Below are 57,671 nucleotides of genomic sequence, written 5' to 3'. Positions count from 1 at the left end.
GTAAAATAAGAAAATAGTGAAAGATTACAAATAGAAAGGTAGATATAAAATGAAAAGAATCAAGACAATCGAAACAAGAAACTTAGAACAGAGCATGAAGAACGGTGGCTGCGGCGAATGCCAGACTTCTTGCCAGTCAGCTTGCAAAACTTCCTGCGGTGTAGCAAATCAGGAGTGCGAGAAGAAGAACTAAGATGATACACCAGTATAAACTAAACGGATACAATATCGTTTTAGATGTTTATAGCGGTTCGGTACATGTAGTGGATGATGTTGCGTATGACATCATCCATGATTTCTTTTCTGAGGAAAAAGAGACGCTGGTCGCAAAGATTTTGGACAAGTACGCAGGCAAAGCTGATGTAACCCGGCAGGAAGTGCTGGAAGTCATAGACGATATTGAAACGCTACAGGAGCAGAGAAAACTTTTTACAGAAGACATCTACGAACCAAATGCTTACGATTTGAAGAATCGCCATACGGAAGTAAAGGCGCTTTGCCTTCACGTTGCGCATACCTGCAACTTAAACTGTAGCTATTGCTTTGCAAGCCAGGGGAATTTTAATGGTGAGCGGGGACTGATGTCCTTTGAAACAGGAAAGCAGGCGCTGGATTTTCTCATCGAAAATTCCGGTGACAGACGCAATTTGGAAGTGGACTTCTTTGGCGGCGAGCCTTTGATGAACTGGCAGGTGGTGAAGGACCTGGTTGCGTATGGCCGCAGCGTGGAGAAGCGGCATGGAAAAAATTTCCGCTTTACGCTGACCACCAACGGTGTAGGTATTGACGATGATGTCATTGCATTTGCAAACAAGGAAATGCACAATGTAGTGCTCAGTCTGGACGGACGCAAAGAAGTTCACGATCGACTGAGAAGAACAGCATCTGATGAAGGCAGTTACGATTTGATCGTGCCGAAGTTCCAGAAGCTGGTTGCGGCAAGAGGTGGCAAAGGCTACTATATGAGAGGCACCTTTACTCATAATAATGTAGATTTTACAGAAGATATTTTCCATATGGCAGACCTGGGCTTTACGGAACTTTCCATGGAACCGGTGGTATGTCCGCCGGAGGATCCTTTTGCGCTGACGGAAGAGGATTTGCCGAAGTTCTTTGAACAGTACGAAATTCTGGCGACGGAGATGATTCGCAGAAAGAAAGCGGGAAGCGGGTTCACTTTCTACCATTATATGATAGATTTGACTCATGGACCTTGTATTTATAAGCGAATTTCCGGCTGCGGCTCGGGAACGGAGTATTTTGCTGTGACGCCGTGGGGCGACCTATACCCGTGCCACCAGTTTGTCGGCGATGAAAAGTACAAGATGGGTGACATTTGGAACGGCATTACAAACGAAGAAACTCGTCAGGATTTTAAGATGTGCAATGTCTATGCCCGTGAGGAATGCAGAGACTGCTGGGCGCGTCTTTATTGTAGCGGCGGTTGCGCAGCTAACGCATATCACGCAACGGGTTCCATCAAAGGCGTCTACGACTACGGATGCAAGCTTTTTAAAAAGCGGATGGAATGTGCGATCATGATGCAGATTGCAATGATGGAATAAAATTAATAAATAGAACGCTCCGAAGAAATGATGAATGCTTCGGAGCGTTTTTTCAGTTATTGACAAAAGAAAACAGAATAAGTTAATATATATCTGAACTAAATGAAAGACAAGGTGCAGCATGAAAAAATATTTATATAAACTGAGAGGAATCATTTTCGCAAAAATATCTTGTGCTGTTATTTCAATTGCAGCCTTAGCAGCGATTCCATATTTGAATAAACTTCTATTCGATCAAAAATTTAAAATTTGGGGCGACTATGGAATTCTCCTGCTTATCGGACTATATATTCTGGTCTATATCATCAATAGTGTTTTTGAATATATCAGTCAAAGAAATGCCTGGAAGCTTGATTGGAAGTTCAATCTTTTAATCAAAGATGATTTGTTTCATGCACTGCTTAACCAGCCGTACAGGGAATTTGCGAGGAAGTCGCAAGGAGAGTATTTATCGCTTTTTACAAATGATATAGGGGTGGCGAGTCAATATATTTCCAGCTGTGTTGCGGTGGTACAGACTGCAATGCAGATTTTTGTGTATGGCGTATTTATTTTTTCTCTGAATCTTTATATTGGGCTGGTAATTGTGGTGGGAACACTGCTTGCTCTTTTGGCACCGGCAATTACAGGGAAAACCTTGGCAGAACGCAGGAAAATATGGGTGTGCCTGCAAGGAAACTATATAGAAAAGCTGCGTGATTTATTTGCCGGTTTTCGTGAGGTCAACAAAAAAACGCAGAACGCCATGGGAAGTGAGCAGTCAAAAGTGCTGCGGAAAACAGAAGATAGTATGCTTCACTACGGGAAATTCAGCACATTTACTCATATCTTAAATGGGGGATTTTTATATGCGGTTAATATTCTATCCTTTGCTGCGGTCGGGATTCTTTTTGTTTTTTCAAAAATTACGCTGGGGACTGGAGTTGCAGCCCTTGGTTATGCAGAAAGCTTTATTGAACCGCTGAGATATATTTTGGAAGAAGTCAGCAATATTAAATCGACAAAGCAGGTTACGGAAAATCTGATGGAATATATCAACCAGCTGGGAAAAGGTGTGGCAAGGAAAGAATTGAAATCGGAACTAGAGGAAACCGCCATTGAAACCCTTGAGCTTGAGAACCTTTGCAAGACCTTTGAGGGGTTTGAAATTAAAAACTTTAGCTATCGCTTCGTAAGAGGACGTCAATATGCGTTAATTGGACACAACGGTTGTGGAAAAAGTACGATTCTTGAAATAATCCGTAAAAGTAAAGTAGAGGATTCTGGAAAGGTTTATTTTGACGGAACGTCCTCCGATGATATATGCGTAGAGGATTACGTATCCTTAACCGGTGTAGGAAGTCATATTTTTAAAGGCGATTTCACAGAAAATGTTACCATGTTTGGAGCTTATGACAAAGAACAAAGATTAGAAAACTTTGACTTCGGAGGCTTGGATTTTAGCGCAGGAGAAAAACAGGTAATCTGCATGCTCCGTGCTTTTGCAGAAAACGCATCGGTTGAACTGTATGATGAGCCATTTTCTGCCATGGATATGGCAAATAAAAAAATACTGTCAGGGATTCTGCAGAGTCGTAAAGATAAAATTGTGATTGTTGCAACCCATGATTTAGATAGCAACTACTTGAAAGCTTTTGACGAAGTTCTCCTCATGGAGGCAGGAAAGCTGTTGATGGCTGGAACACCTGATGAGGTTATCAAAACGGAGGCTTATCAAAAGCTAAGAAAAGAAAAATCAGTTTGAGCATAGTCTAAAAAGGAACAACTAGTGGGGTCGTTCCTTTTTGGTTGTACGACAGAAGGTTTATTCTGACAGTACTACTAGTTCTTTCAACAGTTTCGGCAGCTCACAAATCGTATTTAAACGATAGGAACGGTCCGGAACTTCTCCAAACCTGATACATAAAATCTAAGGCTCCTTTCCATGCTAGTAGAAAGTATAGCATTTTCTATGTTGGGAAACAAGTAGCAGACAAATTTTGTTTTAAACTTGACATAAAATGAAAATGAATATATTATAATATAGTAATAAAAACTAGATTTTAAAATGTTAAAAAATATATACGAAGTTAGAAAGGGGAAAAATGATGACAGACGGAACTTTAAAGAGATATACAGTGGGGGAAGAGATTTTTAATACAGTGTCTCACGGCTTAGGCTCAGTACTGGCAGTAGGCGGCACTACAGTGCTGATCGTTTTATCTGTAGTTCACCACAGCGGGTTGGCGCTGGGCGTCAGTCTGGTTTTTGGTATATCGCTGATTGTGCTTTACACCATGTCGGCGGTTTATCATGGGGTACCCCATCCCAAAGCAAAGGAAATACTGCGAATTTTTGATCATGCTTCTATTTTCCTTCTGATTGCGGGGAGTTATACGCCATTTTGTCTCGTCGCCCTTCGTGGAAATCCCAAAGGACTAGTCGTAGTGGGTGCAGTCTGGCTTTGCGCAGGTTTTGGCATTCTGCTCAACGCCATCGATCTTGCTAAGACCGAGAGGCTGGGCACCGTACTTTATGTGGTCATGGGCTGGGCAATTGTATTTGCCTTTAAAGATATTATCCGCGTACTGCCGCAGCCTGCCTTCTGGCTCCTGCTTCTTGGAGGGATCAGTTACACAGGGGGACTTGTATTTTATGCCATGAAAAAAAGATATATGCACAGCATTTGGCATTTGTTTGTGCTGGCAGGGAGTGTCTTGCATTATATCTGTATCGCGGTTTATGTCATACCTATGGCGTTCTAAAAAGCATAAATTGTCATATGAATAGTAACAAGAAGAATTGTTGGAGGTTCATATGGCAAAGATTATCATAGTCGGCGGCGGCTGGGCAGGGGTCAGCGCTGCAGTCACCGCAAGAAAAACCGGCGCAAAGGTGCAGCTTCTTGAAAGGACAGACCTGCTCCTGGGGCTGGGCAATGTGGGCGGTATTATGCGAAATAATGGAAGATTTACCGCGGCAGAAGAGAATATCGCTATGGGTGCAAGAGAGCTTTTTGAGATTACTGACGGCTGTGCAACCCATCGAAATGTAGATTTTCCGGGACATAAGCACGCAACATTTTATAACGTATTAAAAGTGGAACCGAAGGTTCGGCAACTTTTGCATGAGATGGGAGTCGATATACATTTCATGACCCGGATTATAGATGTCGAAACCGAGAAATGTCAGGATGGTGAAAATAGAATTACGGAACTTGTGTCAGCGGATGGCGAGCACTTTGATGCCGATGTTTATGTAGATTGTACGGGAACGACGGGACCTATGGGAAACTGCATGGAGTTTGGAAACGGATGCAGTATGTGCGTGCTCAGGTGTCCCGCCTTTGGACCGAGAGTCAGCATTTCTGAGAAAGCAGGCGGATTTGACTACTATGGTAAACGTGCAGACGGCACGCCGGGCGCTTTCAGCGGATCCACGAAAATAGAGAAATCGACTCTAGCAAAGCCACTGCAACAGGAACTTTCTGAGAAAGGCGTAGCAATCGTGCCCCTTGCAAAGGAATTAATCAATGAAAGCAAGCTTTCTAAAAAGGTTTGCAAACAGTATGCGCTGCCGCAATTTGCGGAAAACATTGTTCTCATCGATACAGGCTATGCAAAGATGATGACACCATATTTTCCGCTGGAGCAGCTTCGGACGGTGGCAGGTTTTGAAAACGCAAGATATGCAGACCCTTATGCAGGCGGAAAAGGCAACTCTATTCGCTATCTGGCAGTGACAGAGCGAGAGGAAAATATGCAGGTAAAAGGTGTTAAAAACCTCTTTTGCGGCGGGGAGAAGTCGGGCCTTTTCATCGGTCATACGGAAGCAATTTCTACAGGGGCTCTGGCTGGTCATAATGCCGGTTGTTATGCGGCAGGCGAATCGTGTTTGCAATTGCCGGATACTATCGCTATTGGTGCACTGCTAACGTACCAAAAACCTGACGGCGGCATGTTTACTTTTGCGGGAGATGAATTTTTCCAGTATATGAAGGAGAAAGGACTTTACTCCGTAAACAGAGAAGAAATTGCAGCGCGCATCGAGGCGGCAGATCTCACCTGCGTATACGACTGTTAAAAAAAGCGATGACTTCCAGGTGATTTTGTGTTAAAATCCTCCTTAGGAAAAGGAGACATAAAATCGATGAGAATTAATAAATATATTGCGCAATCAGGAATTGCCAGCAGAAGAAAGGCAGATGAACTGGTTGCTGCCGGCAATGTGAAGGTCAACGGACTGACGCTGAAGGAAGCTGGCTATGATGTAGTTGCAGGTGATGTAGTGGAAGTCAATGGTCGCCGTATAGAACCGGAGGATAAGAAGGTCTATATTTTACTCAACAAACCGCTGGGGTATGTGACAACCGTCAGTGACGATAAGGATAGACAGACCGTGATGGATTTGGTGCGGGATGTCGACGCCAGAATTTTTCCGGTGGGACGACTGGATTATAATACTTCCGGCATGCTGATCATGACCAACGACGGAGATTTTGCGTATAGGCTGACCCATCCGAAACATGAGATGCCGAAGACTTACAGGGCGCGGGTTGCAGGCGTTCTGTCTGACGAGAAATGTGCAAAGCTGCGAAGGGGCGTTGATATCGGTGGTTACGTGACATCTAACGCCAAAGTGCAGATTGTTAAAGGCGTGCAGAGGTCTACCATCGTGGATATCACCATTCACGAGGGAAAAAATCGCCAGGTACGCAAGATGTTTAAGGCGGTCGGCAATAACGTGCAGGAACTTGCACGTATTGCTATCGGCGATATTAAGCTGGGCAGATTGGCTGTAGGGCATTATAGAAAACTGACAAAAGAAGAAGTCGAATATTTAAAGAATTGCTAGAAGACGGGAAACCGTCTTCTTTTAGTTACCCCGCATTTATGTTGTTTTCTGTCACGGCAAACGCATGAAAAACGTTTAATGATTTTCTGGAACAGACAAAGCTGACAGCTTTTTAAATTTTTGTCAGTTTTGTCTGTGTTTCTATCAAAAATTCTGCCAGAACTGACAATTATTTTTGATTTTGTCAGCTCTGTCAGGATTTCAGTCGTATTAAGATGGGTTTCTTCACGATTTGCTGACAAAATCCTGCATGTTGCTATCATTTTGTCAGTATTGATGGCTAATGATACTTTTCATATTTGCCGTATGTTTTTTATAAAGAAATATTGTAAAAGCAAAAAGAGTGTGGTACAATATTTTTTTCAGTTAAACCGTTTACGATAAAGGAGGTTACGTTATGGGCGGCTTTTTTGGTGTTGCAGCGCGGCAGGACTGCGTGTTTGATTTGTTTTTTGGGATAGATTACCATTCTCATCTGGGAACTCGGCGAGGTGGTATGGCGGTATACGGAAAGGACGGCTTTAACAGAGCGATTCACAATATCGAAAACTCTCCTTTCAGAACGAAGTTTAATAAAGATATGCAGACGATGGACGGCATTATGGGAATTGGTTGTATTTCGGACTACGAGCCACAGCCGTTGATTATTCGTTCCCATCATGGCACTTATGCGCTGACGACAGTGGGAAAGATTAATAATGTCGATAGTCTGGTGCAGAGACTCTTTGATACGGGACATGCTCATTTTCTGGAGATGAGCGGCGGTGAAATCAACGCGACCGAACTGGTTGCAGCGCTGATTAATCAGAAAGAGAATTTAATCGAGGGCATGCACTATGCGCAAGAAGTCATCGACGGCTCCATATCGCTGCTTCTGATGAATAAGGCGGGCATTTATGCAGCTCGTGATAAATACGGCAGAACACCTATTGCTGTAGGTAAGAAAGAGGAGGGTTTCTGCTTTAGTTTCGAGAGTTTTGCCTACAAGAATCTGGGATATACAGATTACAAAGAACTGGGACCAGGAGAAATTGCAGTGATTACAGATCAGAACTGTGTGACACTGCTGAATCCAAACGAAGACATGAAGATTTGTACTTTCCTTTGGGTGTATTACGGGTTTCCGGCAAGCTCCTATGAGGGGATCAGTGTAGAGCGGATGAGAAATGCCTGCGGTGCCAAGATGGCACAGCGGGATAGTGTAGAAGCGGACTATGTAGCTGGTGTACCTGATTCCGGTATCGGAAGCGCAGTGGGATATTCCAATGCTTCTGGTATTCCATACGGAAGACCTTTCATTAAATATACACCGACCTGGATGCGTTCGTTTATGCCGACCATTCAGACTAAGCGCAACCTGATTGCGAAGATGAAACTTTTGACTGTGGAAGATTTAATCAGAGACAAGAGATTGGTACTCATTGACGATTCCATTGTAAGAGGAACGCAGCTTCGAGAAACTGCCGAATATCTCTTTGAAATCGGCGCAAAGGAGCTGCATATCAGACCTGCGTGCCCGCCGATTATGTATGGATGCAAATATCTGAACTTCTCGCGTTCTTCCTCCGAAATGGACTTGATTACCAGAAGAGTCATCACAAGACTTGAGAACGGTAACGTAACTGATGAGATTCTGGAAGAATATGCAAATCCGGAGACAGAAAAATACGCGCAGATGGTGGAGGAAATCCGTAAGGAAATGGGATTCACTACGCTGCAGTTCTGTCGCCTTGATGATATGATGGATGCTACGGGCCTTGAAAGAAATAAACTCTGCACCTACTGCTGGAACGGAAAAGAATAGTCTTTGCACTGTAATGCAGCAGCTGTGCATATATTCGTAAAAATCAGCGAAAATATGCAGGCTATGATAAGGAATCGTGCATATTTTTTAGAATTTTGATTGCAATATGCAGATTTACAATGAAGAACGCCGTCAGAGAGAGGGAAAACCCTCTTGATGACGGCGTTTTATGCGTATTTTTTTAATTTTTGGTGAAAATATGCACGCAGCGGTGCATATTTTTGAGAATTCTCTTTGAAATATGCATGAAATATGAGTGAAGCAAGCGCACAGAGTTCAGCAGCGCTGAATTTTTTCTATTTTAAAATCCGGTAAAGGGCCAGCGCCTTGTAAATCGTTAGAGATTCAGGCATTTTTCGCATATCAAAACCAAGGATTTCGTTAATTCGTTTCAGCCGGTACTTCACCGTGCCTTTATGGACATACAGCATTTCGGCAGACTTGTCAATATTACCGTTGGCATCAATAATAAAGGTTTCCAGAGTTTCCAGCAAAGTATCAGCACCGGAAGCGGCATGCAGAATCGGATGCAGAATGGTAAGGACATGGTCAGAAGCTTTTTTGTCTGACGCAATGGCAGCGCACTCGCTGCAGAAATGCAGTTCGCCCAGATTGAAAACTTTTTTTGAAGGAAGAATGCGATGCAGGTAGGCGTTATAGGCGACGTACTCTTCGAATAAATCTTTGTAAATGCCGGGGTTATAGTAATCGGCATGAATCATCATGCGCTCAATTTCCTCATAGGAAGAAAAAGCTTTTTCTGATTCCATAAAGAAATCGTAGCGATTGATCTCGTAATCAGGAAATTCCAGAAACAGAACGATGCAATCTCCGTTTACCTCTGAAATTGGCGTAAATCCTTGGGAATAATAGTGTTTTTCTAATTTCGTCCGAAGTAAATCGGGCTCTTTTTTTGCCCTGTTTGTCATGCTGAAAATGAGTACAGCGTGAATCTTCTTTATATCGACACTCAGCCGCTTGGCAAGGCTCTGAATTTTAATAGGTTCGTTGTGAATAAGAGCATGACACAGGGCAGTCTTATCAGAGCGGTTTTTCTCCCATATACACAGATACAGACGAATCGATTCCATCACCTGCTCAAACTGGATTTGGTTTACCGCGCCCTGCTTGGAAATCACTGTTAGATATCTTAATACCGGGTCGCTGAAGAAAATGGGGCTTCGGGTGAAGTAGTAGCGGTTTCCTGTCTTTGAGACAAAAGCACTTTGATAAGATGTGCGAGTGGAAAGTTTCTCTCCATGGGAAATGGTAAAATTAGCGTCATGAAGAGGTTTGAAATCTTCACCGGCCCAGTCAGCACCGTGAAGCAGGTTCAAGTTCTTATCGTAGAGACCGATAGAAAAATGGGTGTACTGGCTGATAATGTCTACAAGAAGGGTTAGAGAGCGCTCCTGCGCAGAGAGGGACGCCATGTATTCCAGGACAATGTTAGTCCAGTAGTTTTGATTCTTTCGATCCTCCAGAATCTGTTCCATAATAGGCGTAATCAGTTCGCTGCAGGAGTGCCTGTGAGACGGCATCTGAATCAAAGGAAAATCCAGCGCTTCTGCAGTTTGTATCACTTCCGGCTCGAAGTCCTCTTTGAACATACCGATATTCATCACTAAAGTTCCGCTTGCTCCGACGCGGCTAAGAAAGTGCAGGCAATCCAGTTTGACCTGTAAGGGAAACGTAAGAAAATAGCTGGACAGCAGAATCTCTCCAAGCAGATATTTGGAAGTGTGAAACAACTCGTCATAATTAAATTGAATGTCGAACTGGTCAACGATTCCAATGCCGGAAACGGTGTTGGAAAGCGATAAAGTTCCGGCTCTTACAATGGCACCTTCCATCACTGGCAGGCTTAATAAATCTTTCAAGGTGATACTCATATTGCACTCCTATCTGCCTTCTTGGACAAGATAATTGTTTAAAGTGTATCATAGGAGGAGTTTTTTGTCAAAAGGAACAAAGGGAAGCACGTTTTTTTATCTGAAACAGAAAAGAGCTAAAAGTGATTTCAATGATATGATAAATTTATAATATTGTATATAGCAAAAGAAAGGAGGAAATCAGCTATGAGAACTTATTATTTAGAGGAAATGACCTGGCCTGAAATTGAAAAAGCATTGGCTGAAGGATATAAGACAGTGGTAATTTTTTCCGGTGCGGTGGAACAGCATGGGCCACACCTGCCGGAGGCTACTGATGCAATCAGAGCCCATGCGGAGGCGGGCGACTTTGCGAAGAGGCTGGGCAAAGCGCTGGCGGCACCTGTGATTCGTCCCGGCGTTTCTGACCCCCATATGCCGTTTCCTGGCAGCATTACATTGAGGGCGGAAACTTATATGATGATAATTGAGGACTATATTGATTCTTATTTAAAACATGGATTTGATACGTTTGTTCTTGCATCCACCCACGGCGGAAATATGCCTGCGATGGAAGAGGCAGCAGTGCGCTGCAGGGAGAAACATCCTGAGGCTGCTATCGTAACCGGCTGCAGCATGGCGGATGTTATGCAAATGCTTGCAGAGGCAGAGAAAAATGAGGGGCTGCCAAAAGGTGTCTGCGGTGGACATTCCTGTGAATTTGAAACGTCCATGATGCTGGCTGTATCCGATTTGGTACAGATGGATAAAGCAGAAGCAGGCTTTATGGGCGGACTGACCAAAGAGGTTTCGGACAAAATGAACACGGAAGGTCTTCGGGCAGTCAGTGCCAATGGAATTATGGGCGATCCGACTGGTGCAACCCGTGAGCGCGGCATGCGGTTCTTTGAGACTATGCAGCAGCTGCAGCTGAAGATTATAAAAGAGAAATTAGAACGTGAAAGGAAATAACTATGGCAGAGAATCATAAACAAGGTACGATGGAAAAACGTGCCATTACCCAGGTGCAGCCCGAGGAAAAGCAGTCAACCTTAAGCTTGACCATGATTTGGGTTGGCGGTGTAATCAGTGCACCTGCACTGATGGTTGGAGCAATTTTGATGGGAGGTTTATCCCTGCAGATGACTCTTTTAATTACCCTGTTAGCTTTTGGTGTACAGGTGGCAATTATGAGTTTAAACGGAATTGAAGCATCCGATACAGGCTATCCACTGACAGTGATTCTTGGAAAAACCTTCGGCAACACCGGTTCCAGATACATTCTTGCTGGTCTGATTACATTGACACAGGGCTTACAGGCTGCTGTACAGATCGGCGTTTGCGGCGGTGCTTTTGTTGCAGCGCTGGGTGCATTTGGAATTCCATTCCCGATGTGGCTGTCCATGATTTTGTGGGGCGGCATTATGGTACTGACTGCAGTATATGGTTTTACATGGATGACTGTGCTAAACTATGTAGCAGTTCCATTCCTGGTTGTTGTATGTGTATACGGTACCATTAAGTCTGTAGGCATGTACGGCGGCTTTAGCGCAGTGCTTGCTTATGAACCGGCACAGCAGATGGACTTCGTATCTGCACTGGCAATTATGATTGGTATCTTTGCTTGCGGAACCATCGTATGTACAGACCTGACCCGCTATGCAAAAGACAGAAAGGCAACGGTCATTTCTTCAGTACTGGGAATTTTACCGGCGATGCTTTTGATTGTTGCTATGGGTGCAATCATGAGCGTTGGCGCAGGAACAACAGACCTGACAGAGCTGTTCGTAAAACTGAACATGCCGATTATCGGCGTACTCGCACTGCTTCTGGCAACATGGACTACTAACACCACTAACTTCTACCAGAGCGGTCTGGCATTCACCAGATTCTGTGGAGCAAAGGATGGTAAGAGACCGCTTCTTACTGCAATTATCGGTGTAATCGCAACTGTTCTGGCAGTTTTAGGTGCACTGGATTTCTTCGTTCCGATGCTCAACGCATTTTCTGTCATGATTCCGCCAATTGCAGGCATCATGATGGCAGACTACTGGATTATTGGAAAAGGCAAGAAAGAAAACTGGGGTATTATTCCAGGTTTCAACTTTGCAGGAATTGGCGCATGGATAGCTGGTATGGCAGTAGGCTTCTTCGTAAACGTATTCAGCCCTGCATTTAACTCCATTGTTGTCGGTATGATCGTATATCTGATTTTAAATGCTGCACTTAAGAATGTAACCCCTGCAGCAAGAAATCCGGAAGAGTTTATTGGCGAGTAATCGCAAAGTATAGGAGGTATACATATGAAATATTTAAGCTGGAAAGATGTAGAGTACATGGTTTATGGCGGTGCTTTCCTTGCTGGCGGCGGAGGCGGCGGCATGGATGCAGGGCTTGCAATGCTGGCTGAACTGGAAAAAAGATATCCTGACTACAAAGTGCCGATGATTTCCCCGGAGGAAATGAAAGACGATGAGTATGCGGCAGTATTCGGTGGAATCGGCGCACCTACAGCAGTAGATATCAAAACCGTTCTCGACTTATTTGACAAGCTGCTCAAGCATGGCTATGAAGTTGCGGCAGAGGAAGTTCCTCACGGTATTGCAGCAGCACTTCCGCCGGAACAGGGTTCTTTGTGCTGCATTCTTCCGATTCTGGTAAGCATTGCGCAAGGTATTCCGGTGGTTGACGCAGACGGCTGTGACCGTGCATGCCCGGGCCTTGAATGCTGCCTGTACACCTTAAATGGTGTGCCGTTCTACCCTGGAATTCTGACTTCTGAAAGAGGTCACGTAATTCGTATTGAGCCGAGCGATCCCCTTGACGCTGCAATCATTGAGAGAACCACCAGAAGAATTCTGGATCTCTATGAAAATATGCTGGGTATGACTTGCTGGTACTCTTCTAAAGAAGATATTCTGACAAAACTGGTTCCAGGAACACTGTCAAAGGCAATCGCTGTGGGAAAAGCAATCCTTGAAGCAAAGGAAAAAGGCGTAGATGTGTCAGAAACTGTCGGAAAATTGGTTCCTCTGAAACTGCTGGCTGAAGGTGTGGTAACAAAGAAGGAATCTGTCATTAACGAAGGCCACGACATAGCGACTACCATCGTTACTGATGCAGAAGGCGTAGAATACAGAATTCTTGCTGCAAATGAAAGTATGGCATTAGAAAACCTGACCACAGGAGAAACCGTAATGAGCTGTCCCGACGTAATCTGCAGTATTGACAAGGACAATTACTACCCACTTAGTACCGCAGATGTACTGGAAGGTATGCATGTACAGTACTTCGGTACACCGGTAGACGAAAAGTGGTTTGCAACTGAAACCGCAAGAAACAGCTTCGCGCCGCACTTCAAAAAATGTGGTTATGAAGGACCAATGGTGAGATTTTAGTATGATTGCTAGATGCAATTGGGCTTTGCCGGCGAGTTATCGCCATGGGCAAAGCCCGCTTTTTTGGCAGAAATGTGAGAGATTTTGACAAAATTGTGTACACCTGCTTGAAAAGAGCGAGGCAAGTATAGTATAATTAAAACAAAAGTTATAGTAGAATTTTACATTGGAGAGAATATTTTGGATTTACAAGCTGTACTTACAATGCTCGGCGGTGTAGGGCTTTTCCTTTATGGAATGAAGCTGATGGGACAATCCCTGGAACGCTTTGCCGGAGCGAAGATGGAGAAAACCCTTGAGAGACTGACCAGCAGCAGAGGCAAGGGAGTCCTCCTTGGCGCAGGAGTAACGGCAGTCATTCAGAGTTCGTCGGCGACGATTATTATGGTAATCGGTTTTTTAAACGCTGGCATTCTGAAACTGGTACAGGCAGTTCCCGTCATTATGGGTGCCAATATTGGTACGACCATCACTGCTCAGATTTTGAGACTGGGAGATATTAACAACGATAATTTCCTTCTGCAGATGCTGAAGCCAGTATCTTTTGCGCCTCTCTGTGTTGTGATTGGCGCTTTTGCTATGCTGATTTCTAAGAAAAACAAGACCAAAGATAAGGCTGGTATCGCTGTTGGGCTGGGGATTTTGTTCATCGGAATGAATATGATGGAGTCCAGTTTTAAGCCGCTGGCAAGCTCACCGGAATTTATGCAGATTTTTCTGGTGTTGACCAATCCGGTGCTGGGCGTTCTTGCCGGCATGGCAGTAACTGTGCTGCTGCAGAGTTCTTCTGCTTCTGTCGGCGTACTGCAGGCTATGTCTGCAACCGGCGCTATTACTTTTTCCATGGCGGCGCCTATTGTTATCGGACAAAACATCGGAAAATGCGTCACGGTGCTTCTTGCAAGTATCGGCACCAACAAAAATTCACGCAGGGCTGTCTGTATTGATATCACAATGTCCATTGCAGGTGCAGTAATTTTTCTGCTGCTGATTTATGTATATCAGGGGCTGTTTGGATTTAGCTTCTGGGATAAACCTGTAAATAGAGGTCGTATTGCAGATTTCCATACTTTATTTAATCTAGCAACCTGTATATTTATGTTGCCTTGTGTAAACCTCTTGATTCAGTTCTCGAAGAAAATCGTCAAAGACAAGAATGTTTCTAAAATCGATGAAGAACTGCAGCTGCTGGATCCGATTTTTATTCCTACGCCGGCGCTGGCTCTGGAACAGTGCAAAAAAGTCATGGTTTCTATGACGGATGCTGCTTTGGAAAATTATCGCCTGGCGTCGAACTGCTTGTTTAAGTATAGGACTGAAGATTTCGAGAAAATCAAAGAAAATGAAAATTTCCTAGATAAGACCGAAACCGTTCTGGGGGATTATCTGGTTCGCATTACAGAGCAGCATTTGGATGTGGAGCAGAACCGTTTGGCGACGGAATTTATGCACACCGTAGGTGATTTTGAACGGATTGGAGACCACTGCCAGAATCTTCTTGATGTAGCAGAGTTTAATATGGAACAGAATATAGTCTTTTCTGAGGATGCTCTTTGTGAATTGAGATATCTGCAGGCAGCAGTAGATGAGGCGCTCAGCGTAACGGTTACTGCCTATCAGGAAGAGAAGGAAAGTGTTTGTCATAAAATTGGTCCTCTTGAAGACAATGTGGATTATTTGGTGGATATGCTGAAATCCAAACATATCGATCGCCTGAAAGCTGGTCAATGCAGTACGCAGGGCGGCATTTCCTATGTGGAAATTCTGACTAACATGGAACGAATCTCAGACCATTGCATCAACATTGCGCAGCATCTGCACCAGCGTATCGTGCGGCAGAGCCTGGATACCCATAAGAGTGAAGTCTTTGATAGAGATTCTGATGAATACAAAGCGATGACTGCATATTATGAAAAACAGTTCCTGGATCCTGTTCGGTAAGAAAAACAAAAAAATGCTTGACTGTATTTGGAAAAAGGAGTATACTTTACGTTAGAGAGATGATAAAGAATAAGTCTAGATGCAGACTATAAATGTATCAATAATTAATTATCACTAAATGAAGAGTGAGAGTAAACTTTATGAGCGGCTAAACAGCCGCTCTTTCGCATTTCGTGAGATAATTATATTGAATTCGCGCGCAAAAAGGTATATAATAAAAAAGGTTACTGTGCGGGCATAGTTCATCGGTAGAATATCAGCTTCCCAAGCTGAGGAGGTGGGTTCGACTCCCATTGCCCGCTCCATGAATATACTTGCAATAAGACTGAAACTGAGCTATAATCGAATCATAAGCGTGGGGGATTGGCGCAGCTGGGAGCGCGTTTGACTGGCAGTCAAAAGGTCAGGGGTTCGAACCCCCTATTCTCCACCAATGAAAAGCAGGTTGAACACCTGCTTTTTTTCCATCTCGGAGTATATCAGAAGCAAAAAATCAGAAAGCTAGAGAAATGAAATGAATCGATTGACAAAAATTATTTTAAAGAATATTTTTCGTGTACCGTCAATTTTTGGTAGAATTTACTGGTATGCGGCACATCCGGAACGCTATAGCGGAGAGGAAAAGCTGCGGCCGCTGCAGTATATTGTAGAGCGTGCCAAAATCAGCGGAAATTTGGATATCAAAGTCTATGGAAGAGAGAATATTCCGGAGAAGGATGGGTATATTTTTTATCCCAATCATCAGGGAATTTTTGATGGTTTTGCAATGATTGAAGCCTGCCAGAGACCAATTTGTCCTGTCATGAAGCAGGAACTAATGAAAATCCCCGGTGTAAAGCAGATTTTTACCTGTATGAATGCGCTTCCTATGGACAGACGCGATGTGAAACAGTCCCTTAGAGTAATCAACGAAGTAAGTCATCGTGTAATGCAGGGCGAAAACTGTATTATCTTTGCTGAGGGGACAAGAAGCAGAAACGGAAATCAGCTGCTGGAGTTTAAGGGAGGCAGTTTTAAAGCGGCGGTCAAGGCGAAATGTCCTGTCGTTCCTGTAGCTTTGATTGACGCATATAAGCCATTTGACAGAAATGTACCGGGGTTTATTACAGTGCAGGTGCATATATTAAAACCAATCTATTATGAGGAATATGCGGGCAAAAAAACAACTGAAATTGCCCAGATGGTGAAAAGCAGGATTGAAGAAAACATTGCGGTGTATGCTGAAAATTAACAGAACATGAACATGGCTGTCCTTTTAAGGAAGGTCATGTTCTTTTTTTATGTAATCTTAATGCATGTAAATTCTTGGAAAGTAGAATTATATTGGAAAGCGCAATGGCAATCAGATATCCGTAAATATTCAGTGCAGGAATCCCAGTAAAGATAATTAGAAATATCAAAAGCAGCAATTGTTGAAACAGCGAATTGCGGAAAGATTGACCCTCGCAGCCAATTCCAATAAGCAGACTGGTTGTGGAGGCTGTCATATATAAAAGGGGCGCCAGCAGTCCGGCAAGGCGGATCATCAGTCCTAAATTGTCCTGTTTATAGAAAAATTGTCCCATGGAATCTGCGAAAAAGAAAAAGACGGCACAAGTTAAAATTCCAATAAAAAAGGAAAGTGCAAAGGTTCGTGTGATGAGTCTGCCGACAAATTTTTCTTTTCCAGCAGCGGCCATAGTAGATATTTTAGGAACCACGATTGAGCAAACTGCACCCACCAGAATCATGGGGTAGTTGATAAGGGGAAAGACCATACCCTTATACTGTCCCAGCAGTGACAACGCTTCGGAGGTTGGATAGCCGCAGGTGCATAGCCGCAGTTTTACAATGACAGAGGAAAAAGCATTAACTCCTTCTAAAAGGCACTGGGTCAGGCAGATAGGTGCAGCGCCTTTTGCCAGTGAAAGGAGAACATTGGAAATTTCTTTTCGCGTTGGCATAGGTGTTTTAACTTTCGGCTTAGTTTTTTTATAATATAGCAGCAGCAGTAAGACGCTTTGCATTTCTCCGATGGCGTAACACAGATAAACCAGAGTTACTGCAGGAAAATCAAACCGATTGAGGCAGAATCGTATAAGAAGGTATAAAATAGGAAAGCGCAGAATTTTTTCACTGATGTTGATTGCAGAGGGAATTCTTATCTTTGTAAGTCCCAGAAAGTGTCCTTTAGTGATGTTAGAGATGGACATTAAAATCATTAAAGGACAGGTAGCGAGGATGGGATAAACAAGCTTGCTGTCGCCAAGAAAACCGGAGGCGATAGGCTTTGCGGTAATTAAAACGATACCAACAAGAAAAACAGACCAGAAAAAGCTGGCACAGGTAGCGATTTTTACAGACTGATTCATTTCGGTATAGGCTGCAAAATGCTGGTTTTTTGCGGAAATTTTAGACATGGTAACAACGATGCCCTCTGTCATAAAGGAAAGAAAAAGGCAGTTGATGGGAGCTATCAGGCTTAAGAGACCGAGGCCTTCTGCGCCGAGAATTCTGGTTAGATATATGTTGAAAATAAATTCAATTAGACCGATAATCAGATTAGATACGGCCAGTACCATGATATTTTGTTTTACTTTTCCAAAGGTCATAGACATACTCCTTGATATGCCTATATATATGAGAGAGGAACTAACAGTATACATCATTACAAACGGAATACTTGAAAATTTAGAAGATATATGCTATGCCAATATATAACATTCAAACAATGACAAGAATGGAGCTGTATTGCAAGGAGAAGATAGGAATGTTCTGTGCGGCAGGGCAAACCCACGAAAAACGTTTAGTGCTTTTTTGGAACAGACAAAACTGACAGCTTTTTAGATTTTTGTCAGTTCTGTCAGGATTTCAGTCTATTAAGATGGCTTTTTTCACGATTTGCTGACAAAATTCTGTATGCTGCTATCATTTGTCAGTATTGATGGTTCGTGATACTTTTCGCGCGTTTGCCGTGTCTATGCGCCGGTTTGTATTGCACTGCATAATTTCCTGTGATATACTGAAAAAGTCAGTAATTTATTAGGAGAAACATTTTAATGAGCGGAAAAGTTTTAGAGCAAAGTCAGAGCGTATATGAACTGCTTGCAGCGGATGGAGCCTGCAGCGGGCAGGCGAAAGAAGTGCGGACTTTAATTGATAAATTGCAAAAAAGAGATATGACGGTATCGATCATCGGTCAGTTTAAGAGAGGAAAGAGCAGCCTTTCCAATGCGATTTTGGGGGCTGAGATTTTGCCTGTCGGCATTGTACCTATTACATCGGCTGTTACTCGTGTTGTTTATGGAGATAAAGGGTGTGAGGTGCATTTTCAAAATGGCGTGGTGACACCGATTGAGTTTGAAGAGCTTTCAGCATTTATTAGCGAGCAGGAAAATGCGGATAACAGGTTAGGAGTGGATTCGGTGATTTTGCGTACGCCATCGGAGTTTCTCAAAGATGGTTTAACCTTTGTGGATACGCCTGGCGTTGGTTCTTTTCATAAAAATAACACGGAAACGGCATATCACTACATGAAGGAAAGTGATGCGGTGATTTTCCTGCTGTCAGTGGACAGTCCCATTAATCAGATTGAGATTGATTTTCTACAGAGTACCAAAGAATTTGCAGGGAAATTTTATTTTGCTGTAAATAAGATTGATGTGGTTGGAGAAGCGGATTTACAGGCTTATGTGCAGTACTGCCAGAAACTTCTCTGTCAGCTGATGGGTGTTGACTCTGTAGCAATGTTTCCTGTCAGCGCTAAAACAGGTGCTGGCGTAGAGGAATTGAAAACCTCCATTGCTGAGGACTGCCTGAAAAATGTCGGAGAGATTCTGGAGGAGTCCGCAGCCAAGAAACTGAAAGATTTGATTTCCAGAACGTTGAATCAGCTGGATTTTTACTGGAAAGCTATGAACATGGAATACAAGGAGCTTGATGATTGTTTTGAGCAAATCCATGAGACCGTTCAGGCATGCAGAACAAAAGCTGCAGCAACGGAAGGCTTTTATGAACTGCATTTAAACGAAATCAAGATACAGCTGTCGGCGAAGGTATTGGAGCTGTTTGGCATGGAGTATCAATATGAGATTGAAGAATTGCCGGCAGGACTTGTGGTAATGAGTAAAGACGACTTCTTGCGTGAGGTCGATACGCTATGCAATGATTTGAATACAACTTTGAGTGACATTTTGCTTTATAGGGAAGAAAATGCTTATGCAGTTGTGCGCAGAATCAATGCGATTAACAGACTAGGTCGGAGTTTGCGCAGAATCAGAGAGGAATTATAAGAATTAAGGGAGATATCTCCCTTTTATGGGCCCGTAGCTCAGCTGGGAGAGCGCTGCGTTCGCAACGCAGAGGCCGTGGGTTCAATCCCCATCGGGTCCACCATAGAAGATTGAATTACGTCGGAGACAAGCGCTTCGGCGTTTTATATACATTGTGAGATGAATTGGGGGTCATAGAAATTCTGTAAAAGGGTGCAAACATTTTCAGAAAATCTTGGGAATTGTAGAGTAACCGTCTTTATGCTATAATAAAAATCCAACGTAAGACTTAGTTGCATGACAGGAGAAGGGAAGCATTATAATGACAGAAGAAACTAGAATGATTTTGGACAAATTAGAGAGGATGGAAGAGAAATTAAACAGTCTTGATAATAAAGTGACATATCTCGACGAGAAGGTATCGTGTCTTGACGAGAAGGTGACGTGCCTTGACGAGAAGGTGACGTGCCTCGACGAGAAGGTATCGGACCTTGACGAAAAGGTGACGTGTCTCGACACAAGAGTTTCGGAGATGGACGAAAGATTTACTAAGGATATCCGAGAGATTAAAATCACATTGGAAAGCGAAGTAAACAGAAATATAGCAGTTATAGCAGAGGGGCATTTGAGCTTGGATAGAAAACTCGATGAAGCTTTGAAAGTAAACCAGGAAAGAGAAATGCTGCTTCTTCGTGTAAATCGTTTGGAAACAGAACTTTTAAAGAGAAGAGAACATTAAACCAGAGATTCTGAAGACAGTGCCCTCCTTTTTACAGGCATTCGCACATATTCTGGTGAGGAAAATCCCCGTTGACAAGCATTTTTTTTATATGGTATACTTTGTTTATCTGGATGATGGAATCGGGAGAGCGCATGGGCTTAAGGCTAGCGCCGTGCCGCCGAAGGGGCAAAACTCTCAGGCAACAGGACCGTTTCCGGACAGACCTCTGGAAAGTGTAAAAAGAAACCACCGATGAAGCAACTCTGCCCGTGAAGGGGCGGAAGAATCTTTCAGGTAAAAAGACAGAGTGTAATATTCTATCTCATTTACTCATGCAAGATACGCTTGGAGGTGGTTTTTGTGTCTGCATATATTTCTTTTATTCTCGAAATTATTGGAACTGTTGCTTTTTCTGTTTCTGGCGCCATGACCGGTATTCGCAAGGGCATGGACATTTTAGGCATTTCTATCTTAGGTCTTACTACAGCAGTGGGCGGTGGTGTGATTCGCGACTTAATCTTAGGGATTACACCGCCAAAGACATTTCAGAATCCAATTTATGCTATCGTAGCGATAGGAACGGCATTAATTGTCTGCACTCCTTGGATGCAAAGGCTCTTTTCTAAAAGGCAGAATTATTATGATTTGATAATGCTTTGGATGGATTCTGTGGGTCTGGGCATTTTTACTGTTGTAGGAATCGAAACAGCTTATAGTGTTTCTACAGATTTTAGTTTGTTTCTGATGATTTTTGTCGGAGCGGTGACAGGTGTTGGGGGAGGTGTGCTCCGCGATGTTATGGCACAGGATCCGCCTTATATCTTCGTAAAGCATTTTTATGCCAGCGCTTCTCTGATTGGTGCAGTGATTTGCTCTTTGATGTGGGAGCCCTTTGGGCAGGGCGTATCAATTATCGCAGGAGTTGTCATTGTTTTGGTGCTGCGGCTTCTGGCTGCAAAGTTCAGATGGAGTCTGCCGAAACCGGGTGTCGGTACAAGCGACAGGTAATGTGGAATATAAAGGAGCTGTCTAATTGTAATCAAGACAGCTTCGCTTTTTATTACAGGATTCCGCCTGCTTTGAACTCTTCATCGGATAGGACGCCGCCTTTGTTGGATACCACCAGAGAGGAGGCAGCGTTAGCCTTTGCGATAGCATCGTACATGGAAAGTCCCATGGAAAGCCCTGCCATCACTGCGCCGCAGTGACCGTCGCCAGCACCGATGGTGTCAACGATTTTTTCGGCAGGCACCGGTGCTACGTGTACAAGACCCTCGCCGCCTGCAGTTCCATCGAAATAGTAAGCGCCGTTGGCACCGTTGGTAATGATGATGGTATTTTGCGTTTTTTTATGTAATACCGCGGCAGCATCGGAAATAGCAACACAGCCAGTATAACGACAAATTTCGTCCTCGTTTAAGTGGAGTATTGGGCGTAGTGCAAAAATTCGTTCCATTAATGCATCGTCAATGAGACAGATTCGAGGACCGGGTGCGTAGAACACCGGCAGCCCGCTGGTTTCTAGAAAATCTACGATAGTGCTGCCTGTCTTATCTTCTATTTCTAGACCGCAGATGTAGGCACACTGTAGCTTTGACAGATTCAGCATGTCAAACCACTCTTTGTAAAAGAGATACTCTGCGCCATGGTCTACAATAAAGGTTCGCTCGCCGCTTTCTTCTACAAAGCAGTAGCAGCATCCATTTGCCATATCCGGCGTTGGCATAGGTGAAGCCAGTCCTTTTGAGGCCAGCTGATTGCGGACGAAATCTCCGTAAAGTCCTGTACCCACTGGAGAAAACAGTGTGTAAGGCACGCCGAAATGACGAATCATGTCCGCTACGTTGTGTGCGCAGCCGCCCAGAGACATGGATTGCGATTTAACGTGGACATCCTGTGCCGTAGTGGGCAGAAAGTCCAGATTGATGATGATATCGGCAACTGTAGAGCCGATGACTAAAATCTTTTTCACTTGCGGATAACTCCATATTAACTAAAACTTCGCTGTAACTTCGTTTTATAGTATATCACCTTCTGCAGAAATCGTCACTACCTGATATGGAAGAAATTTTCCGCTGGCAGAAATCGCACGGGAAACCGCAGTCTCAAGTCCGCCGCAGCAAGGGACCTCCATACGGAGCACTGAGACCGAGGAGATGTTGTTGCGCCGCAGGACTTCACTGAGCTTCTCGCTGTAATCTACACCATCCAGCTTTGGACAGCCAATCAGCGTTACGCGACCTGTCATAAACTGCTCGTGGAATTTTGCGTAAGCATAGGCGGTGCAGTCTGCCGCAATCAGAAGATTTGCTTTGTCAAAATATGGTGCGGAAAGAGGTGCCAACTTTATCTGTACTGGCCAGTTTGTCAGTTTTGAAGCAGCGGATTTGCTGTTGCCCGCAGAAGCACTGTCTGTATCAGTGCCGCCGCCTGCGCAATCTCCCTGACAGCTTGCCTGCAGGTTTTGCAGTTCGATTGCCAGTTTTTTTGTCATCATGTTTGCTTTCACTGCTTCCTCATCATAGGCAGCGGCTTCGCGCTCCACAAAGGTGATTGCGTTCGTTGGACATGTGGGAAGACAGTCGCCAAGACCGTCACAGTAGTCGTCGCGCAGCAGTTTGGCTTTTCCGCCAACCATGCCGATTGCGCCTTCGTGACAAGCAGCGGCACAAGCCCCGCAGCCGTTGCACTTCTCACTGTCTATTTGAATAATTTTACGAATCATATTTGTTTCCTCCTTAATGATGGAATTTGGATTATACGTGCCTAATGACATGAATTTAATGTTGTGTTCATACCACGTGAGTCGAATCTTAAAACCTGCGTAATTTTGGGAATTATCGTGAGATATTCCTCAAAAAAAGAACAGGCAGCAAAAGAGAATTGCATTGCCTGTAAAATTCGTGAAAAAAGTTTATTCCATGTTGTCAAAAAGCAGCTCATCCAAAATTGCAGCAGCATCTTCGATGCAGCCATCGCAGCTTCTAAGAGGGATGCCGCCGTCAAGTCCTTTGAGTTCACGGCAGATGACAGACTGGTTTTTGGCAGTAAACATTTCGGTCGCTTTTTTCATCAGCTTATAACAGTTTACTTTTGTCTTGGGATTATCCAATTCGCCGTCGGATTCTTTCATGCCGATGACCATCGCCATGGCGGAAACTGCGCCGCACGTACCGCGGGTGCTCATTCCGTTTCCAAAGGCTTCTGCCAGCTTAAAGATTGTCTTTGTGTCACAGTCCAAGGTATCCGCAAAGGCACAGACTACAGCTTGGGCACAGTTGAATTTTTTGTGGTGCAGATTTACTGCGAGTTCTTTTCTGTTCATGTCGCTCTCTCTATTTTACAATGAATTTTGTGTATTTTTCCTTTAAATTCGGGTCGGGAGTGATGGACTGAGGTTTTTCTTCTAAAAGCTCAGGGTGACCTGCATAGCGTTTGAATTCGCGGAAACACCTCGCGTAGTAATAGCCGGATTCTACTCTATCATCAGCAGAAACCTTGATTGGAAGCACTTTGCGCTCTTCGATGACCTCGCCGACCTTAAAAAGTCTTTTTTCAGGCTGACCCATGGCGATAAAGATACCTGTTGTGCCGAAATCGTAAATATGATGGTAGACGGCTTTCAGGCGAATAGACGCCAGATTGGTAATGAAGAGGGATGTATGGAACGGACTGGCATCTACAATGCTGAAAGGCAGAGAAAAATGCTTGTCCCACCATTTTAGAACGCCGACAACGCCGCCGACCAAAAAGGGAATTCGCATGACACCGCGAAGTAGCATATCGGTAGCATTATTGATACCGGCGCTTTTATTCAACTCGATAGCTTCTGCTAGTTTTCTGTTTACTTCGAAGATATCATCGTCTAAATTAAAATAAATTTTCGTCACAGTTTCTTCGGTATTATTATTCTTCAGTGTGGTGAAGGATACGCAGAAGTGGTTTCTGGCATAAATTCGCTTGTTGCAGACGAAACGGTTTAAATTGGGGTACTGAGACACCAATCTGAGATAAGCGGCAAGGATGACGCTCATATGGTCCATCTTAACTCCACTTGCGCGGCATTTGTTTATATAGCTGTGAATAGGCTCGAGATCCAGCTCCAGGTCGATGTAGTTGACTGCGTCATATCGCTTGGGCATAATGTAAGGCGTAATCTCATAAAACGGGTCGCAGCCCGAAAGTCTGTATCCGTCAGATCGTTTCATTTCTAAATCTCCAATCGAAAAAAATACTCAATCACTGTAGCATTATACTATAAAAAGGTTGTGAAATCAAGAAAGGAGCGGTATAATTAAGAATATCTTAATGAACCGGGAAGAAAAATATGGAATACAAGATTTATAAAGAAACGGATTTTAACAAATCGAACTGGACCGGTGGAACGACTACACAGCTGGCGATTTTCCCACAGGAATCCAGATACCTGGAAAGGAACTTTATTTGGCGTTTGTCCAGTGCGACGTGTGACTTAGAAGAAACGACCTTTTCTAAGCTTGCGGACTATGACCGGGTGCTGATGGTTCTTTCGGGAAACGCAGTGCTTGCCCATCAGGATGTGCGAGTTGCAAGACTGCAGCCCTTTGAACAGGATCGATTTGACGGTGCATATACGACTAAGAGCTTTGGCAAAATCACCGACTACAATCTGATGGTTAAAAAAGGAAATGAGGGCTTCTTAGATGTTATTATGGCGGAAGAGCAAAGTAAACCGCTGGATCGGGACTCCTATCCATCTTTCGAGCGCTATACGACAGCACTATATTGCACTGAGGGTTTTGCAGCAGTAACTGTCTGCGGAGAAACCCTAATGCTTACTGCGGGGCAGCAGCTTGTGATCAACGACGAGAATCGGAATCCGGCGGAAGTTTCAGTGATGGGAGACGGCACTCTGATTCGAGCGCAGATATTCTACGACTATCATCCGGAGGAGATGGCGGCTACGGTGATTCCGAGGGAAAGAGTTTCCTTTGACGATTTTAAGACCTGCATTTATTTGTCCAACGTGCAGTTCCGCGGTGCCAAATATATTATAAAGAGTTTAAAAAATCAATGGTTTGATGAAGAACTTTCCAAGGCAATTCGGAAGCTGGAACAGTTTTATATTCCTTTCATTATTACGACTTTAGGGTTTTGCGCGATTCTGGGCATAGGATACAACAGATTTGATACGGTACTGCAATGGGTACTGGCACTGGTTGGCTGGTTTTTGGTAGACATTTTACTCGTATCACCGCTGCTTTATCTTATGGTTGTTCCAAAGCCTGCAAGGAAGCACATTAAGGATGTAGCAAATCTGACGCCTTATGAGAAAAGGGTGCGGGAGAGGGAACTTTCTACCAACGAAAGAATGGATAAGCTCATGAAAAGGTATAAGACAGCAGGAATGCAGCGTTACGATAAAAATGGAAACGCATATATGATAGAGAAGGACGACTAGTGATGAGAAAAACGGCATGCCGCAGGGGGGTCCCTGTCTGGCATGCCGTTTTGAATTGCAGTTCGATTTTTATTTACTTTACAGTTACTTTCTTTGTTGTGATTTTACCGTAAATCTTTTCGCCCATTACATAAGTATACGGCGTAACTTTTACAGTGTATTTGCCTTTTGCCAGTTTCTTTGTGGTAAAGGATTTTGAGGTCTTGCTTAAGGAAGAAACTTTCTTGCCTTTTGCATTGTAAACGTGATAATAAAAGCCGCTTGCGTTGCTGTTTCCGCTGATTTTTACCGTGATTTTGGAAGTCTTCTTGGAAGCGGTCGCTGATTTAATCTTTGTGGTGCGGGCAAGAGCTGCCTTGTATGCCTTGATTGCATCCTTGCCGGCTTTTTCGATGGAAGCGGCAATATCTTTGGAGTTGTAAGCCTTGATTATACCGATTCTGCCTTCTGGCTTTGCATAAGTCTGACCGATTTTACCGCCTAAATCTTTTTCAAGATACTGAACCAGCGCTAGCGCGTCGGTGATGGATTCTTTGGTTACTTCCTTTGCACCTTTGAACATGGTGAAACCGTCGCCTTCCTGGGTAAGGATGTAAAGGCTGGAAGCTACGGTGTAGGTTTTAGCAGGATCAATTGCTTCACCGCCGACTTTCACGTTGGTGACTCTTCTTGCACCGCTTACTTCTACGAACATGCCGTTGTCATCAGTTACCACTGTGGAAGGGATGGTGGTATCGATATCGTAAGTCAGACCGGATACCTGCAGGAACCCGCCGCTTTCGGAAGGTGCGGATTTTGCGCCGTGTTCCAGTGCGTCAAGAATCTGCTGACCGGTAGCCTCGATAACGCCTAGCTGATTGCTCCAAGGGTTTACTGTGATGAGACTGCCATAGGTAACTTCGCCTTTTTTGATGGCTGCGCGAACGCCGCCTCCCTGAACCAGACCGATATCCGCACCAGTTACAGCGCGGTATGCATCAGCACAGAAGTTTCCGGCAGGGGCTTCCTGATTTCTTACCATTCTGTTGCCGTCAGCGTCATAGTCGTCTACATCGACTTCACAGGTGCCGATGACTTTCTCGGTTACAGCCTTCAGATTAGCGTTAATACCGCTGATAACAGCAGCTACAGCGCTGTCCTTTTTGGTATAGCCGGAAACCAGAGAAGCGGAAATTTGTCCGTCGGTCTTGATGATGACTTCGCCGATATAGGAAATTCCGGTGCCTGTCTGAGTTAGAATGACTTCTTTTCCGTCTTTTGCTTTGACTTTAGTATCTTGGATTACACTGTGGGAATGACCATCAATCATAACGTCGATTCCGCTGGTGTTAGCGATGACGTTTTCTGAAGTCCAAGGATTTTCGCTTTCACCGATACCAAGGTGAGCTACTGCAATGACATAGTCTGCGCCAGCTGCTTTAGCATCATCTACGGCATTTTGTACAGCATCATAAAGGTCTTTTCCATTGTTGCCGTCGCAGAAGCTGTAGATGTAGTTGCCATTTTCATCCTGAAAGAAAACAGGCGTGGATTTGGTGATAGACTCCGGCGTAGAAATGCCGACGAAAGCGACTTTTTTGTCGCCGTAGGTTTTCATTTCGTAAGGCTTGAATACCGATTTGCCGTCAGAACCCAGGAAATTTGCACTGATATAGGTGGCATTTGCCTTGGATACCAGCGTCAGGAATGTGTCCATGCCAAAGTCAAACTCGTGGTTACCCGGAATTGCGATATCGTAACCTGCCGCATTCATAATATCAATAATATAATCGCCTTTGGAAAGGGCACCGATGACATCACCCTGAATAGCATCACCTGCGTCAACTAGGGTTACATAGTCGGTTTCCAGAAGCTTGTCAGCCTTATAGGCAGCAACACCTGCAAAACCAAGATTTCCCTCTACATTGCAGTGGGTATCGTTGGTATGGAGAATGACGATATCTCCGGTTTTTGCCTCTGCTGCAAAAGCTGTCGCTGGCATCATTACTGTGATGAGACACAAGGACAGTAAAACAGCAAAAAGTTTTTTACTTTTTTTCATGGGAACGACTCCTTTCGTAATTTATGAAACTCAGGTTTAGAATTTTTTTAGCGCATTTAAGAATGCGTCTACGTCTTCTTCAGTTGTGCCCCAGGAGGTTACCAGCCTGATGACACGCTTGCCTTCTCCGGCAGCAGCCCAATCATAGAAGAAAAATTCTTTTTCCAGTTCTCTGACCATTTCGGTTGGAAAGATTGGGAAAATTTGATTGGTAGTAGAAGTGCCGTCGAATTCATAGCCGCAGGCAGCAATTCCTTCGCGCAGTTTCTTTGCCATAGCATTTTCGTGAGCGCCGATTTGGAAGAAAAGGCTGTTTTCGCCGCCTTCCAAAAGTGCTTCAAACTGCACGCCGATGAGTCTTCCTTTTGCCAGCATGCCGCAGTTTTGCTTAATCATCCAGCGGTAGTGATCGTTGATGTTTTCATCAAAGATAACAACAGCTTCGCCAAGGAGCAGACCGTTTTTTGTGCCGCCGATGTAAAAGGCATCAGTCAGTCTTGCGATATCCTGGATGGTAAGGTCGGTATCCTCACAGGTGAGACCGGCACCGAGTCTGGCGCCGTCCAGTCCGAGGTACATGTCGTGGGCATCACAGCATTTGCGGAGAGCCTCCAGTTCTGCTTTAGTGTAAACGGTACCGCTTTCGGTGGTGTGGGAAATGTATGCCATCTTAGGAACGACAGTGTGGTCATCCTCATATTCCAGCCATGCGTTGTCGATGAGTTCCGGCGTCAGCTTGCCGTCAACGCCGTCGACAGTCAGCACTCTATGTCCTGTAGCCTCCACCGCACCGCACTCGTGAGAGTAAATATGGGCAGCTCTGGTTGCAACGACAGCTTCCCAGGGCTTCAGTGCTGCAGCGATGGTGATGACATTGGTAGGGGTTCCGCCTACCATCATGTGAACTTCACAGTCCGCTCTGCCGATTAAATCTTTAATCATCTGTGCAGCGCGTTCGCTGTGTGGATCAAGGGCGTACCCGTCAGTATGTTCTAAATTGGTAGCAATCAGTGCATCCAGAATTTTTGGATGAGCGCCCTGACTGTAATCACTTCTGAAAAAAATCATGGGTTTGTTCCTCCTAGTCGGTAAGTTTTATCACGATAAAATATTCTAAATCCATTATAAAATATTTTCGGGGAGAATTCACTAGATTTTGGAAAAAATTTTGCAACTATATTCTGAAGTGAATATTTGGTTAGAATATATTTGAAATATAATGATAATTACTGTTGGAATATAAGTGTATAGCCTAAGAATAAAGTGGGAAAATTTATAAAAATATAACCTCGAGCTATTGACAAACAGGGATAGATATGCTAACCTTAAATCGTAATTTTAAAGGCAAAATCGTTGTGAAGCGATGACGCAAAGCTATAGGGCCTTGTAAAGCCAAGGCAGCCAGTTGCACCTTACAGTGAATAAAACTGTTTTATTGGAAGACTATAGCCTGATGCGTTGCGCACAAGGCTATTTTATTTTAAAATAAATTGTGATAAAATGATAAATGCAATAATTGGAAAGGATGAAAAAACGATGAAAAAGATTAGAGTTTTTGCATTGACACTGTGCCTGGCACTGGTTGTTTCTATGGCAGGCAGCAGCTTTGTATTTGCTGGAGCAGAAGCGTCTCTGAAAGCACCATCTTCTGTTAAGGCGATTTCCTCAGGAACAACAACTGTGAAGGTTTCATGGAGTAAGGTCAGTGGAGCTGAGAAATATCAGGTTTACCGCTATTACAGCAGTTCTAAAAGCTGGAAGAGAGTCCGCACTACAGCAAATGCGACAGTTTCTTTTACGGGGCTTACAAAGAACACCACTTACAAATTTAAGGTACGCGCTGTTTCCGGCGACAGTAAATCGGATTACAGCAATGTAGTTTCTGCTAAGACTGGCGTTGTAACGAAGATTTCGCTGGACAGAAAAACCAAGCCGCTGTATGGTACTGCATCTTTTACACTGAAGGCAACAGTAACTGCGAAAGCGCCGTCAAAGACAGTGACATGGACAAGTTCAGACAAGAGCATCGCAACGGTCAGCTCTTCCGGAAAGGTAACCGCAAAGGGAAAAGGAACCGTTAAGATTACAGCAAAAGCACATAATGGCGCTACCGCAAGCTGTCTGGTGACAGTAGGAACGAAATTCGACCAGACTTATCAAAAAGAAATGCTGCGCCTTGTTAACAATCTGAGAGCAGAAAAAGGTCTCAAACCGCTGCAGTACGCTTACAGCATTCAGGCGGCATCAGATTTGCGGGCACAGGAAGCCTGGGCCAATAAAGACATGGGGCATATGAGATATACAAAAAAAGGAACTGAAGGCGATTTCGATTCTGTTTATACGGACTTAGGATTGAAGCTCTCTTACCGGGGCACAGCTGAAAATCTGGCATGGCGTACAGATTCTTACAGTGATGCAAAAGCTGCGGCACAGGTGTATTTTAATCAGTGGAAAAATTCTAAGTATCACCTTGCCAATATGTTACATAAAAATGCGAAATCTATGGCAGTTTCTTATCACTATCAGAGCGGAAGAACTTTTGCGGCTGCTTCTGCGCAGCTTTTCCTGATGTAACTTGGATAGAAGTTTTGACTTGTGAGCCACCCTTCGGTGGCTCTTTTTTTGTGAAAAATTTATGAAAAACAACCTGAAACCATTTGAAAATACACGTTTGAAGGCTTGACAAAAATGTGCGGGGGGGGGGTATAATACTTTTGTAAATTCTAACGAGAAAATCGCCATTAGGCGGTGATAACGAGCTGCTTGCGGCAGCTTGGAAGCGGTAGGAGGTTTTTTATGAAAAGAATAAAGAAAGAGTGCATTGTTTTTTTGTGCTTGATGCTGATTCTTTGTGGAAATCTGGGCGTATTTGCGGCAGATATCATCATGAATCCGGGCGAAAGCTGGGGGGCTTACCAACAGCGTGTCTATAATGCACGAAAAACAGAGTTTGATGCGCTTCAAACAGCAAATGCGGGAAACACTGTTCCTGCAGATGAGGTATGGACGCTTAATGCGATGCAGGAGGCGACGGATGGAGACGGCAACGGACTTGTGGATGTGTATACGGCGGCGCAGCTTCGCTGGGCGCTAGTAAACAAGAAGTCTCTGGAACTGAAAAACGATGTGGACTTAGGCGGACGCAACCCTGCAAACAATTGGAGTCCGGTTGCTGATCCAGGCAGCATCACCATCGAAGGAAATGGACATACTATTTATAATATGTATACTGCCGGATCTGGCACGGTGGGTATGATTTCAACTGTAGGCAGAGCCAGCACAGGATTTAAAATGCAGAATCTTCGCTTCCGGTATTGCCATGTAGAATCTAGCGGGCAGTACTCGGGTGTAGCGGTTGGCTGGCTGCTTGCAGGTAAGATGAAGCAGGTATCCGTTGAGGATTCTATTGTTCATGGGGCGGCGCATACGGGCGGCATTGTCAGTGGATGGAACGGCGATGGCTCTACCTCTTTAGATAGTTTCTATGTGCATATGGATCAGTGCCACGTGCGCAATGTAACAACCTATGGGACAAGCTGTGTTGGTTCCTTTGTAGGTCCGGTTTCTGGATATAAGATTACCAATAGCTATTCTATTGACAGCTATGATATTTCTACATCATCGCATTCGGGAGGCTTTATATCCTGTCCGGGCAACTGCTGGATAGAGAACTGCTTCACGAATGTTAAGCTATATTGCAATACTGACGGCGGCGTATTCTATGGAATCGGTCATTATGCAAACCATTTTGAGAACTGTTTCGCCTCTGGCGTTGTAGAAGGAAGCAGCAATGTAGGTGGATTCTTTGGCAGAGATGAGCAGAATACCGATACTTGCATCAACTGTTACAGCACCTCCATGGTCGGTATGCAGAATACGGCAAGCACCATGGGAGGATTCTATGGAGGCGCTACAGGAGATACCAGAATACAGAACTGCTACAGTACCGGTGAGGTAGGGACGACAAAGACCAAGCCGGGAGCGAGCGGCTCAACATTAGGAGGTATCGGCGGAAATAATCCAGGTGCTGCAACTTTTAGTAATTGTTACTTTGATAAGCAAACATCCGGCATGGGCGAGTATGCAATCGGTACTTTAACCCATAATTCGTTTGCTGGAATCACTGGCTATCTGACTGGACAGATGATTGGCGATGCCATGAAGGAAGAATTCGGTACAGACGGAACCTGGACTTATCAGAGCGGTGTATATCCGCAGCTTTCCGTATTTACTAATCCGAGTGAAAGCTTCGGTAATGAAACAGACAGAGCAATCGCAAAGGCATATTCCGCGGCGTCTGTATGCACAGCACTGCTGCAGCCTTCTAATCTGAACAAGACTCAGGAGGAATTGGAGGGTTTCAGTACTACCGATTATGATACAGTGCGTAATATTTCTGTATTGTTCCCACTGACCAACAACAGGTTGGCAGGTTATGACGGCAGTGGTTTCGATATTTCGTGGGAGACACGCGATGGCTACACTTGTCAGTTACCGGGGGACATGAACGGACTGCCGGTTATTACGCTGGATCCGAAGACTTATGAGACAACAAACTTCGCGCCTGGTGTGGGCTGGACTGACGTATCGGTTAGCACGGGCATCACCAATCCGCAGAACGGCGAAGAAATCGTGGGACAGCGCTTCATGCGTCTGGTGCCGACAACCGTTATTTCACTGGCCAATGGCAGCGCTGGGGTAGACCAATACATTTATGTTAAGAAAGACAATCGTTTGCCTGATGAAGCAACCAAGTACGACCACAGAGAAAGTGTTATCTTCGCACTGGGATCTGCGACTGATGTGGACACCGGAAGCATCAGGACTACGCCGTATCCGGCGGATGATACCACCTTTGGCTATGATGAAACAGGAACTCCTGTTGGCACAGAACTTACTGGTACGGGTACTGTGGGTGGTAAGGTTATAGTAAAGGTATCCAAACTGAATGAAGCAACCGGAAAGTATGAAGATCAGCATATTGAAAGCAACGAAGAGTTGCAGAAACTTCTGCTGAACCAGCGTAGTGCGGAAGAAAAGGACAAGGGCGTTTATAAGCTGCAGTATGAGTGGTATAAGTCTGGAAATTTAGAAGGCGGCTGTATCGTCAACAGTAAGACGCTGACCGTGCGCGAGGTACTGACTTTAGCTTATGATAAAAACTATCCAGAACCTACTGGGGGAACGCGGGTAGAAAAAGACGATTATCCTTATGTGGTTGGACAAAGTGTAAATGATGCGGCGCAGAACTTCCCAGAATCACCGGAAATGAAAGGGTATACTTTCATGGGCTGGTCTACTGACCCGAAGGCAAATCCGGAACGTTTTGATGCTTTTACAGCAGATACAAAGCTGAAAGACGATACTGTTGCCTATGCGGTCTGGAAGATGAACACTTATGATGTTACTACTGCAAAGACTGGTCAGGGCACTATCAGCAGTTCTGAAAGCTATAAATATAAAGAGAATGCTACAGTCACCTGGGAACCTGCAGAAGGCTGGCGTGTGAGCAGTGTTATGGTGGATGGAATCATTCGTGATGATTTGCTGCCTGCAGATGGCTGCAAATTTGTCAGCATAGACGCAAATCATAAGGTGCAGGTTCGCTTTGAAGAAGGTACTGCAGATGACGATGAGACTGCGGGAGGAAGCTTTGTCAGTGTTGCAACGTCAACAGAAGGTCTGGGAAGTATCAGTGAAGCAAAAACCTTGAAAAAGGGTGGCGATTATACAGTTTCCTGGAAACCTGCAGATGGCTGGAAAGTAAAAGAGGTATGGATTGACGGCGAAAATGCTGAGGCATTAAAAGATGTAGGCGAGATTGCTTTTCAGGATGCTGCGGTAAACCATACTGTACATGTTGTTTATGTTCGTGAAGATGGCAGCAGCCTGGATGCTGATCAGGTCTGCGTAGTTGAAACGTCTGTTGCCGAGGGTGAAGGTACGATTACGGCGACTGGACAGGTACAGAAGGGCGAAGACCATACTGTGACTTGGGAAGCCGGTAAAGGATATAAAGTTGTAGAAGTCACTGTTGACGGTGAGGTGCGGCCAGATTTACTGAATGCAGGAAATGTGACCTTTGAAGCTGTGGACAAAGACCATACAGTGCAGGTAAAACTGAAGAAAAAACCTTCTCTTATTATCATTGATCCGGACGATAATCCAGGCGGAGAGGAACCGGACGATAAGCCAGACGATAATCCGGATATTAACAAGGATACCGACGGAGACGGCAAACCAGACATTAACATCGATACTGATGGAGATGGTAAACCGGATGTAGACATTGATACCAACGGAGATGACAAGCCAGACATCAACATTGATACCGATGGAGACGGCAAGCCGGATATTAACAAGGATACTGACGGAGATGGCAAACCAGATGTAGATATTGATACCAATGGAGATGGCAAACCGGATATCAACAAAGATACCGACGGAGACGGCAAGCCAGACCTCGACATCGATACCAACGGAGACGGCAAGCCGGATGTCAATATCGACACTGACGGAGACGGCAAACCGGATATCAACGTTGATACCAATGGAGACGGCAAACCGGATGTGAACAAAGATACCGACGGAGATGGCAAACCAGATATTGATATCGATACTGATGGAGATGGCAAACCGGATATCAACATTGATACTAACAAAGACGGCAAGCCAGATCTTAATATCGACACCGATGGAGACGGCAAACCAGATATTAATATTGACACCGATGGAGATGGTATCCCTGACCTTAATGTCGACATCGATGGAGACGGCAAACCGGATACTAACATCGATACTGATGGAGATGGCAAGCCGGATGAAAACGTTAAAACGCCAAGTGAAATTGACAAACTGATTAAAGACAACAACAAGGAAGACCAAAACGCCGGAAATAAGACCAATGACGATGAGGAGGATGAACTTCCTTGGTGGATTCCAAGAACCGGTGATACGAGCAATATGCTTACTTGGTTGGCAATCCTTGCAACTGCATTACTGGCACTTACCGGTATGATAGCATGTGTGGAAAAAAAGCGTGAATCTAAATAAGATGGATTCCTGCAGGTAGGCAATCCTTTGAATGTTGTTTGTGAAGAGGCTGACTCATTTGTTTGAGACAGCCTCTTCTTTTATTGTGTTTATACAGAAAGATCCACATAACCATGTTTTATGTTTTGTATTATATTTCTGAAAAATACGATGATAGCACCAGAAAACGGGTTAGAATATATATGGAGTTAAAACTGAAAGGATATTGAAAAACGCAAATATGTCCTGATAATAAAAGTGAAGATTTAGTGAAAATATAATCGAAAAATGCATGTAATCTATTGACAACGCGTATTAAATATGTTATTGTAAAAAAGTAATTTAAAAGGCAAAATCGTTGTGAAGCGATGACGCAAAGCTATAGGGTCTTGCAAGAAACAAGATAGCCAGTTGTACTTTACAGTTAACAGAATTGTTTAATTGGAGAATGATAGCCTGGCACATTGTACGGCTATTTTTTTTGTCGAAAAATTGTAGTTTAATACAAAAAGAATTGATATTAAAAGTTTTAGAGAGGAAGAAAATGATGAAAAGATTCGGAACTTTTGTTTTAACTCTTTGTGTAGTGCTCACTGTCATTATGACAGCAGGTCAGGTGACCTATGCAGCAGAATCCGAACAAGGGGCGACAATGTATCCGCAGGCAGAAATCAAGGCGCCGACTTCTGTGAGAGCAATCACTTCAGGAACGCGTACCATTAAAGTTTCCTGGAAAAAAGTAAGTGGTGCGGAAGAATATCAGATTTATCAACGTAATACCAAATCGAATACTTGGAGGAGGGTTCGTACTACTGAAAAAACAGCAGTGACTTTTACAGGATTATCCCAAAATACAACTTATAGGTACAAGATTCGTGCAGTTGATTCCGGAAAGGTTTCAGCATTTAGCAGCAATGTTTCTGCTAAAACCGGCGTAGTCACAAGGATTTCTCTCAGCAGAAAGACGAAGAGCCTTTATGGAAACGGCTCCTTTGTACTGAAGGCTACGGTGAGTGCGAAGGCGCCGGCTAAAACTGTCCGCTGGTCAAGCTCCGATTGTACGGTTGCAACAGTCAGTACCTCGGGCAAGGTCACTGCTAGGAGAAAAGGGATTGTAAGGATTACGGCAAAAGCGCATAATGGAGTTACCACATCCTGCTTGGTAACGGTAGGAACTGAGTTTGACAAAGCCTACCAGAAGGAAATGCTCAGACTGGTCAACGACCTGAGAAAAAAGAATGGGCTGAATTCTTTGAAGTACGCATATCACCTTCAGGCGGCAACAGACATACGTGCATATGAAGCCTGGGCATATAAGCAGATGGGACACATGCGCTATAATAAATATGGAAAAGAAGCTGCTTTCAATTCCGTCTACACAGATTTGGAGCTGAATCTTGACTATAACGGCACCGGCGAAAATTTGGCATGGCGCTCCAACTCCTTTAATGATCCGGTTGCAGCAGCACGTGCATATTTCGAGCAGTGGAAGAATTCTCCGGGGCATAGAGCAAATATCCTTCGCAAAGGCATCAAGTCTATGGCAGTGTCTTATCTTTATCAGAGCGGGAAAAAGTTTTCGGGCGCATCGGCGCAGCTGTTTCTGATGTAATAAAATTAGACTTTGTTTGAGAGCCGCCTTATATATGGCTGAAAGGAAGAAGACCGCGCGGTTATAAAAAAACTGCTGGACTTTTTCCTGTAAAAGTCGTATAATATTTCAGTAATATTATTTTATAAATTGCGCAAAGACATAACAGAAATAAGGAGAAGATGGCGAACTTTAGAGAGTTTCGGGATCTTGTGTATCCTTCTCACTAAAAAGCCAGATGCCTTATTTTTTTTAGTTTTTGCGTTTTGTTTTTTTGGAAGGAGTGTAGCTATGAAAAAATATATCTTTGTGACAGGCGGAGTTGTATCCGGACTTGGAAAGGGAATTACGGCGGCGTCCTTAGGTCGGCTTTTGAAAGCAAGAGGTCTGAAGGTGGCGGCACAGAAACTGGATCCTTATATCAATATCGACCCGGGCACCATGAGCCCTTATCAGCATGGAGAGGTTTTTGTCACTGAAGATGGTGCTGAGACGGATCTGGACCTGGGACATTATGAGCGGTTTATCGATGAAAACCTGAATAGGTTCAGCAACCTGACTACAGGAAAAGTCTACTGGAATGTGCTGAACAAGGAGAGAAATGGCGATTATCTGGGCAGCACTGTACAGGTTATTCCTCATGTGACTAACGAGATTAAATCGTTTATTTACAATGTTGGAGAAACGTCTTTAGCCGATGTAATTATTACTGAAATTGGCGGAACTGTAGGGGATATTGAGAGCCAGCCGTTTCTGGAAGCGATTCGTCAGGTTTCTCTGGAAGTGGGCAAGGAGAATTGCATCTTTATTCATGTGACCTTGGTGCCGTATATCAAAAGCTCCGGTGAACACAAGTCCAAGCCGACTCAGCATTCGGTTAAGGAATTGCGTGCGCTGGGGATTTCGCCGGATATCATCGTAATGCGGGTGGACGAGCCGGTAGACCAGGACATCATCGATAAAATCGCACTGTTCTGTAATGTGAAAAAGGACTGCGTCATTGAAAATATGACTTTGCCGACTTTATATGAAGCTCCTGTGATGCTGGAAAAGGCAGGACTCAGCTGGATCGTCTGCAGGGAGCTTGGAATTAACGCTGGTCCATGTGAGATGGAAGACTGGAACAAAATGCTGACACGGATTGAGAACAGAAGCAAGTCTGTGACTATCGGTCTGGTAGGTAAATATGTAAAATTGCACGATGCATATCTTTCTGTTGCTGAAGCCTTGCGCCATGGAGGTTATGAGAATGATGCCTGCGTCAATATCAAGTGGATTGATGCGGAGGATGTAACTTGTGAAAGCGCAGAATTGGTATTAGGCGATGTTGATGGGATTTTAGTGCCGGGCGGTTTTGGTGATCGTGGTATTGAAGGTAAAATCCAGGCAGCAAAATATGCAAGAGAAAAGAATGTGCCATACCTTGGCATTTGTCTTGGCATGCAGACGGCAGTAATTGAATTTGCTAGAGATGTTCTCGGCTACTCTGATGCGGATTCAGGAGAATTTGCAGAAAACGGTGCCCACAATGTTATCGACTTGATGGCGGATCAGCAGGGTAATATTCCTAAGGGCGGTACTATGCGTCTTGGCGCTTATCCTTGCAAAATCCGGGAGGGCACTTTGCTGGAAAAAGCCTACGGCACATCTGAAATCAGCGAACGTCATCGCCACAGATATGAGTTCAATAATTCTTATAGAGAGGAAATGGAGACAGCGGGAATGACGATAGCTGGCACTTCCCCTGATGGCAGACTGGTAGAGGCAGTGGAACTGAGAGACAGAAAGTTCTTTGTCGCCGTCCAGTATCATCCGGAATTTAAGTCAAGACCCAATAATGCACATCCGCTGTTCAGAGAATTTATCGCAGCAGCGGTGAAATTTTAATTATGGGACGTGTTCTAGGTGAGCAAGAGGAACGTTTTATGTGCAATGCACTTGAAATATAATAGAAATAAGCATATAATAAGAATATATCAAGGGAGGTGTTTTTATGGCGAAGAAATGTAATTTAACATTACGCATTGAGCCAGAGCTAAAGGCGCAGGCAGATGAGTTATTTAAAACCTTGGGATTAGATTTAAGTACAGCTACAGGACTTTTTTTCCGGCAGGCACTAATGCACCATGGGTTACCTTTTCCGGTAAAAGTTGTAGAACCAAATGATACTACCTATGCGGCAATGGAAGCAGCCGAAAATGGAGAAGTTTATGGTCCTTATGATAATATGGAAGATTTGATGGAGGCTTTGAATGCTTAATGTCAAATTTACTGCACAATTTAAAAAGGACTATAAGTTGGCAGCTAAGAGAGGTTGTGACCTTAAAGAAATGATTCAAGTAATAGATCTTTTACGAAATGAACAACCTTTACCGGAGTCCTATCACGATCATGCGTTAGTTAACTCAAGGCACTATAAAGGAATGCGAGAGTGTCATATTCAACCGGACTGGTTATTAGTCTATAAAATTGTGCAGGATACATTAGAACTAAGACTAATCCGAACAGGCTCACATAGTGATTTGTTTTAAAGATTAAATAATAAAAAAGCAGGAAATCCCTGCTCTGACTGTAGACAAAGGAGCTGTCGCACAGTTGACTTAAAAAGTCAACTGGAGCCACGGCTCCTTTTGTTTAATTTCAAAACAAGAAAACCCTTACGAATTCAACACTTGTAAGGGTTTTTGTGGTATAATATTTGTGTGAAAAACCTTACTACCACTAACAAAAACTATACAACAAACGAGAAATATTTTCAACTTCAAATTCCGATGAATTTAAACATTATCATTCCGGAAAACGACAGCGTAAGGTTACTAAGTCAGTTTGTAGAGGAGATGGACCTGACTTGTCTTTATGAAACTTACAGTATTCTGAAAGAAAATCAAGTGACCCCGCGACAAATGCTGAAAATCATTCTCTATGCCTACCTCGATGGAAGATTTTCTTCCAGAGAAATTGAGCGTGCCTGTCACAGAGACATTAACTTCATGTACCTTCTTGAAGGCAAGCCAGTACCAGACCACGCAACTATTGCAAGATTCCGCAGTCTGCACTTTGCTTCCTGTGCAAAGCAGCTGCTTGTACAGTGCAGTGAACTGCTTTATGAACTTGGTGAAATTTCAGGAGAAAACATCTTTATTGACGGCACAAAGATTGAGGCGAATGCTAACAAGTACACCTTTGTATGGAAAAGAGCAGTTAGCAAAAACCAGGAAAAACTTGGTCAAAAAGCAGCGCTGTTAGTTTCAGAATGCGTAGAAACCTATGCATTGAAACCAGTTTGGGGCGGCAGAGTAAAAATCAAAACACTCAAAAGGCTTAGGAAACAGCTGTATGCCATAAAAGAACAGGAAGAAATCAAGTTCGTGTACGGAACAGGAAAAAGAAAGGCACTTCTTCAGAAACACATCGAACAACTGGAAAGTTATCTGGAAAAATTGAAAGAATACAATCAAAAAATCCATATCTGCGGAACACGTAACAGTTATTCCAAGACAGATTCGGATGCGACCTTCATGCGAATGAAAGAAGATCATATGAAAAATGGACAGTTGAAACCAGCCTACAATCTACAGCATGGAGTAGATGCAGAATATGTAGTATGGCTTGAGATATTCCCTAATTCAACGGATACACCGACTGCCATTTCTTTTCTGAAAGAAATGAAAGAGAACTTGTCCTTCAAATACCGCAATATTGTTTTGGATTCCGGTTACGAGAGCGAAGAAAACTACACCTACATAGAAGACAATGACCAGATAGGATTTATCAAACCAACAAACTATGAAATTTCCAAAACTAGAAAGTATCAAAAGGATATCAGCAACCGTGCGAATATGGTCTATGATTCTGAAAGGGATTGCTATTATTGCAGTCAGGGGCATCCTTTATTTGCAATGGCAACAAAACAGAGGAAAACAGCAAGTGGATATATTTCGACGAAAACCGTATACAAGTGTGCTGATTGTACAGGTTGTCCCGTAAAAGACAAATGTATCAAGGGAAATCATTTTAAAACACCTGTAGATGAACGCTTTAAGTCATTGGAAGTTTCAAGAAAGTTTGAAAGGCAGAGAGCAGAATGCCTGCAGCAAATCAGCAGTAAGCAGGGAATTTTACTCAGAATCAATAGAAGTATTCAGGCAGAAGGAAGTTTTGCTGACCTGAAATGGGACAGGGGATTCCGAAGGTTCCTGTGCCGAGGAAATGCAAAGGTATATGCAGAATGTGTGCTTCTTGCAATTTCCCATAATATCGAAAAACTGCATAACAAAATTCAGCGTGGAACAGTGGGAATACACTTGCATTGTATTGATAAAATTGCATAGAGAAAGCAACATACCTCAAGGAGCTAGATGCCCTTAGCTTTGTGTTGCTTTTTTGATTCTAATGAAATGTTGTTAAGCCATAAAAGCATTACGAAGCGAAAGGAGCCGTGGCTCCAGTCGACTTTTTAAGTCAACTGTGCGACAGCTCCTTTTACCACCCTTTTGAAGGGTGGGCATGATTTAAAAGATTATCCAATTATGTTATTCATCCTGATGACTGTACTTTTCTCTGGTGGCAAGACCGCCTCGTATATGTCTTTCGGCTTTATTGACGTCCAGTACGGTTTTTACCTGTGCGGCAAGCGAAGGACTGATTTCCTGCAGCCTTTCTGTAACGTCTTTGTGTACAGTACTTTTGCTGACTTTGAATTCTTTTGCAGCGGCTCTGACTGTCGAATTGGTCGAAATAATGTAGTTGGCCAGCGAAAGTACTCTCTCCTCTATGTAATCCTTCATAATAAACACCGCTCCTTAAACTCAAGTTAGAACCAATATATGCAGGGAAGAGAAGGGATATGCAAAAGAATTCAGATTATAAAGCCGCTGATGGAAAGTGGTTGCCAATCAATAGAAAGAAACGGGAGGCAGCTGGACCAAAGCCTATCAGAGGTTAGAGTTTTTCTGTCCATCTTTGTATGTGAGCCCAGAAATCTGCGGCAGCAGCCGACAGCAGAGAGAGATCTTTGCATGCCATACCGATTTGGCGGTATCTGGGCGGGGCTAAAGGAACGGCAATAATTTTTCTGTCAAAACCGCGGAGCATCATTTGGGACATCAGACTGGTACCGAGTCCCTGTTCTACCATGGCGATGACTGCATGGTCGTCGCTTTCGATAAAGGCAGGATTAAGGGTAATGCCGCTTTGCGTAAGAACTTCTGTAATTTCATCGTCAACGCCTTCGTTTAAAGCAATGTAAGGAAGTGTTTTCAACTCTTCTAAAGAAAAATATGTTTGATTTACCTGCGGGGCTTCTGCAGAAAATACGCCGACGATAGGATCCTGATAGAGAAATACTTCGCAGCAATCTTCGGCGGTAGGGTAGCGAGTAAATCCGATATCTACCTGATTATTCTGTACCCATTCTACAATTTCATCGTTGTTTCCATGCAGCAGCTGAAAACGGATACCGGGATGCAGCTCTGTAAATTCTTTGATGATACCAGGCAGCCACTGTGCTGATACACTGTTGAAGGTACCGATGGTAATCAGCCCTAAGTTCAGATTTTTAATTTCTGCGGCACATTGCAGCAGGCGGCGCTGTTCATTGAGGAGCGCCTGAATATGGGGCAGAGCCAATTTTCCTTCCGCAGAAAGACGCACGCCGCGGCGATCCCGAACTAAAAGCGGAAAGCCGAGTTCTGCTTCTAGGGAATTTAGCATGCGTGTCAGTCCCGACTGGCTATAGCCAAGTTCTTCAGCAGCAGAAGTCAATGTACCGCTTTCTAAGACTTTCAGTAAAACTTCGTATTGGATGATTTGCATGGGTGCCTCCTTTTCTTGCCTTGTCTAAAATTGCATTTATATAATGATAAATCATGGAACGGATATAAACTATTATTTTAAGTTATGATACTTTTAGTATATCGCCGCAAGAGAATAAGTCAATCCTTAACTGATACTTGGCTTTGTATCTTTTCTGGTTTTGCGGGAAAACTTAACATGAATTTAACATTAAAATTCTGGCTTTTTAAGCAGGCTTATAGTAGACTTGAAGCAAAGGAGAACTGCGAGATGATTTATTTGGTAGAAGATGATGACAGCATTCGTGAACTGGTGCTGTATACATTAAATAATGCAGGTTATGCGGCAAAGGGGTTTGCTGTGCCGTCTCTGTTTTGGGAGGCGATGGAGCAGGAACTTCCTCAGCTGATTCTGCTGGATATTATGCTGCCCGAAGAAGACGGACTATCTGTTTTAAAAAGATTGCGCGCATCTGTGAAAACTGCCAGAATGCCTGTCATGATGCTGACAGCAAAGGGAACGGAATATGACAAAGTGATTGGACTGGATTACGGTGCAGATGATTATATGCCGAAACCTTTCGGCATGATGGAACTGCTTGCACGCATCAGAGCGCTTCTACGCAGAGCATCTGCTTTGGATAAGCAGGAAGAGTATCGAATCGGCAATCTTTTTCTTTCTGTGTCAAAACACATCGTTTCAGTAGATGGAACAGAGACAGCGCTGACGCTGAAAGAGTTTGAACTTCTCGCTTTGCTGATGAAGCAGCAAGGGCATGTGTTTACCAGAGATCAGCTCCTATCCAGGATTTGGGGATACGGCTTTGATGGAGAAAATAGAACAGTAGATGTACATATCCGGTCATTGCGCCAGAAATTAGGCGCCTGCGGACATTACGTCGAGACCGTAAGGGGGCTGGGTTATAAAATTGGAGAGGTAAAGGATGAAGAATAGAATTTTCAGAGGGATTTTTTCGGTGGCAATCCTGGTCTGGATATCATGTCTGGTGCTTATTTTAGGCGCACTGTATCTGCAGTATAATGAGCAGTATGCGCAGGAGCTGCGCATGCAGAGCCGCCTTGTGGCGCAAGCCTTAGAAACAGGTGGTACTGGTTATTTTGACGGATTGAGCCTTGCGGAAAATCACAGAATTACTCTAATTGCCGCAGATGGAACAGTGGAATACGATTCTTCTGCAGGGAAACAGGAGATGGAAAACCATAAAGACAGGCCTGAGGTAAAAGAAGCGGAGAAGTCAGGCTATGGAGAAGCGGTTCGTTACTCTAAGACATTGGCGGAAAAAACCATGTACTGCGCTGTTAAGTTGTCCGATGGCAGTGTGCTTCGGGTTTCTCAGGTGCAGTTTACAATTTTTACGCTGATTTTAAGCATGCTGCAGCCTATTTTGATTGTTTTACTCATGGCGGTGCTGCTGTCCGCCATGCTGGCGGCGAGGATTGCCAGAAGAATTGTAGAACCGCTGAATCAGATTGACTTAGCACATCCGCAGGAAGCGCAAACTTATGCAGAGGTGCGCCCTTTGGTGCGGCGAATTGCGGAACAGAGGCAGGCTCTTGACAGCAGAATTAGCAGGCTAGAGACTGATGTGGACGAAAAGACTAAGGAGGCGGATTTTCGTAAAGAATTTACTGCTAATGTGTCCCACGAACTAAAAACACCTCTGACCTCCATCAGCGGTTTTGCGGAAATTATAAAAGCCGGCATGGTGAAAGAAGAGGATATTCCTCGGTTTGCCGGCCGAATTTATGATGAAGCGCAGAGGCTGATCATGCTGGTGGAAGATATCATCAAACTGTCCCAGCTGGACGAAGGTCGGATTACCGAAAAGAAAGAACAGATTGATTTGTACCTGCTTTGTCAAAAGGTGCTGAGCCATTTGGATAAAGCCGCAGAAGACAGGAAGATTCAGCTGAAACTTATTGGAGAATCCCTTTATATTGAGGCTGTCATGCAGGTTGTGGAAGAAATGATTTATAATCTCTGCGACAATGCGATAAAGTATAATCGAGAGGGTGGCAGCGTGACGGTTTCTGTTATGGAAAATGATGGAAGACCAACAGTATCGGTGTCAGATACCGGTATTGGAATTGCTGAAGATGAACTGGATCGAATATTCGAGCGATTCTACAGAGTCAATAAGAGCCATTCTAAAGAAATCGGCGGCACAGGTTTGGGGCTGTCCATTGTCAAACACGGCGCAGCATATCATGAGGCGCAGGTTCAAATAGAAAGCAGACTCGGCGTTGGTACACATATTTCGATACAATTTTAAACAGAATATGAGATAGAGAGAGGAAGGGATATTTATGGATATGTTTTCGCTGATTTCGCTGCTCGGCGGACTGGCGCTGTTTCTTTACGGAATGAGCCTGATGTCATCTGGGCTTGAAAAACTGGCAGGCGGTAAGCTGGAGGGCATTTTGAAGAGGATGACAGCAAGCCCGCTTAAAAGCCTGTTTCTGGGAATCGGTATCACGGCGGTAATTCAGAGTTCTTCAGCTGTAACCGTTATGCTGGTGGGGCTTGTGAACTCTGGCATTATGGAACTGGCTTCTACCGTAGGCGTTATTATGGGATCGAACATTGGCACTACTATTACGGCGTGGATTCTCAGTCTGGTCGGTGTAGAAAGTGATAATGTGCTGATAAAGCTACTGAAACCGGAATCCTTTTCGCCGGTACTGGCGTTGATCGGTGTGATTCTTATGATGGGTGCGAAAAACAGCAGGAAGAAAGATATCGGAAGCATTCTTGTAGGATTTGCAATCTTAATGTACGGTATGAATTTTATGAGTGGTGCGGTAAGCCCTTTGAAAGATATGCCGGAATTTACATCAATCTTAACCGCATTTACCAATCCGATTCTGGGAATTGCAACTGGTATTTTATTGACCGCAGTGATTCAAAGTTCATCGGCATCGGTGGGTATTTTGCAGGCGCTGTCATTGACGGGCAGTATTTCCTACGGAATGGCAATCCCTATTATCATGGGTCAAAATATCGGTACCTGTGTAACGGCACTGATATCCAGTATCGGCGTAAACCGCAATGCAAAGCGGGTTGCAGTGATTCATATTTCATTTAATATTATAGGAACTGCCATTTGTCTGCTTATCTATTTTGTGGCTCACTATCTGGTAGAACTGCCGTTTCTGACAGAGGTAATTGGTCCTGCGGGTATTGCGGTGGTGCACAGTATTTTCAATATTACAACTACGCTGCTCCTGCTGCCGTTTACGAAGCTTCTTGTAAAGATTGCAGAACGCAGTATCAAGGAAGAGCCGGAGACTGAAATTGCATTTCTTGATGAAAGACTTTTAAATACACCGTCTATTGCAGTGCAGGAATGCGGACAGATAACCATAGAAATGGGACATATCGCAAAAGAATCAATTCTTAATGCCATGGAACTATTTTCTCATTATGACGAGAAAAAGGCGCAAAAGGTCATTAAGCTGGAAAAAGAAGCAGATATCTATGAAGATCGGCTTGGCTCTTATCTCGTAAAGCTGTCAGCCTGTGCTTTATCTGATGCAGATAGTAATTCTATATCCAAAATGCTTCATGTGATTGGAGATTTTGAACGAATTAGCGACCATGCGGTGCATATCATGGAAGCAGCAAAAGAAATGAAAGAGAAAAAACTTGTCCTTTCAGAAAGCGGCAGACATGAGCTTGAAACTGCTACGGAAGCAATTCGTGAGATTATGGGGCTTGCAATTATAGCGTTTGACGGAAATGATATGGAGTCAGCATATAGGGTGGAACCGCTGGAGGAAGTCATCGGAGATTTGGCAGAAGAGGTGAAGCAAAATCATATTTCGCGTCTGCAGAGCGGGGTTTGCACCATTCAGCAGGGCTTTGTTCTTTCTGACATCATGACCAATTATGCCAGAGTTTCCGCTCACTGCTCAAATATTGGCGTTGCAGTAATTGAACTTTCTCAATCGTCCTTTGCTGCCCATCAGTATTTGGGGAAGCTGAAGACGATGGATGATCCTGCATTTAAGGAAATGTTCAGGGAATACAGGCACAAATATGCCCTTTAAATGCTGCAGCAGAATCTTAATGAATCTTAAGATGGAAAATATGTGCAATTGCATTGAAAAAACTTCAAAAATTGTATATAATATTTGCATATATCGTTTTGGATTCTTCGTAGAATTTATTTGACTGGCGTATATTGTTGGCTTTGTCTGCAAATGCTATAGAGAAATAATCGCGGAGAGGTAGATTTTAGAGAAAAGGAGTATGCAAATGGCAAGTGAAGTAGGAATAGACTTAGGGACAGCCAATGTTTTAGTATATATAAAAAATAAAGGAATCGTGCTCAATGAGCCTTCTGTTGTGGCAATTAATAAGGATACAGACGATATTTTGGCAGTGGGTGAAGAGGCAAGACAGATGCTTGGAAGAACGCCTGCTAATATCATTGCGGTAAGACCGCTGCGCGACGGTGTGATTTCTGATTATGATATTACAGAAAGAATGCTGAAATATTTTATAAAAAAGACCTGCGGCAGCGGCAGATTTTTCAAGCCTAAAATTATGGTCTGCGTACCGAGCGGCGTGACAGAAGTTGAGAAGCGAGCGGTCAGAGAAGCGGCAACGCAGGCAGGCGGCAAGGATGTGTATCTGATGGAAGAGCCGGTTGCGGCTGCCATCGGTGCAGGTATTGACATTTCACAGCCTGACGGTGTTATGGTCATCGATATCGGCGGCGGTACGACGGATATTGCTGTTATTTCTCTTGGCGGCATTGTTGCAAGCACTTCCGTTAAGATTGCAGGGGACAAGTTCGATGACTCCATTATTAAATATATGAGAAAAGTACACAAGCTGTACATTGGGGAGAGAACCGGGGAAGAAATCAAAAAGACTATCGGTACTGCGTATCCAAGAGAAGAGAATATGACGATGGAATGCAGGGGCAGAGACTTGGTAACCGGTCTTCCAAAGACTGTTGAAGTTAGCTCCGAAGAGATTATGGAAGCACTGGAAGAGCCGCTTCATACAATCTGCGAAGCAGCACACAGTGTGCTGGAGCAGACACCGCCTGAACTGGCTGCAGATATCAGTAACTCTGGCATTGTCATCACCGGCGGCGGCGCATTACTTTACGGCATTGACAAGCGTATCGAAGCGCGTACTGGGATTAAAGTGCGTATTGCTGATGACCCGACTTCTTGTGTTGCCATCGGCACAGGTAAAGCACTCAATGAGTTGGAATCGCTGGAAGGCAATTCCCTCAATAGGAGAGCGCCTTATCTATAATGGTTCTGCCCCACGAGAGGAATCGCGAGTGGCAAGGCAGACCTTATGCTTTTGTGACCCAAGAACGAAGTGATTGGTAAGGCACAAGTCGTATAATGGAGTTGTCCCAATTTGCGAAGAAAATTGATGGAAACTCCTTATGCTTTTGTGACCCGAGAACGAAGTGATTGGCAAGGCACAAGTCGTATAATGGAGTTGTCCCAATTTGCAGAGTAAATCACGTTTATCCAAAAGTCCTGCACGGATCTGCACCGCCTCTTTGCGGCGCAGCTTTGTACGGGATTTTTTGTGCTCTTATCATAAGTGATACTTATGATAAAATAAGAATCATTCGTTTTACTTAATATAATAGTTGTGATATGATAATGACAACGAAAGAAAAACAGCGCTGCAATTGATGGGATGATGGCATTCATTTTTGCTATCTGTCCGACACTGGCAGACATGGTGGAAATTCAACCGATTTCAAGAGAAAATTTGGGCAATTTACTGCAGTCACGGAGTAATCCAAATCTTAAGGATTAAAATAAATGCATAAAAATCGAGAAGAGTTGTCTCAATATAAAATGAGACAGCTTTTTTCGGCTTTAGGCCAGTGCTTGCTTGAAGCAGTTAGCTTGACAGGTTTGTGTACGGGAATAAAATAAGAATCAAGCTATACCGAGGATTTGTCACGCGCCATATTTGACCTTGATTTCTGTATACATGGCGCGGACCTATGAGAAAGTGCCAGATAGAAAAGCTTTTTTAGAAAAAATGGCGGCAGCAGAAAGAAATGCAGCTCAGATAGTCGAAAAAACTTTAGCATCCTACAGTAAAATATCAAAAAAGCACGTATCAGGCGGCAGGCGCACGCCAGTTTTTTAGAAAATGAATCCCAATATGGCGTTTGGCGAATGGCTGGCGCCATGTATACAAAAAAACGCTTTGAATATGGCGGTTTCCATGGGGTAAACGCCGGATATACAAAAAAATCCTGCGATTATGGCGCGCCGGTTTCTCCGCAGCATGAACTACCGCATACCAATCAGATTCAATCAGATTAAATCTGATTGAACTTCATCCCGACATTTGATTTGGACCTTTTTTAGCCCAATATCATTTTTACTGCAAGGGGACAGTCTCAAAAGTAAGGAAATGAGACTGTCCCCTTGCGTTAGCTGAATTTCAATACGGGGTCATTTAGGAGTGTCCTGAAACTCCGGCTGCGACAGAAAAAATTTGAGAAATTTTCTCGCGGCAATAGGCATCGTATCCCAGTTATGCCAGCAGGCAGATAAAAGACGAGTAGGTTTTTCTTCGATTTCTCGTATAACAATATTAGCGCTTGTATTGGCAAGGAATACTCGATCTATGATAGATACGCCCAGTCCCTGTTCAACCATGATGATAATACTGTTGTTATCATAAAGGTGAAACTCAATGTTTGGTGTTAGTCCTGCTTCTGAGAAAAAATGAAGCGGGAGACTGAACTTGCCTTCGTCATCAATAATAAAGGGTTCTGTAGCAAGATCTGCTAAGGTTACAGTCTTTTTCTCAGCTAATGGATGGTCCGCAGGTAGAATGGCAACAAGTTCCTGCTTGTAGAATGTCTTAATTGGTAAGCCTGAAGCTGCACTCGGTGTAGTAAAGCCAAAATCAACCTGGCGATTTTTGACCTGCTGGATAATATCTTGATAGTCACCTTGATGCAGTTCGAATTTAACAGTCGGATATTTTTCCTTAAAGGCTTTCATGACCAGCGGCAGATAATATCGGCTGATACTAGTGTAGGTGCCAATGCGGATCAGACTGTTTTCAAGTCCTTGCATTTCGGAATGTTTTCGTTCAAGAGACTGTTCTGCATTGTAAATTTCCTGCAGATAGGGGAAATATCCTTGACCGTCACGGGTAAGCCTGATACCACCTTTTTCGCGGGTCACAAGGGTAGTGCCGAGTTCTTGCTCCAGTGCCTTGACCGACTGGCTGATAGCGCTTTGAGAGTAGCTGATTTCCTCTGCAACCTTGGTAAAACTGCCGCACTCTATGACTTTGCAGAAGATTCCGTATTTGGATATCATAAAAAGCCTCCTTCGAGTTTCGGATAAAAGATTTCATTGTATTTATTATATTGGGAACAAGCGGTTTGTGTCAACGGAATCTTATTCTTCCCAGCCTAGCTTTTTAGCGATGGCAGCAGGGCAGAGGCTTAGACAGATAGCGCAGGTTGCGTCAATAAATCCCAACAAAAGCTGAAGCGCCGGTGTCAGCGGCATCAGGCAGAGCAGCATCGTAAGCCCGATTACCAGCAGCAGGCTTAGAATGAATACGAAAAGGTGTGTTTTTATTTTGTACATATAAATCCCTTCTTTCTTAGTGCATTTTTGTATCATGGGCGCATAATAGCATAAACTCAGGGGATGCGTCTTTTATCATATCGTCAATTTTGCTTTACACCACCACAAAAAACGAGTATCATAGAAATGATGCCTATACGACTTAGTGGCATTGCCAAAAAACTTTCATTCTTTGGTTTTAAGCGTTTTTTGACAATCTGAGGACGATACAGACGTGCGCGGCAAGCGCACAAGGCAGACCTGATGACGTGGCGGCAAAAGAATGAAGACAGGAGCACAGAATACATATGAAATTGGAATTAATTGCAACCGCAACTTTTGGACTTGAAGCGGTAGTAAAACGTGAAATACAGGATTTAGGGTATAAGATTCTGAAATCAGAAGACGGAAAAATTACCTATCTGGGCGATGAGCGGGCGATCGTGCGCAGCAATTTGTGGCTTCGCAGCGCGGACAGGGTGCTGCTTAAAATGGCGGAATTTAATGCGGTGACCTTTGAGGAACTTTTTCAGCAGACCAGAGGGCTTGCTTGGGAACAGCTGATTCCCCTGGATGGAAAATTTACGGTGACAGGGACATCGGTGAAATCAAAACTCCACAGTGTTCCTGCATGCCAGAGTATTGTAAAAAAGGCAATTGTAGAGCGGCTCAGAGAATACTATATGGCGGAGTATTTTGAGGAAACAGGCGCAGAATACACCGTAAAAGTAACAATTTTGAAAGATCATGTGACTTTGACGGTGGATACCAGCGGCGCAGGTTTGCATAAGAGAGGCTATCGCGTGCGTGATGTGGCAGCACCTATCAAGGAGACGCTTGCGGCGGCTATGGTGCAATTGTCCTTTTGGCGTGAAGGCAGATTGCTGGTGGACCCATGCTGCGGCAGCGGCACAATTCCCATCGAAGCTGCTACGATCGGCAGAAACATTGCGCCGGGACTTAATCGGACCTTTGCAGCGGAAGGCTGGGAGTTGATTGATTCAAAAGTCTGGAAAGAAGAGCGAAAAAAGGCTTTCGGCGCTATAAATTATGACAGCGAGCTTCGGATCTTTGCTTTTGACGTGGACGAAAAAGCTATCACAAGCGCTAAGGAAAATGCCATCGAAGCGGGTGTGGATGACTGCATCATATTTAAGCAGATGCCTATGCAGAAACTCGTAGCAAAAGAAACCGGCGGCATTATTATTACCAATCCACCTTACGGTGAGCGAATCGGTGAGAAGAAGCAAATTGAGAGTATTTATCGGAAATACAGCGAGTTTTTTAAGGAAAATCCGACCTGGTCACTATTTCTGGTGACTACAGATAAGGAATTGGAGGCGAAGACTTTAGGAAGACCTGCAGACCGCAGGCGTAAGCTTTACAATGGCAGACTTGAGGTGTGTTATTATCAGTTTCACGGGAAGAAGGAGTTCTAATCCATGCAGGTGGTTGTAGATAGGGAGAGCAGAACGCCAATTTACTGGCAGATAGCAGATCAGATCAAGGAAAAGATTATCAGCGGACAAATGCCTGACGGCTTTGTGCTGCCGTCAGAGCGTGCTTTTGCCCAGATGCTGGGAGTACATAGAAATACCATTATTAAAGCCTATACTGCCCTGAAGGATGAAGAAATTGTGGAGTCTGTTCGCGGCGTAGGGTACCGCGTTGCCTATCAAAGTAAAGACTTTTACGAGCCGGATGTTCGTAAAAAGGTTAATTGGAGTGCGGTGATTAAAGATGAATATCAGGATATGGAACGAACCTTTGACGAGATTTTTCAGAGAAGTTCCGATGCAAATAATATTTCTTTTGCCACCGGTTTGCCGCCGGCAGTGTATGATGAGGCGAATCTTGCGGCGGATTTTGCAGCGATTTTAAACGAGCAGGGAGGAAAATCCTCCTTTTTGACGCCTTATCAGGGCGATTTGGAACTGCGGCAAAGGGTGATCTCTTATCTGCGTACCAAAGGTATTAAGGCTGGGCTTAATCAGGTTCAGATTTTGTCGGAAACCAATCAGGCGCTGGACTTTATTGTAACTGCTATGCTGAAAGAGGGTGACAGGGTTATTGTGGAGGAGCCGGTATCGCCTGATGTTTATCGGGTGATCAAGCTGGCAGGCTGCAAGGCAGTTACAGTGCCGGTGGATCAGGACGGTATTGTCTGCGATCACTTGGAAGCGCTCATTGAAACCCATAGACCGAAGTTTATCTATGTCAATTCCAGTTATCATGATCCGACCGGAAACATTTTGTCGGTAGAGCGAAGAAAAAAGCTGCTGGAGATTTCTAATCGGTATAGACTGCCTATCGTAGAGGAGGACGCTGCGTCAGAGTTAGCCTTTGAAGATGATGTCATGCCGACGCTGAAAGCTATGGATAGGAGTGAAAATGTAATTTACATTTACTCTTTCTCCCTGACCTTTATTCCTGGACTTTCCATGGCATTTGTCGTGGCACCGGAAAAGCTGATTAAGAGTCTAAGTTATTTGGTGTCCATTCGCGTAATGACCTTGGACTGGATTACCCAGAAGCTGCTTGCCAAGTACATTACCAGTGGAAAATTTTATGAAAATGCAAGGCGCATTACAGAACTGAACCGGGAGAAGCGGGATTTGATGTGCGGATTCTTAGATCGGCTGGTGCCTCTGGGGCTTTCTTATGAAAAACCGCGGGGCGGTGTATATGTGTGGTGTCATCTGCCGGAAGGTGTAGACGGCAAAGAGGTTGCGGCTGTCTGTACGCGTTGCGGGATTTCTATCGTGCCTGGAGACATTTTTTATCCTAACAAAAATGGCGGCAGAGACTGCATACGCCTTAATTACTCTTTTGAAACCAAGGCACGAATCAAGCTAGGAATGGAGAATTTGATTGAGATTATTACAAACCTTGCGCAGAGGACTTCCTTATAACTGATATTTTTTGATTTTGCGATAAAGCGTCGCCAGACTGATATTTGAGCTGGCGGCGCTTTCTTACGTATAATAACAATGCTTGATTGTTTGTAAACGGTTCAATCACGGGGTTGGTTGATTTTAGTAGTTTTTGGAATATACTGGTACTTTAAAAAATAAAAGTGCTGGTACTTTAATTTTTTGACAAATATAGTATCATTTTTAGTAAAGAGAGTTAAACTATCTGATATGAACGATTTTTAACGAAATGAAAAGGAGAACACACCAATGGCAGTAAACTTAAAAGGAAGAAGTTTCTTAACACTTATGGATTTCACACCAGAAGAAATCAGATACATGCTTGACCTGGCACATGACCTGAAGGCAAAGAAAAGAGCGGGTATCTGCAATCAGATTTTGAAAGGCAAGAACATTGTTCTGCTGTTTGAGAAAACTTCCACAAGAACCAGATGCGCATTTGAAGTGGCAGCAATGGATGAAGGCGCTGGCGTTACATTCCTGGATTCCAGTTCCTCCCAGATGGGCAAGAAAGAAACCATGGAAGACACTGCAAAAGTATTAGGCAGATTCTACGATGGTATTGAATACAGAGGCTTTGACCAGGAAGTTGTAGAAGGACTTGCAAAATATGCTGGCGTACCTGTATGGAACGGTCTGACCGACGTTGACCACCCGACTCAGATTCTGGCAGACCTTTTGACTATCGAAGAACATTGCGCTAAACCGCTGAACAGAGTTAAAGTTGTATTCAGTGGCGACGTTAGAAACAACATGTCCTACGCTTGGATGTACGGCTGTGCTAAGATGGGTATGCACTTTGTTGCTTACGGACCGGACGAGCTGGCAAAAGAACTGAAACAGGATGTTATCGCAGAAGTACAGGAAGTTGCAAAGAAAACTGGTGCAACTATCGAAGTATCATCTGATCCGGCTTGCTTGAAAGGCGCAGATGTCATCTATGCTGACGTATGGGCTTCCATGGGCGAAGAAGCAGAAATTCCAGAAAGAGTTAGACTGCTGACTCCGTTCAAGGTAACAGAAGAATTAATGGCAGCAACCGAAAATCCGGATTGCCTGTTCATGCACTGCCTGCCTTCCTTCCATGACTTTGAAACAAAGATGGCAAAGACCCAGATGGAAGCTGGTTACGACATCCGCGAAGTCACCGACGAAGTATTCAGAAGCAAGAACTCCGTGGTATTTGACGAAGCAGAAAACAGAATGCATACGATTAAGGCTGTTATCGTTGCTACAATCGGCTAATCTTTTTGCCCAGACTTTGCTTAGCTAGGCAAAATGGACAGCGTAGGGATACGTTATCCTTGTGGCTCTGTTCTGCTTCAAGGAGCGGAATCTTTATAAGACAATAAATCTTGCTGCCGCGGGTCTTTTCCGGCTTGCGGCAGTTTTATTCCTGAGGGATGCCGAATCTTTTGGTTTGGCTCATAAGAAAATTTTGGGGGAAAGAATTATGAAACCAGGAATTCACAACTATTCTGAAATAGGAAAATTAAACAAAGTACTTCTTCATAGAATTGGAGAAGAAGTAGAAGGTCTTGTTCCCGACAACTTTGAAAGACTGTTATTTGATGACATTCCTTTCTTAAAAGTTGCACAGCAGGAACACGATAGATTTGCGGAGGTTCTCAGAGAAAACGGCGTAGAAGTTGTTTATTATGTGGACGAAACTGCAAAGGCGCTGAAAGACCCTGCGGTCAAGGCAGAGTTTTTGAACAAATTTTTAGACGAAAGTCACTTGAATTCCATGGGCGTCAGAGAGGCGATTTACGATTATCTGATTAACATGGATGAGAAATCCATGGTGGCAAAGCTGATTGCGGGCGTGAAGAGAGACGAAATCGATGTACAGACTAAGTCTTTAGCAGACTTTATTTCTTCTTCATATCCGTTCTATATGGAACCGATGCCGAATCTGTACTTTACAAGAGATCCGGGCGCATGTGTCGGAAATGGTATCAATATCCACCATATGAGCACGCTAACCAGAAGAAGAGAAGCATTGCTTCTGAAGTACATGTTCCTGCACAATAAAGATTTTGCGCCAGAAGGCTCTCAGATATGGTACGACTATGACCACGAGTATTCCATCGAAGGCGGAGATGTGCTGGTTCTTAATTCAGAAACCGTTGCAATTGGACTTTCTGAAAGAACGACAGCGCCGGCGATCGAAAGATTTGCAGAAAACATGCTGAATAAATCTACGTTCAAGAGAGTATTAGTATTTGATATTCCAAAGAGAAGAGCGTTCATGCATCTGGACACTGTATTTACTATGGTTGACTATGACAAGTTTACCATTCATCCAGAAATCGAAGGACCTCTGCAGCTCTTTGAAATCACATTAGGTAAAGACGGAAAAGCAAACTTCAAATCCGTTACAGATTCCTTAGACCACATTCTGGGCAAAGTGCTGAATCTGCCTGCAGTTGATCTGATTCGCTGCGGCGGAAACGATATGATGGCTGCACAGAGAGAGCAGTGGAACGACGGTTCCAATACCCTTTGCATTGCGCCGGGCACAGTTGTTACTTACGAGAGAAACTATGTAACCAACGATCTGCTCGATAAAAAGGGCGTAAAAGTACTGACAATTCCAAGTGCGGAATTATCCAGAGGCAGAGGGGGTCCAAGATGTATGTCTTGCCCTGTAAACAGAGATGACCTGTAATGCTTAGCGTATTGACAGGCACACAGAGTGTAGAACAAAATTAGAGTATTAGGAGAATTACAATATGGCAGAGAAAATTGTGATCGCCTTAGGCGGAAATGCTTTGCAGTCCGGAAAGAGCGAAGCGACAGCTGAAGCACAGCTTGAAGTTGTTAAGAAAACTTGTGAATATATTGCAGATATCAGCTGCAAAGGTTATGAAATCGGTCTGGTTCACGGAAACGGACCGCAGGTCGGCAGAATTTTGCTGGCTTCTGAGACAGCAAAAGATGTTACCCCAGCAATGCCGTTTGATGTTTGCGGCGCTATGTCCCAGGGTTACATCGGATATCATCTGCAGCAGGCGCTGAAATATGCACTGAGCAAAAAAGGCAGAAATCTTCCTGTTCTGACTGTTGCAACACAGATGGTTGTGGAAAAGAGCGACAAAGCATTCCAGAACCCGACAAAACCAATCGGTCCGTTCTATTCAGAAGCAGAAGCAAAAGCTTTAGAAGCAGAAAAAGGATACACAATGAAGGAAGACGCAGGCAGAGGCTTCAGAAGAGTAGTAGCTTCCCCACTTCCTAGAAAAATTGTTGAAATCGACGCAGTAAAGAAACTATGGGATACATCTATTGTGATTTCCTGTGGTGGCGGCGGAATTCCTGTAGTAGAAAATGCTGACGGTTCCATGGAAGGTGTGGCAGCTGTAATAGATAAAGACTTTGCAGCAGAACTTCTGGCTGAACAGGTTGAGGCTGATGTACTGATGATTCTGACCGAGGTAGAAAAAGTTGCAATCAACTTTAATAAACCGGATCAGAAGAATTTGGATAACCTGAATCTGGAAGACGCAGTTAAATACATCGAAGAAGGACAGTTTGCACCTGGAAGCATGCTGCCGAAGGTAGAAGCTGCGATGAAGTTTGTCAGAGCATATCCGAACAAGAAAGCTATCATCACTTCTCTTGATAAGGCTATTGACGCATTAGAAGGTAAAACTGGTACAGTTATTACTTTCGCATAAACAAAATAGATATACTGACAGAAAGCACCCGTATGGAGACTAAATCTCTATGCGGGTGTTTTCATGATTTGATTTTGGAAAATAAAAGAAGAATCAAGAGATTAAGGGAAAATAAACCATTTTTGGGAGTTGCTAAAGGGGAAGTTTTATGCTAAAATAGGATAGAGGTAAAAAAGAATTTGCAATCTAAACAGTCATATTGGCTGTTTTTTCTTTTTGCCTCTTTTTTGTTGATAACATATGAGGGAGGTATTAGACATGAAGAAACAATCACTATTTGAAAATAAACGAAGAGGATTTTTTAATCTATATGACGACTGCCTTTTCGCCCCAGCTTTAGCTGGATAGGCGAAACGGACAGCGTAGGTTGCGAAGCAACCGGAGGAGTGAGCGCAGCGAACGTTGGGTATTTCATTATATTTTCTCCAGGGATGCGGAGGAAAATAAGCAGGCACTGATTGCAATTATCAACGTGATATTGGGACGAGAGGCAGATCCGATAGAGTCTATTCAGATTATGAACCCATACATTTACGGGGAGAAACCCTATATGAAGGGTGCGGTTTTGGACATTAAGGCGCAAACCAGTCTGGGAGAGCTGTTGGATATTGAAATGCAGAATGGAAACTTGGAATTCTATGCTGACCGTTCTGTTTTTTACTGTGGAAAATTAATTAACTTATCATTGGAAAAAGGGGAAGACTATGATAAAATGAAAAAAAGTATTGTAATTTCAATTGTGAAGGGGAATGTGCTCCCGCAAACGAAGAAATTACATAGTACCTTTTACTTTTTGGAGAGTGAGGAACATTTTAGGCTGTCGGAGACTGCAGAGATTCACTTTGTGGAGCTTGAGAAAGTGGATGTGCATAAGTCGATAGAGGAAATGGATCCTTTGGAGCGTTTGGCAGCGTACATGCTTTTTGCAGGAGATCGGACGCAGGAGATGTATGTGCAGGATTTAATAGAGCGAGGAGGGGAGGCTGTTACGATGGCGGAAAGATTGTTTAAAGAATTAACAGAGGATCAGATAGCCTTTGAGATGCGGGAACAGCAGATTAAGACAGAGCATGCTTTAGCAACCCTGCGATTTGTAGAGGAAAAGCGTAAGGCGGAGTTGGCTCAGAAGGAAGCTGATGTACAGAAGAAAGAAGCTGATGTACAGAAG

The 57,671-nt window shown here is 43.9% G+C and carries 45 protein-coding genes, 3 tRNA genes and 3 riboswitches; of the genes, 36 read left to right on the top strand and 12 right to left on the bottom strand.

Annotation, left to right across the window (positions count from 1 at the left end):
* Positions 1-49 precede the first annotated feature (49 nt).
* From scfA to D1151_RS10465, 7 genes are all read left to right on the top strand, one after another.
* On the top strand, positions 50-193 hold the full coding sequence (gene scfA, locus D1151_RS10495) for a six-cysteine ranthipeptide SCIFF (RefSeq protein ID WP_160200859.1): 144 nt from the start codon (positions 50-52) through the stop codon (positions 191-193).
* Position 194: 1 nt separating this feature from the next.
* On the top strand, positions 195-1,565 hold the full coding sequence (scfB, locus tag D1151_RS10490; protein ID WP_161908876.1) for a thioether cross-link-forming SCIFF peptide maturase: 1,371 nt from the start codon (positions 195-197) through the stop codon (positions 1,563-1,565).
* A gap of 121 nt (positions 1,566-1,686) precedes the next feature.
* Positions 1,687-3,309 (top strand): ABC transporter ATP-binding protein, encoded by a 1,623-nt coding sequence (locus D1151_RS10485; protein WP_161908875.1) that lies wholly within the window; start codon positions 1,687-1,689, stop codon positions 3,307-3,309.
* Positions 3,310-3,652: 343 nt separating this feature from the next.
* Entirely contained in the window at positions 3,653-4,309 is a 657-nt protein-coding gene (locus D1151_RS10480) for a hemolysin III family protein (RefSeq protein ID WP_243151203.1), read from the top strand.
* A gap of 52 nt (positions 4,310-4,361) precedes the next feature.
* Positions 4,362-5,627: an FAD-dependent oxidoreductase gene (locus D1151_RS10475; protein ID WP_160200863.1), complete on the top strand. Its 1,266-nt coding sequence runs from the start codon at positions 4,362-4,364 to the stop codon at positions 5,625-5,627.
* A 66-nt stretch (positions 5,628-5,693) separates the two neighbouring features.
* Positions 5,694-6,398 (top strand): pseudouridine synthase, encoded by a 705-nt coding sequence (locus D1151_RS10470; protein WP_201759516.1) that lies wholly within the window; start codon positions 5,694-5,696, stop codon positions 6,396-6,398.
* Positions 6,399-6,795: 397 nt separating this feature from the next.
* Complete coding sequence (locus tag D1151_RS10465) at positions 6,796-8,202, top strand: amidophosphoribosyltransferase (RefSeq protein WP_161908873.1); 1,407 nt, start codon at positions 6,796-6,798, stop codon at positions 8,200-8,202.
* A gap of 296 nt (positions 8,203-8,498) precedes the next feature.
* Here D1151_RS10465 and D1151_RS10460 read toward each other — a convergent pair whose 3' ends face one another.
* The gene (locus D1151_RS10460) at positions 8,499-10,094 is read right to left on the bottom strand and encodes a PucR family transcriptional regulator (protein ID WP_161908872.1); all 1,596 of its coding nucleotides are present in this window, start codon (positions 10,092-10,094) and stop codon (positions 8,499-8,501) included.
* 186 nt (positions 10,095-10,280) lie between these two features.
* Between D1151_RS10460 and D1151_RS10455 the strand changes: the two genes are divergently transcribed.
* The 7 genes from D1151_RS10455 to D1151_RS10425 all read left to right on the top strand — a co-directional run bounded on the left by D1151_RS10455 (position 10,281) and on the right by D1151_RS10425 (position 16,643).
* Positions 10,281-11,045, top strand: a complete 765-nt coding sequence (locus tag D1151_RS10455; protein WP_161908871.1) for a creatininase family protein — start codon at positions 10,281-10,283, stop codon at positions 11,043-11,045.
* A gap of 2 nt (positions 11,046-11,047) precedes the next feature.
* Positions 11,048-12,352 (top strand): cytosine permease, encoded by a 1,305-nt coding sequence (locus D1151_RS10450; RefSeq protein WP_161908870.1) that lies wholly within the window; start codon positions 11,048-11,050, stop codon positions 12,350-12,352.
* A gap of 24 nt (positions 12,353-12,376) precedes the next feature.
* Positions 12,377-13,471 carry a DUF917 family protein gene (locus tag D1151_RS10445; RefSeq protein WP_161908869.1) on the top strand — a complete coding sequence of 365 codons (1,095 nt, stop codon included), beginning with the start codon at positions 12,377-12,379 and terminating at the stop codon, positions 13,469-13,471.
* 180 nt (positions 13,472-13,651) lie between these two features.
* Complete coding sequence (locus tag D1151_RS10440) at positions 13,652-15,412, top strand: Na/Pi cotransporter family protein (protein WP_160200869.1); 1,761 nt, start codon at positions 13,652-13,654, stop codon at positions 15,410-15,412.
* Between the two features lie 231 nt (positions 15,413-15,643).
* A tRNA-Gly gene (locus D1151_RS10435) sits at positions 15,644-15,717 on the top strand.
* A 52-nt stretch (positions 15,718-15,769) separates the two neighbouring features.
* Positions 15,770-15,845, top strand: a tRNA-Ala gene (locus D1151_RS10430).
* A gap of 81 nt (positions 15,846-15,926) precedes the next feature.
* Positions 15,927-16,643 carry a 1-acyl-sn-glycerol-3-phosphate acyltransferase gene (locus D1151_RS10425; protein WP_160200870.1) on the top strand — a complete coding sequence of 239 codons (717 nt, stop codon included), beginning with the start codon at positions 15,927-15,929 and terminating at the stop codon, positions 16,641-16,643.
* Positions 16,644-16,677: 34 nt separating this feature from the next.
* Here D1151_RS10425 and D1151_RS10420 read toward each other — a convergent pair whose 3' ends face one another.
* The gene (locus tag D1151_RS10420; protein ID WP_161908868.1) at positions 16,678-18,003 is read right to left on the bottom strand and encodes an oligosaccharide flippase family protein; all 1,326 of its coding nucleotides are present in this window, start codon (positions 18,001-18,003) and stop codon (positions 16,678-16,680) included.
* Between the two features lie 447 nt (positions 18,004-18,450).
* Here D1151_RS10420 and D1151_RS10415 point away from each other — a divergent pair, with 447 nt between their 5' ends.
* The 4 genes from D1151_RS10415 to D1151_RS10400 all read left to right on the top strand — a co-directional run bounded on the left by D1151_RS10415 (position 18,451) and on the right by D1151_RS10400 (position 21,391).
* On the top strand, positions 18,451-19,683 hold the full coding sequence (locus D1151_RS10415) for a dynamin family protein (RefSeq protein WP_161908867.1): 1,233 nt from the start codon (positions 18,451-18,453) through the stop codon (positions 19,681-19,683).
* 27 nt (positions 19,684-19,710) lie between these two features.
* Positions 19,711-19,786, top strand: a tRNA-Ala gene (locus D1151_RS10410).
* A 198-nt stretch (positions 19,787-19,984) separates the two neighbouring features.
* The gene (locus tag D1151_RS10405) at positions 19,985-20,401 is read left to right on the top strand and encodes a hypothetical protein (RefSeq protein WP_161908866.1); all 417 of its coding nucleotides are present in this window, start codon (positions 19,985-19,987) and stop codon (positions 20,399-20,401) included.
* A gap of 113 nt (positions 20,402-20,514) precedes the next feature.
* A riboswitch (glycine riboswitch) is annotated at positions 20,515-20,604 on the top strand.
* A 139-nt stretch (positions 20,605-20,743) separates the two neighbouring features.
* Entirely contained in the window at positions 20,744-21,391 is a 648-nt protein-coding gene (locus tag D1151_RS10400; protein ID WP_160200874.1) for a TRIC cation channel family protein, read from the top strand.
* Positions 21,392-21,443: 52 nt separating this feature from the next.
* On the opposite strand, the gene D1151_RS10395 is transcribed toward D1151_RS10400, so the two are convergent.
* From D1151_RS10395 to D1151_RS10380, 4 genes are all read right to left on the bottom strand, one after another.
* A complete protein-coding gene (locus D1151_RS10395) occupies positions 21,444-22,355 on the bottom strand; it encodes a PfkB family carbohydrate kinase (protein WP_160200875.1) in 912 nt (303 codons plus the stop codon).
* Positions 22,356-22,400: 45 nt separating this feature from the next.
* Positions 22,401-23,108 carry an ATP-binding protein gene (locus D1151_RS10390; RefSeq protein WP_160200876.1) on the bottom strand — a complete coding sequence of 236 codons (708 nt, stop codon included), beginning with the start codon at positions 23,106-23,108 and terminating at the stop codon, positions 22,401-22,403.
* A gap of 189 nt (positions 23,109-23,297) precedes the next feature.
* Positions 23,298-23,708: a C-GCAxxG-C-C family protein gene (locus tag D1151_RS10385; protein WP_160200877.1), complete on the bottom strand. Its 411-nt coding sequence runs from the start codon at positions 23,706-23,708 to the stop codon at positions 23,298-23,300.
* Positions 23,709-23,718: 10 nt separating this feature from the next.
* Positions 23,719-24,591, bottom strand: a complete 873-nt coding sequence (locus D1151_RS10380) for a 2-oxo acid dehydrogenase subunit E2 (RefSeq protein WP_160200878.1) — start codon at positions 24,589-24,591, stop codon at positions 23,719-23,721.
* 119 nt (positions 24,592-24,710) lie between these two features.
* On the opposite strand from D1151_RS10380, the gene D1151_RS10375 reads away from it, so the two are divergent.
* Complete coding sequence (locus tag D1151_RS10375) at positions 24,711-25,823, top strand: HutD family protein (RefSeq protein ID WP_161908865.1); 1,113 nt, start codon at positions 24,711-24,713, stop codon at positions 25,821-25,823.
* A gap of 73 nt (positions 25,824-25,896) precedes the next feature.
* Here D1151_RS10375 and D1151_RS10370 read toward each other — a convergent pair whose 3' ends face one another.
* Both D1151_RS10370 and D1151_RS10365 read right to left on the bottom strand, forming a co-directional pair.
* Positions 25,897-27,864 (bottom strand): bifunctional UDP-sugar hydrolase/5'-nucleotidase, encoded by a 1,968-nt coding sequence (locus tag D1151_RS10370; protein ID WP_160200880.1) that lies wholly within the window; start codon positions 27,862-27,864, stop codon positions 25,897-25,899.
* Between the two features lie 36 nt (positions 27,865-27,900).
* A complete protein-coding gene (locus D1151_RS10365) occupies positions 27,901-28,932 on the bottom strand; it encodes a low specificity L-threonine aldolase (RefSeq protein ID WP_161908864.1) in 1,032 nt (343 codons plus the stop codon).
* A 265-nt stretch (positions 28,933-29,197) separates the two neighbouring features.
* Positions 29,198-29,277, top strand: a riboswitch (cyclic di-GMP riboswitch).
* 123 nt (positions 29,278-29,400) lie between these two features.
* Here D1151_RS10365 and D1151_RS10360 point away from each other — a divergent pair.
* The 7 genes from D1151_RS10360 to D1151_RS10330 all read left to right on the top strand — a co-directional run bounded on the left by D1151_RS10360 (position 29,401) and on the right by D1151_RS10330 (position 40,818).
* Positions 29,401-30,438 carry a fibronectin type III domain-containing protein gene (locus tag D1151_RS10360; RefSeq protein ID WP_161908863.1) on the top strand — a complete coding sequence of 346 codons (1,038 nt, stop codon included), beginning with the start codon at positions 29,401-29,403 and terminating at the stop codon, positions 30,436-30,438.
* 222 nt (positions 30,439-30,660) lie between these two features.
* Positions 30,661-34,917 (top strand): hypothetical protein, encoded by a 4,257-nt coding sequence (locus tag D1151_RS16665; protein ID WP_202620418.1) that lies wholly within the window; start codon positions 30,661-30,663, stop codon positions 34,915-34,917.
* Positions 34,918-35,234: 317 nt separating this feature from the next.
* Positions 35,235-35,315, top strand: a riboswitch (cyclic di-GMP riboswitch).
* Positions 35,316-35,440: 125 nt separating this feature from the next.
* The gene (locus tag D1151_RS10350) at positions 35,441-36,508 is read left to right on the top strand and encodes a CAP domain-containing protein (RefSeq protein WP_207708623.1); all 1,068 of its coding nucleotides are present in this window, start codon (positions 35,441-35,443) and stop codon (positions 36,506-36,508) included.
* A gap of 270 nt (positions 36,509-36,778) precedes the next feature.
* The gene (locus tag D1151_RS10345) at positions 36,779-38,374 is read left to right on the top strand and encodes a CTP synthase (RefSeq protein WP_161908861.1); all 1,596 of its coding nucleotides are present in this window, start codon (positions 36,779-36,781) and stop codon (positions 38,372-38,374) included.
* A 106-nt stretch (positions 38,375-38,480) separates the two neighbouring features.
* Complete coding sequence (locus tag D1151_RS10340; protein ID WP_160202604.1) at positions 38,481-38,747, top strand: type II toxin-antitoxin system RelB/DinJ family antitoxin; 267 nt, start codon at positions 38,481-38,483, stop codon at positions 38,745-38,747.
* Complete coding sequence (locus D1151_RS10335; protein ID WP_160202605.1) at positions 38,740-39,018, top strand: type II toxin-antitoxin system YafQ family toxin; 279 nt, start codon at positions 38,740-38,742, stop codon at positions 39,016-39,018. The genes D1151_RS10340 and D1151_RS10335 overlap by 8 nt, the downstream gene beginning before the upstream one ends.
* Before the next feature lie 240 nt (positions 39,019-39,258).
* Complete coding sequence (locus tag D1151_RS10330; protein WP_243151202.1) at positions 39,259-40,818, top strand: IS1182 family transposase; 1,560 nt, start codon at positions 39,259-39,261, stop codon at positions 40,816-40,818.
* Between the two features lie 201 nt (positions 40,819-41,019).
* Here D1151_RS10330 and spoIIID read toward each other — a convergent pair whose 3' ends face one another.
* Together spoIIID and D1151_RS10320 are read right to left on the bottom strand one after the other, a co-directional pair.
* The gene (gene spoIIID / locus D1151_RS10325; protein WP_160202606.1) at positions 41,020-41,274 is read right to left on the bottom strand and encodes a sporulation transcriptional regulator SpoIIID; all 255 of its coding nucleotides are present in this window, start codon (positions 41,272-41,274) and stop codon (positions 41,020-41,022) included.
* A 154-nt stretch (positions 41,275-41,428) separates the two neighbouring features.
* Positions 41,429-42,301 (bottom strand): LysR family transcriptional regulator, encoded by an 873-nt coding sequence (locus tag D1151_RS10320; RefSeq protein ID WP_160202607.1) that lies wholly within the window; start codon positions 42,299-42,301, stop codon positions 41,429-41,431.
* Between the two features lie 177 nt (positions 42,302-42,478).
* On the opposite strand from D1151_RS10320, the gene D1151_RS10315 reads away from it, so the two are divergent.
* From D1151_RS10315 to D1151_RS10300, 4 genes are all read left to right on the top strand, one after another.
* Positions 42,479-43,234: a response regulator transcription factor gene (locus D1151_RS10315; protein WP_330588325.1), complete on the top strand. Its 756-nt coding sequence runs from the start codon at positions 42,479-42,481 to the stop codon at positions 43,232-43,234.
* Complete coding sequence (locus tag D1151_RS10310; RefSeq protein ID WP_161908859.1) at positions 43,224-44,573, top strand: cell wall metabolism sensor histidine kinase WalK; 1,350 nt, start codon at positions 43,224-43,226, stop codon at positions 44,571-44,573. Before D1151_RS10315 ends, D1151_RS10310 begins: the two co-directional genes overlap by 11 nt.
* Positions 44,574-44,607: 34 nt before the next feature.
* Entirely contained in the window at positions 44,608-46,350 is a 1,743-nt protein-coding gene (locus D1151_RS10305) for a Na/Pi cotransporter family protein (RefSeq protein WP_161908858.1), read from the top strand.
* A gap of 202 nt (positions 46,351-46,552) precedes the next feature.
* Positions 46,553-47,575 carry a rod shape-determining protein gene (locus D1151_RS10300; RefSeq protein WP_161908857.1) on the top strand — a complete coding sequence of 341 codons (1,023 nt, stop codon included), beginning with the start codon at positions 46,553-46,555 and terminating at the stop codon, positions 47,573-47,575.
* 1,178 nt (positions 47,576-48,753) lie between these two features.
* On the opposite strand, the gene D1151_RS10295 is transcribed toward D1151_RS10300, so the two are convergent.
* Both D1151_RS10295 and D1151_RS10290 read right to left on the bottom strand, forming a co-directional pair.
* Complete coding sequence (locus tag D1151_RS10295; protein WP_161908856.1) at positions 48,754-49,635, bottom strand: LysR family transcriptional regulator; 882 nt, start codon at positions 49,633-49,635, stop codon at positions 48,754-48,756.
* A gap of 81 nt (positions 49,636-49,716) precedes the next feature.
* On the bottom strand, positions 49,717-49,911 hold the full coding sequence (locus D1151_RS10290) for a hypothetical protein (RefSeq protein ID WP_160202613.1): 195 nt from the start codon (positions 49,909-49,911) through the stop codon (positions 49,717-49,719).
* A gap of 287 nt (positions 49,912-50,198) precedes the next feature.
* Here D1151_RS10290 and D1151_RS10285 point away from each other — a divergent pair, with 287 nt between their 5' ends.
* The 6 genes from D1151_RS10285 to D1151_RS10260 all read left to right on the top strand — a co-directional run.
* On the top strand, positions 50,199-51,329 hold the full coding sequence (locus D1151_RS10285; protein ID WP_161908855.1) for a class I SAM-dependent RNA methyltransferase: 1,131 nt from the start codon (positions 50,199-50,201) through the stop codon (positions 51,327-51,329).
* A gap of 3 nt (positions 51,330-51,332) precedes the next feature.
* On the top strand, positions 51,333-52,802 hold the full coding sequence (locus tag D1151_RS10280) for a PLP-dependent aminotransferase family protein (RefSeq protein WP_160202615.1): 1,470 nt from the start codon (positions 51,333-51,335) through the stop codon (positions 52,800-52,802).
* A 270-nt stretch (positions 52,803-53,072) separates the two neighbouring features.
* On the top strand, positions 53,073-54,068 hold the full coding sequence (argF, locus tag D1151_RS10275; RefSeq protein ID WP_160202616.1) for an ornithine carbamoyltransferase: 996 nt from the start codon (positions 53,073-53,075) through the stop codon (positions 54,066-54,068).
* Between the two features lie 208 nt (positions 54,069-54,276).
* The gene (gene arcA, locus D1151_RS10270) at positions 54,277-55,494 is read left to right on the top strand and encodes an arginine deiminase (RefSeq protein WP_160202617.1); all 1,218 of its coding nucleotides are present in this window, start codon (positions 54,277-54,279) and stop codon (positions 55,492-55,494) included.
* 64 nt (positions 55,495-55,558) lie between these two features.
* Positions 55,559-56,503 carry a carbamate kinase gene (arcC, locus tag D1151_RS10265; protein ID WP_160202618.1) on the top strand — a complete coding sequence of 315 codons (945 nt, stop codon included), beginning with the start codon at positions 55,559-55,561 and terminating at the stop codon, positions 56,501-56,503.
* Positions 56,504-56,870: 367 nt separating this feature from the next.
* A partial coding sequence (locus D1151_RS10260) for an Rpn family recombination-promoting nuclease/putative transposase (protein WP_161908854.1) occupies positions 56,871-57,671 on the top strand: 801 nt, incomplete at its 3' end.

Source organism: Emergencia sp. 1XD21-10, assembly GCF_009936045.1.
Classification (GTDB): Bacteria; Bacillota; Clostridia; order Peptostreptococcales; family Anaerovoracaceae; genus Senimuribacter; species Senimuribacter intestinalis.
This window is presented reverse-complemented; position numbering and strand designations above follow the sequence as displayed.

Excerpts from the sequence above, each read along its gene's own strand:
- scfA (WP_160200859.1), top strand. The coding sequence starts at position 50 with ATGAAAAGAATCAAGACAATCGAAACAAGAAACTTAGAACAGAGCATG.
- scfB (WP_161908876.1), top strand. The coding sequence starts at position 195 with ATGATACACCAGTATAAACTAAACGGATACAATATCGTTTTAGATGTT.
- D1151_RS10485 (WP_161908875.1), top strand. The coding sequence starts at position 1,687 with ATGAAAAAATATTTATATAAACTGAGAGGAATCATTTTCGCAAAAATA.
- D1151_RS10480 (WP_243151203.1), top strand. The coding sequence starts at position 3,653 with ATGACAGACGGAACTTTAAAGAGATATACAGTGGGGGAAGAGATTTTT.
- D1151_RS10475 (WP_160200863.1), top strand. The coding sequence starts at position 4,362 with ATGGCAAAGATTATCATAGTCGGCGGCGGCTGGGCAGGGGTCAGCGCT.
- D1151_RS10470 (WP_201759516.1), top strand. The coding sequence starts at position 5,694 with ATGAGAATTAATAAATATATTGCGCAATCAGGAATTGCCAGCAGAAGA.
- D1151_RS10465 (WP_161908873.1), top strand. The coding sequence starts at position 6,796 with ATGGGCGGCTTTTTTGGTGTTGCAGCGCGGCAGGACTGCGTGTTTGAT.
- D1151_RS10460 (WP_161908872.1), bottom strand. The coding sequence starts at position 10,094 with ATGAGTATCACCTTGAAAGATTTATTAAGCCTGCCAGTGATGGAAGGT.
- D1151_RS10455 (WP_161908871.1), top strand. The coding sequence starts at position 10,281 with ATGAGAACTTATTATTTAGAGGAAATGACCTGGCCTGAAATTGAAAAA.
- D1151_RS10450 (WP_161908870.1), top strand. The coding sequence starts at position 11,048 with ATGGCAGAGAATCATAAACAAGGTACGATGGAAAAACGTGCCATTACC.
- D1151_RS10445 (WP_161908869.1), top strand. The coding sequence starts at position 12,377 with ATGAAATATTTAAGCTGGAAAGATGTAGAGTACATGGTTTATGGCGGT.
- D1151_RS10425 (WP_160200870.1), top strand. The coding sequence starts at position 15,927 with ATGAATCGATTGACAAAAATTATTTTAAAGAATATTTTTCGTGTACCG.
- D1151_RS10420 (WP_161908868.1), bottom strand. The coding sequence starts at position 18,003 with ATGACCTTTGGAAAAGTAAAACAAAATATCATGGTACTGGCCGTATCT.
- D1151_RS10415 (WP_161908867.1), top strand. The coding sequence starts at position 18,451 with ATGAGCGGAAAAGTTTTAGAGCAAAGTCAGAGCGTATATGAACTGCTT.
- D1151_RS10405 (WP_161908866.1), top strand. The coding sequence starts at position 19,985 with ATGACAGAAGAAACTAGAATGATTTTGGACAAATTAGAGAGGATGGAA.
- D1151_RS10390 (WP_160200876.1), bottom strand. The coding sequence starts at position 23,108 with ATGATTCGTAAAATTATTCAAATAGACAGTGAGAAGTGCAACGGCTGC.
- D1151_RS10385 (WP_160200877.1), bottom strand. The coding sequence starts at position 23,708 with ATGAACAGAAAAGAACTCGCAGTAAATCTGCACCACAAAAAATTCAAC.
- D1151_RS10380 (WP_160200878.1), bottom strand. The coding sequence starts at position 24,591 with ATGAAACGATCTGACGGATACAGACTTTCGGGCTGCGACCCGTTTTAT.
- D1151_RS10375 (WP_161908865.1), top strand. The coding sequence starts at position 24,711 with ATGGAATACAAGATTTATAAAGAAACGGATTTTAACAAATCGAACTGG.
- D1151_RS10370 (WP_160200880.1), bottom strand. The coding sequence starts at position 27,864 with ATGAAAAAAAGTAAAAAACTTTTTGCTGTTTTACTGTCCTTGTGTCTC.
- D1151_RS10365 (WP_161908864.1), bottom strand. The coding sequence starts at position 28,932 with ATGATTTTTTTCAGAAGTGATTACAGTCAGGGCGCTCATCCAAAAATT.
- D1151_RS10360 (WP_161908863.1), top strand. The coding sequence starts at position 29,401 with ATGAAAAAGATTAGAGTTTTTGCATTGACACTGTGCCTGGCACTGGTT.
- D1151_RS16665 (WP_202620418.1), top strand. The coding sequence starts at position 30,661 with ATGAAAAGAATAAAGAAAGAGTGCATTGTTTTTTTGTGCTTGATGCTG.
- D1151_RS10350 (WP_207708623.1), top strand. The coding sequence starts at position 35,441 with ATGATGAAAAGATTCGGAACTTTTGTTTTAACTCTTTGTGTAGTGCTC.
- D1151_RS10345 (WP_161908861.1), top strand. The coding sequence starts at position 36,779 with ATGAAAAAATATATCTTTGTGACAGGCGGAGTTGTATCCGGACTTGGA.
- D1151_RS10340 (WP_160202604.1), top strand. The coding sequence starts at position 38,481 with ATGGCGAAGAAATGTAATTTAACATTACGCATTGAGCCAGAGCTAAAG.
- D1151_RS10335 (WP_160202605.1), top strand. The coding sequence starts at position 38,740 with ATGCTTAATGTCAAATTTACTGCACAATTTAAAAAGGACTATAAGTTG.
- D1151_RS10330 (WP_243151202.1), top strand. The coding sequence starts at position 39,259 with ATGAATTTAAACATTATCATTCCGGAAAACGACAGCGTAAGGTTACTA.
- spoIIID (WP_160202606.1), bottom strand. The coding sequence starts at position 41,274 with ATGAAGGATTACATAGAGGAGAGAGTACTTTCGCTGGCCAACTACATT.
- D1151_RS10320 (WP_160202607.1), bottom strand. The coding sequence starts at position 42,301 with ATGCAAATCATCCAATACGAAGTTTTACTGAAAGTCTTAGAAAGCGGT.
- D1151_RS10315 (WP_330588325.1), top strand. The coding sequence starts at position 42,479 with ATGAATTTAACATTAAAATTCTGGCTTTTTAAGCAGGCTTATAGTAGA.
- D1151_RS10310 (WP_161908859.1), top strand. The coding sequence starts at position 43,224 with ATGAAGAATAGAATTTTCAGAGGGATTTTTTCGGTGGCAATCCTGGTC.
- D1151_RS10305 (WP_161908858.1), top strand. The coding sequence starts at position 44,608 with ATGGATATGTTTTCGCTGATTTCGCTGCTCGGCGGACTGGCGCTGTTT.
- D1151_RS10300 (WP_161908857.1), top strand. The coding sequence starts at position 46,553 with ATGCAAATGGCAAGTGAAGTAGGAATAGACTTAGGGACAGCCAATGTT.
- D1151_RS10295 (WP_161908856.1), bottom strand. The coding sequence starts at position 49,635 with ATGATATCCAAATACGGAATCTTCTGCAAAGTCATAGAGTGCGGCAGT.
- D1151_RS10290 (WP_160202613.1), bottom strand. The coding sequence starts at position 49,911 with ATGTACAAAATAAAAACACACCTTTTCGTATTCATTCTAAGCCTGCTG.
- D1151_RS10285 (WP_161908855.1), top strand. The coding sequence starts at position 50,199 with ATGAAATTGGAATTAATTGCAACCGCAACTTTTGGACTTGAAGCGGTA.
- D1151_RS10280 (WP_160202615.1), top strand. The coding sequence starts at position 51,333 with ATGCAGGTGGTTGTAGATAGGGAGAGCAGAACGCCAATTTACTGGCAG.
- argF (WP_160202616.1), top strand. The coding sequence starts at position 53,073 with ATGGCAGTAAACTTAAAAGGAAGAAGTTTCTTAACACTTATGGATTTC.
- arcA (WP_160202617.1), top strand. The coding sequence starts at position 54,277 with ATGAAACCAGGAATTCACAACTATTCTGAAATAGGAAAATTAAACAAA.
- arcC (WP_160202618.1), top strand. The coding sequence starts at position 55,559 with ATGGCAGAGAAAATTGTGATCGCCTTAGGCGGAAATGCTTTGCAGTCC.